This window comes from Streptomyces sp. NPDC002788 (assembly GCF_053592115.1).
The window spans coordinates 54487-109125 of sequence record NZ_JBSFVB010000020.1 but is presented as its reverse complement, the minus strand read 5'-3'; the positions used below and the strand labels follow the sequence as shown (position 1 = coordinate 109125).

Sequence of the window (54639 nt, the reverse complement as noted above, 5' to 3'; positions counted from 1 at the left end):
GGTGACGCCGTCTTCAGGTCTGATCACCCGTTCCCGCCAGGCGGCCGCCAGCTTTTCCGAGCAGTCCGCGAACAGCCCGTGGGGCAGCCCAGCTTGCGCACGCCGTTGAGCTTGGTGATCTCCATCAGCAGGGAGTCCAGGCCCACCGCGCCAGTGCCTTCTCGACCCGGGTCCGGCCCGGCGGCTCGATTTTCCGGGCCCGGCACTCCACCAGCAGAGCCTCGCGCTGCCGGTCCTCCATCAACTCGACCGGACAGATCTCCGCGGCCGTCCACGTGGCCAGTGCCTTCTCGTCTGCGACCGTCGACGGCCGGAACCCCAAGGCATGCGGATCTGCTTGCGGTGGTACTCAGCAGTCCGGCCGACCAGCGTGTACCTCGCAAAGCCGGTGGCCGGGACCTTCACCAAATCGGCGACGTACTCCACCGCGGCCGGCGGGACCTCTTCCAGCACATCGGGGAACCGGCCTTCCAGCTCGAAGAACTTCAGCAACAGGCCCAAGCCGAGCTTCGGTCGCCCCGCTCTTGTTCGCCACCAGGTTCCAGTCGCCGCCTACCAGCGACCAGTTCGCCAACAACTCCTCTGGCGACAAGGACCGCTCCTCCGCGCCGCGCAGGTAGCGCAGAAGGCCGGCCGCCGACGGGCGACGCCAAGGTTCCACCACTCAGGCGTTGGCGTGGCGACGCCAGGCCGTCCTCCGCGGAGCGGCATGGTGCACCGGCTCACCCGAACCGGCGGCCTGCTGACGCCGCAGCCACAGGGATGCCGTGGACAGCAGAGCGACGAAGACCACCAGGAACACCACCGACACCCACATCTGTCGGCCTCCAGGGTTGTCCCATGCCGTCGATGCGGCCGCAACAGCCCACAACACCGCACCCGTTGCGTAGAAGGTGCGGATCCTGCGCAGCTGGCGCAGGGCTCGTACGGATCCAGCGTGATCAGTTTCCGGTGCCATGCCGACGCAGGTACCCCGAATCCGGCTTCCGAGACTGCCCTCGTGTCAGGTGCAGTCGGTTTCCCGCACGGCGGATTCGCGGAGGCGGGTGTTGCCGGGGTGGTCCCGCAGGGTGGTTCGGCGTGGTACCGCCTGTGAAGCACCCGGCGGGACCATTCGCCGAGTCGGCCAGGGAGGTCGTGCCATGCTCATCGCACTCGGGCTCGGCTCGGGCTGGGCGGTGTCACCCAGGCCGCGGCGCTGCCGGAAGCCGGTCGCTCACGAGCCGCATCCGGTATCAGGCATGGGACAGTGCGAAGGAAACCAGGAAGCCGCTGACCGTGACCAGCCCGATCGCCAGGTGCGCTTCCTGGAACGCCTCGGGGATCATCGTGTCGGCGATCATGGCCAGGATCGCGCCGGCGGCCACGGCCGTGACCCCGGCGATCACGGTGGGCGAGAAGCCTCCGAGGACGGCGTATCCGAGGACCGCGGAGGCTGTGCTCGCGATCGCGATGGCGGCCCACACCCCGAAGACGTATCCCTTTCCGCGTCCGGACTTCTTCATCCCTGCCGAACTGGACAGGCCCTCCGGGATATTGCTGATGAACACCGCCGCGACCGTCACGAGGCTGACTGCCCCACCGTCGAGCAGGCCGACGCCGATCACCGCCGACTCGGGTACTCCGTCCAGCAGCGCGCCCAGCGCCAGAGCCAGGCCCGAGCCGCTCCGTTCCTCCTCAGACGGCTGCGTCTGCCCCGTGTGCCGGCCCGATCGCTTGCGGTGGCGGGCGCCGCGGCGGGCCAGCCACAGGTTGCCCGCCGTGTAGGCCACCGCCCCGGCCAGCGTTCCCACGGCTGCCGGGGCGAGCCCACCCTGCTCGTAGGCTTCGCCGACGAGCTCGAAGGACACGGCCGAGAGAAGCACGCCGGCGCCGAAGGCCATCACGAGCGCGATGACCTTTTGCGATACCCGCATCCCGTAGCCGAACACCGCTCCCAGCAGGAGAGCACTTCCTGCCAGCAACCCCCAACCACCTGCTTGAATCACCTCGGACATGCCGCGTCGTGTACCCGCGCGAGCTTGATCAGCACCTCGAGTCTGTCCCAGGGCACTCGCACGGCCGGTGAGCTCGTCCTGGCCCTGTACGGCCGTATTCCGGCGGGCTCCCTGAAACTCGACGGTGACCGCCGTCAGTTCGACCTGCTCATGGCCTGGGGCCCGGATCAGTAGGAGGTGAGAGGGGCAGCGCCGGGGAGGGCCAATGCATGGGCATCGATGCGTTCGTCCACGGCGGTGGGGTCAGCTCGTGCGCGGGCGGCCGGGACGGTTGAAAGGGACGGGCACGGTGGCGCGGCGGGAGCGAGCGGAAGGGGCAGATATGAACGACCAACCGTCGGCCTCCACCGTCCCCGCCGCGGGGAACAGTCCGCGGGCCAGGGCCTCGTCCAGCAACGCCCTTGCTCGGCCCGGTTCGTGCAGGTTCAGATACGTCCAATCAGGCAGGCGCATCACCGCACCCTCATCGAGGTATCCGTCGGCGATGACGCGGTCGGGCCCCGGCCGGAACACGATCCGCAGACGGGCTCCGACTCCCGGACGCCACAACGTCAACGTGCTGCTGCACCCGGGGTAGCCCCGCAGCTGATCGTGCCGGTGCCCGAAGCACCACCCGTACACCGTGCCGTCCACCACCATGCGGCGGCGCCTGCGTCTGCTCCCCACAGCGGCACTGTAGGCCCCCCGGGGACAGGACCGCCTCAGTCGGCATCGCCTGCAAGGAAGCCGAGCAGGGCGGTCGCGAGGACATCGGGGGCCTCTTCGGCCATGTGGTGCCCGGAGTCGATCGGGCCGCCGTCGAGCCGGTCGCCCGCCCAGTCGCGCCAGACTCCCAGTACGTCGCCGTAGAGGTCGGCCATGTCGTCGTGGGTGGCCCACAGCACCTGCAGCGGACAGTCGATGCGTCGGCCGACCTGCCGGTCGGCGTCGTCGTGCTCCCGGTCGATGCCGAGGCCGGCGCGGTAGTCCTCGCACATGGCGTGCACGGTGGCCGGGTCGTGGATCGCACGCCGATAGTCCTCGTAGGCTTCGGCGCCCATCGGCTCGGCGGTGGCCTTGTACCAGGCGTCGGGGTCGGCGTTGATGACGCGTTCGGCGGGCTTGTCGGTCTGCCCGAGGAAGAACCAGTGCCACCAGCTTGCGGCGAAGGTCGCGTCGCAGCGCCGCAGCGCCTCCCCGATGGGCACGGCGTCCAGCACGCTGACGGCGGACACGGCCTGCGGGTGGTCCAGGGCGAGACGAGTGGCCACGTACGCACCCCGGTCGTGCCCGACGACAGCGAACCGTTCATGCCCCAGGCCGCGCATGACCGCGAGGCAGTCGGCAGCCATGGCCCGCTTGGAGTACGGACGGTGCTCCGGGTCGGTGGCGGGCTTGTCGGACTCGCCGTAGCCGCGCAGGTCGGGGCAGACCACCGTGTGACCGGCCGCGACCAGCAGCGGGGCGACGCGGTGCCAGGTCGCGTGGGTGCGCGGATGGCCGTGCAGGAGCAGCACCGCAGGTCCGCTGCCGCCGTGACGTACCCGCAGTCGAGCCCCGTCCCCTTCGCACCGCGTCAGCTCGAAGTCGTCGAACACGTGGCCTCCCGGTCCCGGACGTCACAGTTCAGGTGCCCCAGAGCACTTTGTCCATGCGGAGGGTCGTCCCTGTCATCCGTGTGTGATCGTCGCTGTGTTCACGGGCGAGCCCCTGAAGCGGAGCGGGCAGTGCCGCGGTGATGACGAGCCGCTGCGCAACCTGCTGGGGTTGCCACTTGGTCGGCAGCCCCCGGCAGGTCGGGCTCCGGCACCTCGGCACGCGCCACCTGAGCCGGCCTCGAATGTCCCGTCCACCGGGGCGACTTCTCGGTTACGATCACGTCTCGGCCGTGGTCGTCTCGACCGGAGAGGGACCCCATGTGGCGCAGACTGGTCGGCACGGTGGCCGGTCTGCTGGTGCTGTTCGTCGGCAGTCTCGCCTTCAACGCCGCCTCCGGGCAGAGCCGCTGGCCCGGACCGCTCGACTTCGTGCGCGTCCACCCCTGGATCGTGCTTCTGATGCTGGTCCCGCTCGCGTGGGCCGGACTTCGCCCGCAGCCGCGCGATGACCGCGCACCCCGCCCGACCGCACCGGCGACGTACCGGCTGCCGCCACGCAACACCCATTTCACCGGCCGCGACGCCGCTCTGCGGCAGTTGCGGCAGCACCTCACCTCCGCGGGCGATGTCACGATGGAGGTCGTGCACGGCCTGGGCGGCGTGGGCAAGACGCAGCTGGCCGTCGAGTACGCGTACCGCCACCTGCACAAGTACCGGTTCGTCGCGTTCGTCGACGCGGAGGACCCCGACCTCATCGCATCTCACTTCGCCTCTCTGGCCCGCGAGCTGGGGCTCAGGGAGGTGGGCTCGGAGCAGGTCGTATCAGGTGTGTACACCACACTGCGGGATCGCAGGCCGTGGCTGATCATCTTCGACAACGCGGAGAAGCCCGGCACCCTCCTGCACGCGCTGCCGTCGGGAGACCTCGCGAGGAACGGCCACGTCATCGTCACGACCAGGGTGAGCGGATGGTCGGGCACGTCCGGTGTGCTGGATTTGCAGGTGTTCACCAGGCGGGAGTCGGTGGACCTGCTGGTTCACCGGGTGGCCCGTATGAGCGCTGGGACGGCGGACCGGATCGCGGAACAACTGGGGGACCTGCCACTCGGGTTGGAGCAGGCAGCGGGATACATGGGCTACAACCAGACAGCGCCCGACGAGTACCTCGCCCTGTTGACGTCGCGGTTGGAGGACATGATCGCGCGGGGTGAACCGGCCGACCGGCCGGCGGTGGTCGTCGCGACCCTGTGGCAGCTCAGCGTGCGCAGACTGCACCAGGAACACCCGCAGTCCGTAGAGCTGTTGGAGCTGTGCGCCCTGCTGGCCCCGGACCCCGTCCCGCTGGACCTGTTCACCGGCGACCCGGAGCCGTTGATCACGGCGGCGGGCGACCCGCTGGCCTGGGACACGACCGTCGGCGCCCTGGCCGGCCTGGGCCTCGCCCGGCGCGAAGACTCCGCCCTGGTACTGCACCGGCTGGTGCAGGCGGCCGTCCGGGCCTCGATGACCGACGACCTGCTGGCGACGAACCGGGCCCAGCTGTGCCGTGCCCTGCTGACGGCCGTGCCGCACGACATCCACGGCCATCCGGACGCTCGGCCGCGCTGGCACCGGCTGCTCCCGCACGTCCTGGCCGTGACCAAGGGTGACCCACCGGCCCCGTGCGCGGCGGACACGGCGCATCTGCTGCGGCTGGCCTCGGAGTTCCTCCTTGCGATCGGTGACCGCGCACTGGCGCTGCCCCTGTGCGAACGCGCCCTCGCGCTCGACGAAGCGCTCGAGGGCCGGGACGCAGAGGTCGGCTTCGATCTGATCACCCTGGCGCAGATCCACCGCGACCTCGGCGCACCGCAGACGGCACGCCCGCTGGCCGAGCGCGCGCTGCGCCTGCACGAAGCCTGCCTGCCGGCCGAGAGCCCGGCCGTCGCGACGGACCTGGCGACACTCGCACGGACGCTGTGCATGCTCGGCGAGCACCGGGCAGCCCTGCCCCTGGCCGAGCGGGCGCTGCGGATCGACGAGGCCGCGCACGGGCCGGACGACCCCTACGTGAGCTTCGACCTGATCGCACTGGCGACGGTCCACTTCGACCTCGGCGACCCCGCGACAGCCCTGCCGCAGATCTCACGGGCGCTGCGCATCCGCGAGGCCCACTACCCGCCGGACCACCTGTACATCGGCTATGCCCTGCTGTTCAAAGCCAAGGTGCTGCATGTGCTGAACGATCCGTCCGCAGCGGATTTCGCACGCCGGGGCGCGCAGATCCTGCGCGCCCAACTGGGCAGCAGCCATCCCAAGACCGAGGAGGCCGTCGCGTTGGCGGACCGCCTGAAACGGTGAGTCGTGGGGCCCGGCACGTTCCTTGCGGCCTTTGGTCCCCGACTGTGCGGGAGTCGCACGACGACGCGCCTCGATGCCGGCCGCATGGTCGTGCCGCGGGGACAGGGTCAGGCGGTCCGGGGCCAGGTGCGCAGGAGCGCGGCGATGCCGGCGGCCGTGCAGGCGGGGTCCCGCACGAGGTCGCGTAGGGCTACGGCGTCCTCGCGGGTCGGTTTGACGGGGACGCCGGACGCTTCGAGGTACATCACGCCTGTCGCGGCGGCGACGGCCGTGTGGGAGCGCTCCAGCCGGCGGCAGCGGCCCAGGACGTGCACCAGGGCGGCGGCCCGGGCGCAGGGGCCGTCGTGGTCGGGCCGCTCCAGCAGTTCGGCGCGGTGCGCGGCGACTGCGGCCACCGGTACGCCGTGGTCGTGGGGGGGGCGGGTCCTGCGCGCTGGCGATCTCGACGACCTGCTGTAGCCAGGGGACGTCGATGTGCTTCCCTCACGCTACGTGTGTGCCCGGGGTGTGCTACCAGGACGATCAGTGAAGGTGCTCGCCGGACCGTGACGGACTGCCGGGTGGGTGAGCGCCGGGGGCGGGTCCGTGGGTTGCGGGCGGCCGGGAGGTCGGGCAGGAAGGATGACGGGGCATTCGGCAGGGAGCAGCCGTGCGATGAAGGAGAGTCCGCGCCATGGGAACCGCCGTGCACGTCCCGCAGACCCGGGACATGATCGGGGAAGAACTCTCCGGAGACGAGGCGTTCACCGCCCTGCGCCACTACGGGGGGCTGAGGCTGCTGACCGACTCCTTCGCACGGTTCCGTTACGCGGACGGCTTCACCAACGCGCGGGCTCTCGCCTTCCAGGTGGTGGTCGGACTGGTTCCGTGCACGGTGGCGCTTGTCGGGCTGGCCACGTCGGTGCACACGGAAAGCGTGGGCCGGGTCATCGAGCTGACGCTGGGCCGGATCGTGCCGGGTGCCAGTGCCCAGGTCGTGGAGGAAGCCTTCGACGGGACGAGGCGCACGGCTGGCGGCAATGTCTGGAGCACGGTCGCCCTGTGGCTCGGCCTGGGTTTCGCGCTGCTGAATCTCGCCTCGGCCATGGGGCAGATCGAGCGCGGCGCCAACCGCATCTACGGTATCGAGCGTGACCGGCCCTTCCCGCACAAGTACGTACGGGCGGTGGTGCTCGCGCTCGCCGCCGGTCTGCCCCTGGGGCTGGGGTTCGTCGTGCTCGTCGCCGGCGAGGCCGTGGGCGAGGCGGTCGCGGACACCGCGGGCTGGCAGAGCGGCGGAGGGCAGTGGTGGGCTGTGCTCGACCTCCCCGTGGGGCTCGTGCTGGCCTGGGTGGCCTCCGCCGTGATCTTCCGCTGGTCCCCGCGCCGCGTCCAGCCCGGATACACCTGGCTGGCCTTCGGCTCGGCCGTGCACCTGCTGCTGTGGGTGGCGGCCACCTGGCTGCTCGCCCTGTACGTCGAGGAGAGCGGTGCCTTCGGCGCCGTGTACGGGCCGCTGACCGCCTTCATCGCGCTGCTGCTGTGGGCGAATCTGACCGCGGTCGCGCTCTTCCTCGGCATCGCGTTCGCCGCCCAGCTGGAAGCGGCCCGTGCCGGGATCACTTCAGCCGTCGAGCCGGATCCCGGACCGGGCGCGTGAGGCCCCGCGGCCTGCTGAGGGGCGGCGCCGCGTCCGGCAGCCGCCCGCCACGTCGTCAGCTGCTTGCCGCGGCGGTCACCGTGGCAGGGTCCACTCCTGTCAGTTCGACGATGCGGTGCGGTGCCACGCCGGCGGCCAAGGCGCGTGAGATCAGGCCGTCACGGCCGCCCGCGCAGTCGCGGTAGGCGAGCAGGTCTTCCTCGATGCGGGCCAGGGGCTGCGGTGTCATCCGGTGACGGAGACGACGAAGCTCCTCCTCGCTCAGGGGGACGGGCACGCTTTCGGTGTCCTCCGGAATGGCCGCAGTCTCCTCGGGCGGCAGCAGGCGCAGGTGCGGGGAGGCGGGTGTGCTGTTGTGAGCGTCCAGCCATGCGCGCACCGCGGGCGTTTCCATGCAGGCGAGATCACCGACCGCGGCCGGGGGCACGCCGAGCGGCGCTGACGCGTCGTCGAGCAGGAACAGGTAGGCGTCGTCGGTCAATCTCGGCTCCTTCTCGATGTGGGGGGCTGATGGACCTCCCTGTACCCCGCCGCGCCCGGATTACCTCCGCACACCCTGCGCGATGAGCCCGTTCGGCACAGCCCAGGTCGATGTTGCCGACTGCTGACCGAGCCGCTGGAGACGACCGCGCCATGCCCGGAGGCCGCCAGGTGCGGGAGGCGGCACGGCATCAGTGGTACGCGCCGGTCAGGGTGAGGTCTCCAGGCGGCCAGGTTGTGCCCGGACACCCGGGCGCCGTCCGGGAGTTCGGTGGCGACCCAGCCGGTGCGCAGCTTCTCCTCGAACTGGTCGAGGGTGACCAGGGCCCCAGCAGTCGATCAGCCCGTCAGCGTAGATGAAGAGGTCGGTGAGGAAGTAGTCCGTTGCGGATGAAGGCGTGTCGCCAGGTTCCGGGGACGCGTATGCCGTCCGCCGTGCGGTAGGTGATCCGGTTGCCGATCATTCGGGCCATTCTGTCGGAACCGCCGTCCGGCGCAACGGAAATTGCGCTCGTCACCACGTCCCGCCCGTGGCCGCGCGTACCGGCAGCCGGGTCCTCCGTCACGGCTCGGCGGAGGACCCGGCTCCCTCAGGGGCGATGGATCAGGAGGACTGGGCGCTCTGGTACAGGTTCTGGGCGTCCGCGCCGAAGTACGGGCCGTACATGGCGTTCGGCAGGAAGTTGTACTTGAAGCTGTTCACCGAGGACTGCAGTCCGGTCCCGGTGGCCTCGTCGAACTGGGTGAACCAGGGGCCGCCGCTGGACCCGCCGGTCATGTTGCAGGTCATACCGTGGTCACCGGAGAGCAGGAAGTCCCGGAACGTGGTGCCGCTGCAGTAGACGAACTTCTCACCGTCGTACGGTGCCGCGGCCGGGAAGCCGAAGGAGTACATGGCCTTGTTGTAACCGGTGTTGAACGCCAGGCCCTGGCCGCCCACGACATCGGTCAGCCTCTTGCCGTCCAGGGGGGCCACCACGGCCGCGCCGATGTCGTAGTTGATGTCCTCACTGGCCGTCCACTGCGGCGTGGACAGGATCTTGGACGCGGTCCAGGTGCCGTACGGGCGCTGCCCGTCGTGGTAGCCGGGTACGAACACCCAGTTGGTGTGCCAGGCGCCCTGCATCTTCACGCAGTGGCCCGCCGTCAGCACAGTGGACTTGTTGGCGCTGGTGACGGCGTTGCCGGAGCAGGAGGCGGTGCGTCCCTGGTAGGTGAAGAACACCCGCCCCGCGGTCTTGGTCACCGCTCCCCCGCCGGACCAGGGTCCGCCGCCGTGCGGGAATGCCAGGGGGCCGACGGCGGAGGCGGGCGCGCTGGGCGCCACGACCGTCGTCCTGCCCTTGCGCGGTGCCGTGGTTCGCGCGTCGGAGGGGTCGACGGTGAGGACGTCGAGCGGGGTGGCCTCGCGCATCCGCTGCGGGGTCCAGAAGGACAGGGCGCGTTCCCGCGCCGAGGGGGTCACCGCGCCGGGGTCCGGTGCGGCGCTCGCCGGTGCGGTGGTGATGCCGGTCGCCAGCAGTGCGGCGATCCCGGCGAGTGCGCCGAGAAGGGTGCGGCGGGCGGGGGTGCCGCCGGCGGCGGAGCGAAGGCTGCGGGAGCTGCCTATCACGCGGTCTCCTTCTGCTGTGGGGGCCGGGCGGCGGGAAGCCCGTTCGCCCGGTCAGGCAGGGGTGTCACTGCGGACAGTCAGAGGGCAGCGTGCCACCGGGAGACCGATATGGACAGGTGCATGTCATGACGTTGGCCGAAACTTCACGCACTCTGCGCGTGCCACCGGACAAAAGAGAACCCGGCCTCCACATGGAGGCCGGGTTCTCGTGGAGCCGACGGTGTCAGAGGGTGGGGCCGGCGTCGCCGCCCGGCCGGATGCGCCCGCGCCATGCGCCGGACTCGGCGCCGCGCTCCTCGACGTACTTCTTGAAGCGCTGCATGTCGCCCTTGACCCGGCGGTCGATCGTGCCCATCATGTCCGCGGCCTTGTCCACCGCTCCGCTGGGCTGGATCTCCATCACGAGTTCCACCCTGGTGTGGGTGTCGTCCACGCGCTCGAAGCGGACGGAGCCCTTCTGGTCGGTGTCCCCACTGGTCGTACGCCACGTGACACGCTCGTCGGGCAACTGGTCCACGATCTCGGTGTCGAATTCGCGGCGTACGCCACCGACCTTGGTGATCCAGTGGTTGTGGCGGTCGTCCAGCTGTTTGACCTCCTCGACGCCCTCCATGAAGTTCGGGAACTCCTCGAACTGCGTCCACTGGTTGTAGGCGGTGTGGACGGGGACGTCGACTTCCACGGTTTCCTTGACGGTGCTCATTTGCAATGCCTCCGTTTTCACTGATCGACTGCAGGAGGCCCTTCGGCCACACAGGTCCGAACCCGCAGCGACCGAGTACCCGTGATGTTTCGGATGCCACATCGAATTCGATCAGGGTGTCGCTGCACGGTCTTCGCCCCGGCCGTACTCACCGTGAGGGCACCCGGCGCCGGGGATGTGAAGGGCTGGGGGCGGCCGCGGCGCTGCGCTTTGGACGCCGGCGGGCCCGAGGGGCCGATGAAGGGACCGTCACCCCGGTGCGCGTCAGGCGGCGGGGGCGGCGGCCCCGGCCGTCTCGGAGCGGAAGCCGTGGCCCAGCTCGGGGGCCAGACCGTGGTAGTGGCGGAAGTCGTAGATCAGCGGGCTCCACACTGCGGGGTCGATGTGGCGGGTGCCGGGCACGACGACGCGTTCGGCGGCGTGGACCCGCAGAACCTCGCACTCGACGCTGAGGAAGAGACCGGCTCCGCCCGGTGTCGTGGCACGGACCCGGGCCTCCAACTGCAGGGCGCACCCGGCGACTCGCGGCGGCCGCACCAGGTCGGCGGGGACCGGGGTGAGCCCGGCCGGTCCGTTCGCTCACCGCGGCCCGCCGGCACCGGGCCGGGCCGTCGGATTCGCCCGCGTCTGCTACGACCATCTCGGCGGCTCCCTCTCCGTGTCGATGACTGACGCCATGACCGCTCGCGGACTGATGTGCTGGAAGTCCGGCCCGGCTCACCGCGTCCGGGTCGGCTTGGCTGACGAGCATCGGCGTCGGGGAGGCCACGGACCGTCGGCACGTGCGGACCTGCCTGGACTGGACGGAACGGCGCCCGCATGTGGCGGGCGCGGTGGCCGCCGCCCTGTTCCGCCATGCGCTGGAGGCGTCCTGGCTGGTGCTCGCGGACGGCTTGCGCGTGGTGCGGCTGACCGACCCGGGGCGGGACGCCTTCCGCAAGCACCCGGATCTGCCGGACGAGGTGCTCACGGCGTGAGCGTCCTCGCCCGGGAGGGTCCGAGTGGCGGGATCAGAACCGGTGTTGCTGCTGCGGCCGGCCTTGGGCCTGGCCGCCGGGGCCGCCCGCCTCCTGGGTCTGCAGCTGCTCGGCCTGCTCCTTGGTCACCTTCTGTTCCGCGCCGCAGAAAGTGCACTGCGTGAGGTACTTCGTCGAGATCGGGAACAGCGGTACGAAGAACAGCGTGAACTTCGTGACGCGCTTCCTCAGCGTGTGCGCTGCGGGGTTGCCGCACTGGCCGCACACCAGTGTCAGTATCGCCAGCTGGTACAGATAGCCCTTGGTGCCAAAGATGATCACGTGTCGGTCCTTCCCGGGTCGGATCTTCTTCCAGTGTCCTGTATCGGGCGTCCGGTGCGCGCCCCTCGTTCGGGGCCGGGTGGCGTCCGGCGCGCCGATGCGGTTCCGCGGCGACCTCGATCTCACCCGAAACGCAGCCGTGCCCCCAGACGACCTGGGTTCCCTCGTCGTCTGGTCCTGGCGGGGCACCACCCCCGCCGGGGACGTCACCTGCCTCCCGGCTTGCTCCCTCGGAGACGGCGCGAACCGTCCGGAGGCCATGTCGAAGGCCATCGGGCAGCCGCTGAGCGCGGGGCTCCCCCGGGCGAGGGACTCGCACACGCGACCCAGCGGCCCGGCCTGCCGGTGAGCCTGCTCGTGCCCGGGTCGGCCGTCCTCACCGTGCAGCACCTCAAGTCCCTGTTCGTCCGGCCACAGACCTGGCCGGAGGCGATGGGCGAACTCGGGTACGCCTGCCGCGTCTTCACCACGGCCCCTGGCCGGCCGACGCCGAGCCCGGTGACGCCGAGACGCTCGCCGTCTTCACCTCCGACGAGGACGCGGCGGCCTCGGCGGCCATGTCGTCCTGCCCGCGCGCAGCCCGCGCGGCTGAAGCCCGTACAGCCCGGGCCGCATGGCGGTGGCCCGCGCTGCGGTGTGCCGGTGGTCAGTTGGACAGGGCCGTCAGCACCACGGACTTGGCTTCCTCCTGGACCTGCTCGAGGTGGTCGGGGCCGAGGAACGACTCGGCGTAGACCTTGTAGACGTCCTCGGTGCCCGAGGGGCGGGCCGCGAACCAGGCGTTGGCCGTGGTCACCTTGATGCCGCCGATGGGCGCGCCGTTGCCGGGCGCCTCGGTGAGCACCGCCGTCACCGCGTCCCCGGCCAGGGTGTCCGCGGTGACCTGGGCCGGGGAGAGCTTGGCGAGCAGCGCCTTCTCCTCGCGGGACGCGGGGGCGTCGATCCGCGCGTACGCCGGCGCACCGAAGCGGGCGGTCAGCGCCGCGTAGTGCTCCGACGGGGTCTTCCCCGTGACCGCGGTGATCTCGGAGGCCAGCAGCGCCAGGAGGATGCCGTCCTTGTCGGTGGTCCACACGGAGCCGTCCCGGCGCAGGAAGGACGCCCCGGCCGACTCCTCGCCGCCGAAGCCGATGGTGCCGCCGGCCAGCCCGTCGACGAACCACTTGAAGCCGACGGGCACCTCCACCAGCTCGCGGCCCAGGTCGGCGGCGACCCGGTCGATCATGGCGGAGGACACCAGGGTCTTGCCGATGCCGGTGGGGGCCGGCCAGCGGTCGCGGTGGGCGTACAGGTAGGAGATGGCGACGGCCAGGTAGTGGTTGGGGTTCATCAGGCCCGCGTCCGGGGTGACGATGCCGTGCCGGTCGGCGTCGGCGTCGTTGCCGGTGGCGACCTGGAAGCGGTCCCGCTGCTCGATGAGCGAGGCCATCGCGTACGGCGACGAGCAGTCCATGCGGATCTTGCCGTCCCAGTCCAGCGTCATGAACCGCCAGGTGGGGTCGGTGTGCGGGTTGACCACGGTCAGATCGAGGCCGTGCTGTTCGGCGATGCGGCCCCAGTAGGCGACGGACGCCCCGCCCAGCGGGTCCGCGCCGATGCGCACCCCGGCCGAGCGGATCGCGTCCAGGTCGAGCACGCCGGGCAGATCGGCGACGTAGGTGCCGAGGAAGTCGTGGCGGCCGGTGGTGGGGGCGGCGAGGGCCCGGGCGTAGGCGATGCGCCGGACGTCCTTCAGGCCGCCCCGGATGATTTCGTTCGCCCGGTCCTGGATCCAGGACGTCGCGTCGGAGGCGGCGGGGCCGCCGCTGGGCGGGTTGTACTTGAAGCCCCCGTCGGCGGGCGGGTTGTGGGAAGGCGTGACGACGACGCCGTCCGCGAGGCCCTTGGTGCGGCCGCGGTTGTGGGTGAGGATGGCGTGCGAGACGGCCGGGGTGGGCGTGTACCCGTCCGCCTCGTCGATCAGCACCGTCACCTCGTTGGCGGCGAACACCTCCAGGGCGGTGGCCCGGGCCGGCTCCGACAGGGCGTGTGTGTCGGCGCCCAGGAACAGGGGGCCGTCGATGCCCTGGCCGGCGCGGTACTCGCAGATGGCCTGACTGGTGGCGGCGATGTGGTCGTCGTTGAACGCGCACGCCAGTGACGATCCGCGGTGCCCTGACGTTCCGAACGTGACGCGCTGCCCCGGGTCGTCCAGGTCGGGGCGGAGCGCGTAGTACGAGGTGACCAGCCTGGCGACGTCGACGAGGTCCTCGGGTCCGGCCGGACTGCCCGCTCGCTCGTGCTGCATGGGCCCGCTCCTCCGCATGAATGTGATCCTTCGCTTGCGGTCTCATCCTTCCCCGTCGCAGCGGCGACGCGCGAGGGGGCCCCTGTGACGGACGGGGTGTGCGTCGGGCCGTGCGGACGGAGGCCGCACGAATCACGAGAGGGCGGCGCTACGGATCCCCGGGTGACCCGGTGATGCGTCGCGCCGCCGGCTCTCCTCGTGGCCGGCACGCCGCACGTGCCGGCCGTGGTCAGATCCGCCCGCCGGTCAGCCGGGTGAGCGGGCCGTGGGCACCGCGTTCGGCGCGGCGCCCCACGGCGTACGAGGCGGCGCTCAGCGCGGTGAGGCCGGCTCCGACGCCCGCGGCGACGATCTTGCGGTGGGCGATGACCGTCCAGGCCGTCTTCGCCGTGGCGGCGACGTGACCCGAGGCCGTGACGACCGCCTGGCGGCCCGCCTCGACGCCCTTGGCCGCCGTCTGGGCGGCCGCCTTCGTCGTCTCGGCCGTGCGTTCGGCGCCCGCCTTGGCCGCTGACGTCACCTCACCGGCCTTGCCCGCCGCGCGCTTGGCGGCCTGGGACGTCGGCACGGTCGCCTTGTCCGCCGTGCGGCGCGCCCTGGACTCCGCCGTCCGGCTGGTGGTCGGCTTCTGATTCGTGCGCTTGTTCTCTTCAGTCATGTGACACCGACTTGCCTCTGACTCCGGCGGCAAACCCGTTCGGCCGCGCACCGACCGGGCGGGAGGGTGCCTGAGCACCACGAGGTGGGGGTAGGCGAACAACAGGCACACACGTCGGAACACGAAAGAAGGTGCGTCATGGCCGGAATGCTCAACCGCATCAAGGAATTCGCCCGGAGTCCGCAGGGACGGCGGGCCGCGGAGCAGGCCCGGCGGGCCGCCGCCGACCCCCGCAAGCGAGCCCAGGCGCAGCGCCTGCTCGGCAAGCTCCGCGGCCGTCGGCACTGACCCTGGCGCCGTTCTTCTCCCGGTTTCCAACTCCTTGGACACACAGGTGTGTTCATGCCCGACTTGGGCACTTGGGTCGCACCACACCTGAGAGGAGCTGGTTCGATGGGCAGGGCAGGCAACGGCAGGAAGCTGGGTGCTTTAGGCGTCGCCGGTGTCTTGGCGGGAACGGTGCTGGTCGGCTGCGGCGACGACGGCGACACGAAGGACGGGGCCGGGGCCTCCTCGGTCAAGGCGAGCGCCGGGGCCCAGGAGCAGGGCACACAGGCGGTGCGCTCGGCCTACGACCGGACGGCCGAGGAGGACACCGCCAAGGTGAAGCTGCGGGTGCAGACGTCCGCCGAGGGCCGCTCGCAGACCGCGAACGGGCAGGGCGCCGTGGACCTGGAGGACGGCGACAGCGTCATGACCCTCACGGTGCAGGGGCAGCGGATCGAGCAGCGTGTGATCGATCAGGTGCTGTACCAGAAGATGCCGAAGGGGCAGGCGCCTGGCGGGAAGCCCTGGATCAGGATCGACCTGGGGAAGGTCGCCGCGCAGCAGGGCGCGGGTGACCAGTCCATGAGTGATCCGGCGCAGTCCGCGGCGTACGCCAAGGCGATCACGGACAAGGACGTGACCGAGGAGGGCACGGAGACGATCGGCGGTGTGAAGACCACGCACTACCGCGTCTCCGTCGACGTCGCCGAGCTGCCCGACGGCGGCACCCTGCGCAAGCAGGTCGGTCCGACCCTGCCGATGGACGTGTGGCTCGACGACGAGGGCCGGATGCGCCGTCAGCAGATCGACATGACCGTCAGGGCCGCACCCGCGTCGGCCGAACGGTCGTCCACCGGCGCCTCGTCCTCGCCGCAGAAGGTCACGGTGCGCACCGTCATGGACTTCACCGAGTTCGGCACCGAGGTGGAGGCGGACGAGCCGCCGGCCGGGCAGGTCACCGACATGACCGGCAAGGCCCTGGAACAGGGCAAGCAGCAGAGCTGATCACAGCTCACCACGCGGCAGGGACGCGGAGCCGCCGCACGAGGTCGTCCGCGGCCACCGGCCACTGGGGGCGGTCGAAGGTGAAGCCCGCTTCGAGGAGGCGGCCGGGGACGACGCGACGGCTCTTGAGCAGCAGTCCGGTGTCCGAGCGCAGGGCGAAGGCCCCGATCTGGGCCATCCAGCGCGTCGCGGGCAGACCCACGGGAGCGCCCCACGCGGCACCCAGGGCGCGCACGAAGGCGCGCTGCGGCAGCGGCCCGGGGGCCGCGCGATCGACCGGGCCGGCGATGCCGTCCCGGTCGACGCGGAACTCGACCACCCGGAGGAAGTCCTCGTCGTAAATCCACATGTGGGACCGACCTCAGCCCACATTTGAACGTGTTCAAGACTTCTGGAGTGCGGCACTCGGCCTGCGCGGATGCGCCATCGGGCAAGATGGGGCCCATGAGCGTAGTCAAGATCAATGTGCTGACCGTGCCCGCCGAGCAGCGGGAGACTCTGGAGCAGCGGTTCGCCTCCCGCGCGCACGCCGTGGAGAGCTCCGACGGATTCGAGTGGTTCGAGCTCCTGCGCCCGGTGGAAGGCACCGACACCTACCTCGTCTACACGCGGTGGCGGGACGAGCAGTCGTTCCAGGCCTGGATGGAGGGGCCGATGAAGGCCGCGCACCAGGGCGGCGGCGAGGCCGGCGAGCGGCCCAGGCCCGCGGCGAGCGGCTCGACCCTCTGGTCCTTCGAGGTCGTGCAGCAGGCGGGCCCGAAGGACGCCTGAGCCGACGGCGATACACGTACGAGGTCCCCCGTGCGCGCTGCGGCACGGGGGACCTCGTACGGAGTGGCCGGCGGTGCTCAGGTGCGCCACGAGCGGGTGGGTGCGGCGGTACGACCGACCGCGGCGGCCAGTTTGCGCAGTTGGCGCCAGTCCAGGCGCGGGGGCACCTCGGGGACTCCGGGCCGGTCACGGGGCACCCGGACCCGCAGGGCGCGGCGGGCGATGCGGCAGTGGACGGGGGCGGGCAGGGTGAGCGCCTCGCCGTCGAGACCGACCTCCAGGTGCTGTTCGTCGGCCTCGACCACGACATGCTGGGCACTGAGCACCGTGAGCCCCTCCGGGCGCGGAGACAACAGGAGTTCGGCCGCCTCCACGGCACTGTCCACCCGGACGGCGACCACACCCAGCCGCCCGGAGTCGAGCCGCTCGCGCCGACCGAAGCCGAACGGGTCGTCCATGCGGTAGGCGTTGTTGCTCACCAGGACGGCCTGCGGATCGGCGATGGTGGTGCTGTCGGCTCTGGCCGTCAGACGCGGGCCGCTCTGCCGGGTGAGCAGTTCGGGCAGCCGCTCCAGCGCGGCGCCCACCTTGTCCTCGCGGTAACCGGGGCTCTGGACGACGGCCCCGTACACGCCGAACGAGGCGTTGTTGACGAACGGCCGGTCGTCGGCGAAGCCGAGGTCGACGCGGAGTTCGACGCCGTCGGTGAGGGCGTCGAGGCAGGTGGCGGGGTCGTCCCGGTCCAGGCCGAGGTCCATGGCGAAGTGGTTGCGGGTGCCGGCCGCGATGACGAGGAACGGCAGGCCGTGCTCGGCCGCGACGGCGGCGACCAGGGCCTGGGTCCCGTCGCCGCCCCCGACGCCCAGGAGGTCGGCTCCGTCGGCCACGGCGGCCCGGGCGAGGGCCGTGACGTCCTGGTGCCGGTCCGGGTCGAGCAGGACGACCCGGGCCCCCAGCGCCTCGGCCTTCTCCTTCAGTTGGAACTTTTCGACCTTGCCGCCGCCGGAACGCGGGTTGAGCAGCAGGAAGGGGCGCTGCGGCGGCGGAGTGCGGTACTCCTTGACCCGCACCGGCCGCAGGCCCGTGCTGCGCAGGGCATAGCGGCCGCTCCAGACCGCTGAGCACCACAGCAGCAGGGACAGGAAGACCACCCAGAGCAGGTTCGCCGCCGCGTACAGGGTGATGAGCCCTATGGGCGCGAGGACGGCGAGCGCGGCGGCCCCCATGCGGGCCGCTCCGCGCCGGGACAGGACCCACCAGAGCGCGGCCGCGGTCAGGGCGAGTCCCGCCAGTCCGGCCACGAGCAGCAGCAGCCCTCCCAGGCCGCCGGCGACGAGAGGCAGCAGCGCCGCCAGGACGGCCGCGGCCAGGGCTCCTCTGGCGGCCCATCTCTGCCGGCGGTGGTGCTGCTCGCTCAGCGCCGATCCCATCTCGTCCTCCGCTCGAAGGCCGGCACTGTCGGACCTCGAGTCCGCGCCCGGCCGTGAACATGGTGCCCGCCGACGTGTCGGCTCGGCCACTGCCATCCCTGATGGCTCCCCTGCCGGTGGGATCGTCAGACGTGCAGATCCCCCGGGGGGCGGAGCCACCGGTAGCGTACGCGGCCCCTCGGGCGCGGTTTCGCGCACCGGGCCACGCCGGCACCCACCCCGGCCCCCGACGACGCTCGCCTTTGATGTGGTGGGGGGACGGTGCGGCGCCGGCTGCTCGTCCGGGACGACGCCGGGTGGAGACACCGTCCGTCTCCACCCGGCCGGGCAGACACTCGACGACCGGCTCGACACCCTCGGCAGGGCGATCGAGCCGATCCGGGAGGTCGGCGGCGGTCGCCGGGGCCTCTCCGGTAGCGCTTTCCGTTGGCTTTCGGCGGCAATTGGCCGAGTGGGGCGAATCGACTCACCAGGGCTTGACGGGGCGGGGCGGGCTCGGCCTACTTGAAGGCGCAGCCGGCCGTGTCGGGGGTCTTGGCCGGTGCCGGCCCTGGGGGTCGAGTCCACTCCGCGCTCCCCCGCGATACGCAGGTCAGGGGGCCGATGGTGCGCCGACGTTGGGCAGCGGTGGTGGGTCTGCTGTCCTGCCTGTTGCTGCTGCATCTCGTCGTGCCGGGGCCGGCGGGCGACGGGCCCGTTACGGCCGTGGCGGTCACCGCGGCGGCGGACGCGGCGGGCGCGGCCTCGAGCGCCGAGGGCGAAGCGGCCGGGGAGCCGTGTCCGTGCGAGGAGGAGCCGTCGGTCCGGCAGTTCGTGGCGCGGACGCCGCGGGCCGCGGGCGCGGCCGGGGTGAGTGCCGTGGTGGCTGGGGCGCCCGGGGTGGGCCGGGGTGGTACGGACGTCCGCGCGTCGGGACCTGGGCGATGCCGGGGGACGTGCGCAGCGGCGCCCCGCGCCGTCGAGTTGCAGGCGTTCCGCTGCTGAGGACGGCAGTACCGACAAGGGCCTGCGCCGTGCGGCCCGGGTACCGCCCTGGTGCCGGATCGCGGTGACGCGCAGGCCTTCGTGTCCCCATGCCGATGACACAGGAGGCAGAGTTGCCCGGAAAGCGCGTTCTCGTTCTGAGGCCGGACGAACTGAGCCGGAACGACCGGAAGATGTGGCGGGAGATCCGGACGGAGTCCGGTGCCCCGGCGAATCCCTTTCTCGACCCTGCGTTCACCGTGGCGGTGGGACAGGTCAGGCCGGGAACCAGAGTGGCGGTGCTGCAGGACGACGGCTCCCCCGTCGGGTTCTTCCCGTACGAGAGAGGGCCCTTGGGGCGGGGCCGGGCCATCGGGCTCGGGGTGTCCGACAGTCAGGGGGCCGTGTTACGCCCCGGCATCCGGCTGGACGCTCGCCGGCTGTTGCGGGCGTGCGGGCTGTCGTCCTGGGAGTTCGACAACCTGGAAGCCGGTCAGAGCCTGTTCGAACCGTACGCCGTCGAGGAACTCCTCTCGCCCGTCGTCGACATCGCCGAGGGGTTCGAGCGGTACACCCGGCGGCTGCGGGCGAAGTCACCGAGTTTCCTCAGACAGACCCTGGCCAAGGAGCGCAAGCTGGTCCGGCGGGTCGGCGAGGTGCGGTTCGCGTACGACACCCGGGATCCGGGGGCGCTGCGGGCCCTCATGGGGTGGAAGTCGGCGCAGTACCGGCGGACGGGACGGCGGGACCGGTTCGCGCAGGAGTGGATCACCCGGCTGGTGGGTCTGCTCGGCGAGAGCGAGGAGCCGGAGTGCCGCGGGGTGCTGTCCGTGCTGTACGCCGCGGACCGGCCCGTGGCCGCGCACTTCGGGCTGCGCTCGCGCACGGTGCTGTCCTGGTGGTTCCCGGCGTACGACCGCGCCTATGCCACGTACTCCCCCGGCCTGGTGCTGCAGCTGAAGATGTTGGAGGCCGCGGCGGACGACGGCGTCGAGACGGTCGACCTGGGCAGCGGTCCGGCCCGCTACAAGGAGTCCCTCAAGACCCGCGACCTGCGGGTGTACGAAGGAGCGGTGGTACGGCCGGTGCCGGGCGGGGCCGCCCACTGGCTGGGCCGGGAACCCGCGCGGGCCGCCCGCCGCTTCGTCCGCAACCGGCCCCTCCTGGCCGGTGCGGCGGCCCGGACGCTTGAGGAACTGGGCCGGATGCGTGACCGGTGATGCCGGGGCGCCCGGGTGGAACCGGGCGCCCCCGCGGTCAGCTCGTGGCGGACCAGCTGTGGGCGACGTCCACGATGACGCGGTCGTCCGGCTGCAGCACCCGGAACGGCAGCCGGGCGCGGACGCCGAGGCCGATCTGGGTGACCCCCTCGAAGCTGCCGGCGAACCGGGTGTCCCGGAAGGTGCGGTAGTCCGTGAGGTCCACGCCCGGCAGCGGGTGCGCCACCCGGCCGGGGTACGTGGGCGCGCCGGTCTCCGGGTCGTAGGCGGGCGCGGCCACGCGCACCGCGAGGACGGCGCCGCCGGCCACGGGGATGTGGTGGCCCGAGCCGTCCTGGTAGAGCCGGTCGACGTACTGGACGGTGTAGCCGACGCCGCTGCCCGCGCCGGGCACGTCGACGACCATCCGGTCGAAGCAGGCGTGCCGGCCGGTCCTGACGTTCGTCATCGGTGCGACCGTGGCACTGGTGGCAATCTTGGCGAGGCTCCCCCAGCCGGTCGGACATGTGGTGGCCTGTGCGGTGGGCTGCGGGGCGGCGACCGGTGCGGCGCCTGCCGGAACCGCCGCCGCGCCCACCGTGGCGCCCACGAGCGCGAGAGTCGCGCATGCTTTTCTGATTCGTACCATTGCCGCCCCCGAGGCTTGCGTGGTTGTGGTACCGGGTGAGACGACCGACTCGGCCCAAAGGTTGCACTTGCCGCGCCGGAGCGCCGTCCATGGCACATCCTGGTGGGGAGCGATTGATGTCCGGTGCGTCCGTACCGGGAGGACGCGAGATGGATGAGGCAGCCGCCGTTCCGGACAGGCCGCGGTCACCCGGCGGCCGCAGCCGGGACGCGGCTGACGGCCGGGCCCGGACCGGAGGCACGGGCCCGATCGAGGATGCCCTGACCAGGCCGCTGATCGAGGCCGTACGGGACCTCGGGGGCTACGGCGGACTGGTCTACCTGCGCTCCCGTGACCGGCGCTCACTCGTGCTGGCGGTGGTCACCGGGGTGCCCCGGTCGCTGCTCAAGAGCTGGTGGCGGGTGCCGGTCGGCGGGGCCCTGCCCATGGCGGAGGCATACCGGCGCGGCGAGACCCTGTGGCTGCCCGACGAGCGGGCCACCATGGTGCGCTTCCCGCACTTCACCGCCGGGCTGCCCTACTCCTTCGGCTCCGCCTACCAGCCCGTCCGGGCCGGCGACGAGGCCGTGGGCGTCCTGGCCGTGCTGCGCTCGGCCGCCCGCCCGCCGATGGAGGCGGAGGCGGTGGGCACCGCGCTGCGGCCCGCCGGGCGGGCCATGGAGGAGCGCCTCGGCCGTCTCGTCGCCGCCCCGCCCGGCGCGGCCGCGTTCCCCGTCGAGTACGACGACGAGCCCGTCAGCGTGCGGCTGCCGACCTCCTCGGCCCACCCGGTCCGGGTGGGGCTGTTCGACTGGGACCTGGACAGCGACCGGTGCACGGCGGACGAAGAGGCGCTCGCCCTCCTCGGCATCGCGCGGGCTGATTTCCGTGAGACCATCTCGGACGTCGAGGCCCGCGTCAGCCCCGACGACCTGCACGAACTGCGGGCGAGTCGGCGGGACGCGCTCACGCACGGCCGGGTCAGATCCCGGCACTTCCGGGTGCGGGAGGAACCCTCCGGCCGGGGGGAGACCGGCTACCGGCCCGTCGAACTGTGGGGCCATCTCGTCCTCGGTGGCTCCGCCCCGGTCCTGGTGGGTGCCCTCGTCGACGCGGCCGGCGGGCTCACCGCCGCCGAGGCCGCCGAGCGGCTGCCCGACGGGCTGTTCTCCCTGGACCAGGACGGCCGGCTGACCTATCTCAACCGCCGCTGCGAGGAACTGCTGGGCTGCGGCCGGGAGGAACTCCTGGGCCGCCACCCGTGGGAGGTGATCACCTGGCTCCGGGATCCCGCCTACGAGGACCGCTACCGGGCGGCGATGCTGTCGCAGGAGCAGGTGTCCTTCCTGGTGCGGCACCCGGGCGGGAGCTGGCTGAGCTTCGTGCTGTACCCGGACGTGCGCGGGCTGACCGGCCGGGTCCATCCCACCGGCCCGCCCACGGGAGGCGAGTCGGCGGTCGAGGCCGGGTCCACCGCCGGCCTCATGGCGGGTTCGGGCGCGGCTCCACCTCCCGGACCGGTCGCCGCCCCACGGGCCGGCGCGCTCTACCACGTGGTGCAGATGGCGAGCGTGCTCACGGAGGCGGTCACCGTGCGGGACGTGTGCCGGGCCGTGTCCGAGCAGCTGCTGCCCGCCTTCGGCGCGCGGGAACTCGCCCTGTACACCATGCGCGAGGGCCGGATGTACCTGCTGTGGGAGTCGGGATACCCGGAGGGTTTCCTCACCCCGTTCGAAGGCGTCACTCTCGACACGCAGCTGCCCGGCGTCCACGCCCTGACCACCCGGCTCCCCCTCTTCTTCGAATCGCCCGAGGACCTGTCCCTCGCCTACCCGGGCATCGCCCTGGACCGGATGAACGCCTGGTCGTTCCTCCCCCTGGTCGCCTCCGGGCATCCCGTCGGCTCCTGCATCCTCGGCTGGGACACTCCGCACCGGTTCACCGCCGACGAGCGCTCCGCCCTCACCGCCCTCAGCGGACTCACCGCCCAGGCGTTGGAGCGGGCGCGGCTCTACGACGCCGAGTCCGCCGTCGCCCGCGGCCTGCAGGAGGGGCTCCTGCCGCACCGGCTGCCCGCCGTCGAGGGGCTGCGCACCACCGGCCGCTACCTGCCCGGGACGCGGGGCATGGCCATCGGCGGCGACTGGTACGACGTGATCACCACGGGACGCGGGGTGGCCCTGGTCATCGGGGACGTCGAGGGCCACAGTGTCGGCGCCGCCGCGGTGATGGGGCAGCTGCGCAGTGCCGTGCACGCCTTCGCCGCGAGCGGGCGCCCGCCGCAGGAGGTCATCACGCACACCAACCGGCTGCTGGCCGAGCTGGAGTCGGACGCCTTCGCCACCTGCTGCTACATCGAACTCGATCCCCGCACCGGGCGGGCCCTCGCGGTGCGGGCCGGCCATCCCCCGCCGCTGCTGCGCCATCCCGACGGGCGGGCCAGGACGCTGGACCTCGCGGGCGGCGTCATGCTGGGCGTGCAGCCCGACTCGGTCTACCCCGTCACCGAACTCACCCTGGCCCCCGGCAGTGTCCTCGCCCTCTACACCGACGGGCTCGTGGAGCAGCCGGGCAGCGACATCGAGACGGGCATCGAGGCGGTCCGCCACCGTCTGTCCGAGACCCCGGCGGACTCGGTGGAGAACCTCGCCGACCGGTTGATGCGGACGGCCCGGGGCGCGCGGGAGCGGCCGGACGACGTGGCGCTGCTGCTGACGGCGTACCGCTGAGCGGCCGGGCCGCCCGGGCGGAGGCCGAGCCCACGCAGGGCCGGTGGCGCCGTCGCGGCCGAAGGCCGGTGCCGCCGGCCCGCGGCGAACACCCCGAGGCCTCCGCTCCGTGCGGCCCGGCCGCCCACTGGTACCGCCCTCGCGAACGCTCCGGCCGGACACCGAGGCCCACGCCCGTCGTACGGTTGTACGAGGCCGTGCGGAGTACCGTGGGCGGGACCGACGAGCGAGGCGGTGGTGTCGGTGGAGTGGCAGCGGTACGCCGAGCAGATGGCGATGTTCGCCCGGGACCTGGTCGCCCAGGACTCGGTGCAGGCGACGCTGGACGAGATCGCGGCCTCGGCGGTGAAGCTGGTCGAGGGCTGTGACGCGGCGGGGATCCTCGCGGTGTCCAAGGGCCGGGCCGTGACGCTCGCCGTCTGCGGCGACATGGTCGAGGAGTCCGACCGGATGCAGGGCGAGCTGCGCGAAGGACCGTGCTTCGACGCCGCCCGGCGGGTGGACGGAGAACGGCTGTTCCGCATCGCGGACATGACCCGGCCGCAGCCGTCCTGGCCGCGGTACTGCCAGGTGGCCCGCGACCTCGGGATCGGCAGCATGACCGGTGTGCTGCTCTACACGCACCAGGAGGACTTCGGCGCGCTGAACCTCTACTCCCGTCGCCCGGGAGCGTTCGGCGAGGACATCGAGGCCGCGGGCTGGCTGCTCGCCTCCCATGCGGCCGTGGCGCTGGCCACCGCCCGCACCGTCGACCAGCTGGAGCACGCCCTGGAGACCCGGCACGCCGTCGGGGAGGCCATGGGGATCCTCATGGAACGCCACCGGCTGAGCGAGGACGAGGCCTTCGGCGTGCTGCGTCGCCTGTCCCAGCACCACAACATCAAGCTGCGCGACGTGGCCGGGCGTGTCCGGGCCGGCTCCGCGGGTCAGGACTGACCGTCGGGGTGCGTGCGCGGCACGCGTCGGGAGCATGCTCGCCGAACACCCGGGCCTGGCCGCCGCACGCGTCACCGATCACGGCCAGGACGGCAGGGGCACGCGCAGCCTGTCGCACATCGCGACCTACCGGCCCGGCCACTTCCCCAACGGTCCCGAGACGGGTGGCCGCCCCGGTCGCGGCCGGGGCCGATCCCGGCGCCCGCTTCGGCGGCGCGCACGGGGAGACGCCGCTGCACCGGGCCGCGAGCGACGACGACGTGCCCGTCCTGGACGCTCTCGTCGCCGCCGGGGCCGACATCGACGCGCCCGGGGCAGTGATCGGCGGCGGCTCCCCGCCTGCCGCGGTTTCGGCCAGTGGCGCAGCCGCCCACCGGCTCGTCGAACACGGCGCCCGGGTCACTTCCCAGGACGCCGCCGCGCTCGGCCTGCTCGACCGGGACCGGGCGTGTGTCGAGGCCGACGAGCCGCCGTCGTCCGACGAGATCTCCCGCGCCTTCCGGAGCGCCCGCCACGGCGGGCAGCCGCCCACCGCGCGGTACCTCCACGACCACGGCGCCGACATCCACCGGATCGGCCACGGCGGCATGACCCCGCCGGACATCGCCCGGCCCAGGAGGCCGACGACGTCGTGCGGTGGCCGCGAGGCCCGCGCGTGAAGAGCCGCTCGTAGCGTCACGGCCTGCCGGAGCGGCTCACAGGCAGTAGCGCACCAGCCATTCGTCCTGGTTGTACGCGGTGCGCGACGGGTCGGGGACGGTGGCCGCCCGTTCCTCGACCATGTCCTCCCCGCGCACCGGCTCCGGCAGGGCCCCGAAGCGCGCCCTGCGGGCCGCGGCCTCCGCCTCGCTCCCCTGCTGCGACGTCGTCTCGTCCACGGCGATTTCTCCTCTCCCGCGTTCGTCCCTTTCCGGGCACAGAGTTGACGTGCGAGAGGGACGCATGGTTCCCGTGGCGCCTGTCAGCCGTAGAAGTTCCGCGGCCGGCGGTGCTTCACACGGGCGGCCGGCCGTCGCTCGGGGCGGTGTTGCGCTCGACGTCGCGGACGCTGCGCATGCCGGGAGAGGACGTGTTCCTGCGCCGACGCAACCTCGACCTGAACCCCCCGCTGGACTGGAAGGTCTACGGCGACAGCCACCACATCGGCTGCCCCTCCCCCGCGGCCCGGGCGGGAATTGGTCCGCCAAGCGGGAACGGAAGTGGACTCCTTCCCGGGCCGCTCGGCTGCCTAGCGTCGCCCGTATGAACCAGACCACCACGCGCGGCGCCCTGCTCGCCGCGTTCGCCTGTGTCCTCGTCGGGGGGTCCTTCACCGCCAACAGCGTCCTGGGTGACTATCCGTACGCGGGCGGCCAGTTCCTGCGCTACGGGCTCGCCTGCCTGCTGCTGATCCCCCTGGCCCGGAAGTGCGCGGCCGCCAGGCTGCGGGCGCTGACCCGCCGGCAGTGGATGCGCCTCGCACTGCTCGCGGCGGTCGGCATGGTCGGCTTCAACCTGGCCGTCATCGCGGCGGAGCGCTCGGCGGAACCGGCCGTGCCCGGCGTGTTCGTGGGCTGTGCTCCGGTGGTCGTCGCCGTGCTCGTGCCGCTCCTGGACGGGCGCAGCCCCCAACGGGCGGTGCTGTACGGGGCGTTGCTCGTGGCCGTCGGCGCCTTCACCGTCCAGGGGTGGGGGCGTGCGGACGGCGTGGGCATCGCCTTCTCGGTGTGCGCACTGGTCGGGGAGGTCGGGTTCGCCGTGCTCGCCGTGCCCGTGCTGCGGCCGCTCGGGCCCCGGCTGCTGTCCGCCACCGTCTGCGCGCTCGCCGCGCTGGAGTCGGCGGCGATCGGGCTGCTGGTCGACGGGGGAGCGTGGCTGCGCCGTCCGGCCGGCGTCGAGACCGCCGCGCTGCTGTGGCAGGCCGTGGTGGTCACCGTGGTCGGCTTCGTGTGCTGGTACCTGGGCATGCAGCGGATCGGCGCGGAACGGGCCACCCTGTTCTCCGGCCTCATCCCGGTCGCCGCCGCCTGCACCGCACCGCTCGTCGGCACCGGCTCCTACGGTCTCGCGCAGGCGGCGGGCAGCGCGCTGGTCGGGCTCGGCGTGGCCCTGGGGTCGGGGGCGCTGAGGCAGGGCGGGGCGCGAGCAGCGCTCACGCGGTCGGGCCTTTCGGGGGAACGGTCGGCGGGAGTGGCGGGGAGACCGCGTGCCTGAAATGCCGGAGTGGACCCCTGCGCATCTAATGGTCGGCATCGAACGTCCCGGCCGACTCAGGAGACGACGTCCATGCCGCACATCCGCTCCGGCGCAGGGGACCAGAACGCGGCACGCGGGGGAGTGCTGCGGCGGCTGGGCGAGTGGTGTGCGCGCCACTTCGGGATCGTCATCGGGGCCTGGCTCGTGGCGCTGGTCGCCCTCCAGGTCGTCAACCACGTCTCCGGGGGCACGTACTCCGACAACTTCTCCCTGCCCCAGGCGCAGTCCCAGAAGGGCCTGGACGTGCTCAAGGAGCACGATCCGCAGGCCGGCGGCTACAGCAGCCAGATCGTGCTGCACGACGACCAGCAGGCCCTGACCGCGCTGAGCTCCCAGATGTCCACCACCATCGCCGACCTTCAGAAGCTCCCGCACGTGCTGTCCGCCCAGAACCCGCTGGCCTCGCAGGGATCGTCCTCGGGGCAGTCGCAGCGGAACGTCGGGCCGTTGTCGGACGACCGGAAGACGGCCTACATCACCGTCCGTTTCGACGTGCAGCCCTCCACGCTCGGCGGCGGCTACCTGGGCGGGATCGACGACGCCGTGCGGCCACTGCGGTCGGCCGGAGCGGAGGTCGAGTACGGTGGGCCGCTCGGCGAGCTCGCCCGGCCGGAGGCCGACGACCGGGTGAGCGAGCTCATCGGCTTCGGCGTGGCCATCGTGGTGCTGCTCGTCGGGTTCGGCAGCGTCATCGCCGCCGCTGTGCCGCTGCTCACCGCGCTGATCAGTGTCGTCGGCGGGCTGGCCGTTCTCGGGCTGCTGGCCGTCGCGTTCACCTTCGCGTCGGTCTCGCCGACCCTGGCGACGATGATCGGGCTCGGGGTCGGTATCGACTACGCCCTGTTCCTGATCACGCGTCACCGGCAGAACCTCGTCGACGGAATGGATCCGGTGCGGGCCGCCGGGCAGGCCGCGAGCACCAGCGGCCGTGCCGTGCTCGTCTCGGGCTGCACGGTGATCATCGCGCTGGCCGGTCTGTCCGCGTCCGGGGTCTCCTTCATCGCCCTGCTCGGGCTGGCCGCGGCGGTCACCGTCGTCTCGGCCGTGATCGGCGCCCTGACCCTGGTCCCGGCGCTGCTCGGCCTGCTCGGGCGGCGCATCGACCGCTACCGGGTGCGCCGTCCCGTCGCCGAGACGGACACCGGGGCGGGCGAGACCGCGCAGGGGACCTGGCACCGGTACGCGCAGCGGGTGGAGCGCAGGCCGCTGTGGTTCCTGACGGCCGGTGTCGCCGTGATCGTGGTGCTCGCGATCCCGGTGCTGTCGATCCAGCTCGGACACATCGGCGACGGCGCCGATCCGAAGTCCTTCACCGACCGGCGGGCCTACGATCTGATGACCGACGCCTTCGGGCCCGGGTCGAACGGTCCGCTCACCGTCGTCATCGATCAGGCGGACGTACCGGACTCGCAGCGATCCGGCCTCGCCTCGAAGGCCCAGCAGACGCTCGACTCGGTGCAGGGCGCCGCCGTCGTCACTTCCCTGACGCCCACGCAGGACGGAGACGTCCTGATCGGCACGGTCTACTCGGAGCGGTCCCCGCAGAGCGGCACGACCACGGACCTGACGAACCGTCTGGTCGCCGACACGCTGCCCGAGGCGGTCCGGGGCACGGACGCCAAGGGGTACGTCACCGGGACGACGGCGGCTCAGGTCGACTTCCGCGACATCGTCGCCTCCAGACTGCCCGTGATCATCGCCGTCGTGGTCGCCCTGGCGTTCCTGATCATCCTGGCCGTGTTCCGGGGGCTGCTCGTCGCCGTCAAGGCGGCCGTCCTGAACGTCCTGTCGATCACCGCCTCGTACGGGGTGGTCGTCGCCGTCTTCCAGTGGGGCTGGGGAGGTCCGGCACTCGGGGTCAACGGCACGGTGCCCATCGAGAGCTACGTGCCGATGATGATGTTCGCCATCATCTTCGGCCTCAGCATGGACTACGAGATCTTCCTGCTCTCCCGCGTGCACGAGGCGTGGCAGCGCACCGGTGACGCCAAGGCGTCGGTCGCGCACGCCCTGGAGATCACGGCCCGGGTCATCACCTGCGCCGCGTTGATCATGGTGAGCGTGTTCGCGGCGTTCATCGTCAGCGACAACATCGTGGTCAAGATGCTCGGTCTGGGGCTCGCCGTCAGCGTCCTCATCGACGCGACCGTCGTCCGGCTGCTGATGGTGCCTGCCGTGATGACCCTGCTGGGGCGGCACGCCTGGTGGACCCCGCGATGGCTGGACCGGGTGCTGCCGCACATCGACGCCGAGGGGGAACAGGCACGTACGACGCCTTGAGCCGCCGCCTCCCTGAAGGGGGGGCCGGTCGTCACGGCCCCACCGGAGCGCTGGTACGACTCCGTCGGGACTCGTCGGTTCGCGGCCCGTGCGGCCGGCGCCGACTTCGCGCGGTCCTGCCCCGGGTGCCGGCTTACGGGAGGCAGGACGCGCGTCCGGAGAACGCGTGGAGGTCCGAGCGGCCTGGGCCGGCTGCGAGTCACCGGTGGCGCTCCTCCCGGAAACGGTGTCTCAGTGGAGCACCAGGTGGGCGAGCGCTACCGTGCCGACCGTCACGATCAGGGTGCGCAGGACGGCGGGGCTGAAGTGGCGGCCGGTTCTGGCTCCGATCAGGCCGCCCAGGGCCGATCCGGCGGCGATGAGGAGGACGGCTGTCCAGTCGAAGTCGGCGAAGAAGAGGAAGAGCAGAGCGGCGACGGTGTTCACGACGGCCGCCAGCACGTTCTTGACGGCGTTGAGGCGCTGGAGCGTCTCGTCGAGCAGGATGCCCATCAGGGAGACGTAGATGATGCCCTGCGCCGCGGAGAAGTAGCCACCGTAGACGCTGGCGAGCGTCAGGCCGCTGAACAGGAGCGGGCCGCCGTCACGGCGGGTGGGGCCTCCCGCCTCGCGTCCGCGGCGGACCCTCCCGGCGATCCACGGCTGGCAGGCGACCAGGACCAGGGCGAGGCCCACGAGTACCGGCACGATCCGCTCGAACGCCGACGCGGGGAGGGTGAGCAGCAGTACGGCGCCCGCCAGGCCGCCCAGCACGGCCCCGATGCCGAGGAGGAGGACACGCCGGCCCTGGCCTCTGAGCTCCTCGCGGTAGCCGATCGCCGCGCTGATGGAACCGGGGACCAGGCCGAGCCCGTTCGACACCGTGGCGGTGACCGGGGGCAGTCCGGTTGCGAGCAGTACCGGAAAGGTGATCAGCGTTCCCGAGCCGACGACGGCGTTGACGGCACCGGCGCCCGTACCGGCGGCGAGTACGGCCGCCATCTCCCAGGGCGTCACGTCGCTGCTCCGCGGGGTGCGCCGTTCCAGGTGAAGTTCATGCGGTCACGCTAGAGGGCGCGCACTTCGGCGTGCGTCGAAGGGTGCCCCCGCGGCCCGCCGACGACGCGAGGAAGGGCGGAGGGATCCGCGAGGACCCCGCCGCCCGTTCACTGGTCACGGCCGAGCCTGGTTCCTAGCTGCGCCTCACTCGGCGCAGGACGACGAAGCCCGCGATGACGAGGACGGCGCCCGCCGCGGCCGGCCAGAGCTGGGCACCGGTGTCGGCCAGGCCGCCTCCGCCGACGGCCTGCGGCTCGGTCCGAGACGGTGCCGTCGGGGTCGCCGCGGCGCTGGTCGCCGTGCCGACGGCCTGGGACTGGCCGAGGCCGTCCGTGTCGTCGCCGATCTCGTCCTTCGTGCCGCCGCCCTGCCCGGCGGTGTCGTCACCACCGGCCGAGGGCGTCACGTACACCTCGGGCTCGGTGTTGCCGGGGACCGTGGACGCGTCGCCGGGCTCCGGCTCGGGGAGCGGCTTCTCCGACGCCGGGGGCCGCGAGGCCTCGCCCTTGCCGTCTCCCTTGTCGCCGGGCTTCGCGCCGGTGTCCCCGTCCTTCGGCGCGTCGGGCGTGGCGGTGAACTGCTCCTGCGGTGCTTGCGGGGTCTTCGTCGGCTCCTCCTTCGGCTCCTCCCCCGCTCCGGGGCCCTCCCCCGCGCCGGGCTCCTCGCCCTTTCCCGGGTCCTGCCCCTCGCCTGCTCCGGCGCCGCACTTGCGGCCGTCGTTGATGCACTCGACCATCTCCGCCATGAGTTTTTCGTCGAAGACGTTGATGAAGTCGCCGTGGTCGGTGACCGGCTTGTGCAGCTGCTCCGGGAAGGAGTCCACCGCGAACAGCGGTGTCGTACGGCCGCCGTCGTTCAGGCTGGGCGCGTCGATGTCGTAGACGATGCGCTGGACCAGTTGCGGGATGGGGCGGAAGCCGGACGGGCAGGTGCCGGCGGCGTCCGCGAACGCCACGTGGGTGCGGTGGTTGGCGCTGTCGATGTTGCGGCCGTCCCAGCAGCTCTGGAACTCGAAGGTGCGCACCACGTCGCTGCCCCGCGGGCACAGCGGGTACTTGTCCTTCAGCTGCCGGTCCTCGAAGCCCGTGCAGCTCCACGAGGCGTTGGCGTTCGCGGGACCGTTGACGAACGACTTGGCGTCGCCGGTGATGATGCGCAGCAGCCGCGGCATGGCCGTGACCTTCTCGCGCGGGTTGCCGACGAACGTCAGCGTGACCTGCTTCGGCGTCACGATCTCACCGGCGTTGCCCTCGATACCGCCGCCGGGCTTGTCGGCGTCCTGCTCCTGGGCGCCGTTCTGCAGGCGCAGCACGGGCCAGTAGTAGGAGGACTTGTCGCCCTGGTCGTCGCAGCTGGTCTCGGCGTTCGCGAGGTCCTGGTCGCCGGCGAAGGCGTTGTTGGCCTGGTTGCCGACGTAGTCGTGGAAGTGGTGGGCGCCGTTGGTGACACCCGGGGCGGCGATGATGTTGTCCGAGTTGAACAGGCCGTTCTCGTTCACGCCGCAGTCGGTGGCGAAGGAGCCGCGGGAGGCGTTCCCCTCCTGGCGGGGGTTGTTCACGTTGGGCTGGACGCTCTTGATGTCCGCGAAGTCGGCGGCGACGGGGCCGTTGCCCGCCTGCCCGCCATTGCCGCCCAAACCCTGATCCTGGCCGTTCCCCTGCTGCTGACCGCCCTGACCCGGTTCCTGACCGGCCTGCCCTTCGCCGCCGCCCTGGCCCTCGCCCTGGACGGGGGCCTGGTTGCCGGAGTCCCGCACGGCGCAGACGGCGAGGGCTTCGAGCCCTTCGGGGCGGTCCCCCACGCGGTCGATGGCGACGGCGATGCGCTCGAGGGTCGCGGCGCGCTTCTCCTTCAGCGGGTTCATGATCGCGTCGTCGGCGAAGCGGCCGTCCTGCTGCGCCTGCGGGGCCGATTCGCTCAGCCGCTGGTAGGCCTTGGCGATCTGCTCGTCCAGGAGGGCGAGTTCCTTGTCGACCTCCCCGCGCGCCTGCTCGGGCACCGAGGTCAGCTTGCTGCCGGCGTCCGGGCAGTCGATCGTGGCGCCCGCGGTCCGAACCCCCGTGCCGGACCGCGTCCGGGCGGAGTCACCGCCCGAACCGCCGCCGGTGGCGGAGGCGTAGACGTTCGCGGCCATCAGGCCGCCTCCGCCGAGGATCAGCGCGAATGCGGCGAAGGTCGCGCGTCGTGGGCCGGTAGGGCGTCTTCGCGTGTTGCGTCCCAAGGGTGCTCTCCTGCGCTTGTGGCGAACCGGGCATGAAAATCCCCTCGCCCCATACGCAGGGGCGCACCTGCGCGTTCACTCGTTTCGAAAGTTTTCGAGAATTCTCGGGAAGCACCAGCCGGCCGCCCGGCCGAAGTGCTCACGGGGATCGAGTGGTTCCGGCTGGGCGCGTACGTGCCCGTGCGGGCGACGAGCCGGAGGGCGTTCCCCGCCTCCCGGCGCGTTCGTTCCACGGAGGGTCCGTCAGGGTCGGTCGGGTTCCTTCGTGGTGCGGCCGAGATAGGTGGCCGCACCGGGCTCGGGGACGGCGAGCTCATGGAAGCCCATGCGGTCGTAGAAGGCCCTGGCCCGGGTGTTGGCCGTCGCCATGGCCAGGTGGACGGCCGGCACTCCCCTGTCCCGGAGGGTCGCCAGGAACGTCCGCATCAGGCGGCGGCCGTGGCCCCGCCCCTGCCACTCGGGCAGCAGGTCGATGTGCAGGTGCGCGGGGTAGGCGGCGAGTTCGGGCAGCACCATCCGCTCGGGGTCGTGCAGCAGTCCCGCGATCACCTCGTCCGGGGTGCGGGGCGGCGGTGGCGGCTTCGGGTAGCGGTCGGCGACCAGGGGCAGCCATGCGGTGCGGAAGGTCTCGGCGAAGCGCGCGGTGTCGGCGGTGCCGAGGATGTAGCCGACCGCCCGCCCCTGCCCGTCGTCCAGCACGAAGGCCAGTTCCGGCTCCAGACGCACGTAGGGAGCCGCGAAGGTCGCCGGGAAGATGCCCGGGTCCGCGTAGTGGGGGCGGCTGTCCTGGCCGTGATGGGCGGTGCGGACGCAGATGTCGTCGAGCGCCGGCCCGTCCTCGGGACGGTACGGGCGGATGGCGGGGGACTTGGTCATGGCTGCATCGTGCCCGCTGTGGGAGCGCTCCCTCAACCCATGGCGGGGGTGCGGCGGTCGTGCCGGACTCCGGTCATGACCACCGGGAACCACCCGCGCCAGGGCGGCGCTCGCCCTGCCGGAGACCGAGGAGGGGACGCAGTTCGGGGACGATCGTCCTTCTCCACGCGCGGCAAAGGCTTCGCCTCGGTGGCCGAGACGGGTTCGTGCAGCTCCACCTGTCGCAAGGGGGCCGAGGCGGCTCCGGCCGCGCATCCGGCCGGTGAGCGCCTGGTGCGCAGGGGGACACCGATCGGGTCTCCGGGTGCCGCTCACGGACGTCGGCGGCAAGGACCTCCGTGCCGTGTACGGGCGTCCTGGTTCAGCCGCGCCCCGAAGCGGCTCACCGCCTCGCTCGCCGCGGCCGGCCGGGGCGGTGGCCGGCGTCCCCGGCGGCGACGACCTTCCCGCCGGGTTAGACAGGCCCGCCACCCGGGCCCTCGTCGGCCCCGGCCTGACGATGCCGGAACAGGTGGCCGGGCACTCGCGGGCGGAGCTGCCGGCGCCGCACGGCGTGGGGCCGAAGGCCGTGCGGGTCCTGCCGGAGGCGCGGAGCAGCGGGGGCCTGCACCTGCGGGAGTGACCGTTCCCGGGACTCGCACGGTCGAGCACGGCTTAAGGGCACGACCAGGGGTTACCCGGATCGCATGGTGAAGCTGCATATACCGGGACGAAAAGAACACAAGGCGAGCGAGGCTCCGCCTCCGGAGGGCTCACGCCCGGGGTCGGAGGCGGCACGCCGCGAGACCACTGCGCCCGCTCGGGAGGACCCGCGGCCAGGGCCCGAAGCGGTACACCGGGAACCCAGTGCTCCCACTCGGGAGGACCCGCGTCCGGGGCCCGAGGCGGAACGCCGGGAGGCTCCTGCCGCCGCTTCGGCGGAGCCCGGGCCCAGTCCCGAGGTGGAGCGCGCGGCTCCGGACACGCCGACCGACCTGCCCCGCAAGTCGTGGGGCGCGGTGCTGAAGGGAAGCCTGAGGGAGTTCAAGGACGACGAGCTGACCGACCGCGCGGCGGCGCTGACGTACTACGGCGTACTGGCGCTGTTCCCCGCGTTGCTCGTGCTGGTGTCGCTGCTGGCACTCACCGGCAGGTCGACCACGGACAAGGTGCTCGAGAACGTCCAGCAGCTGGCCCCCGGCGCGGCCCGCGACATCATCACCCGGGCCGTCGAGCAGCTGCAGGGCAACGCCGGCATCGGCTCGCTGATGGCAATCGTCGGTCTCGTGCTGGCCGTGTGGTCGGCGTCCGGCTACGTGGCCGCGTTCATCCGCTCGGCCAACGCCGTATACGACATGCCCGAGGGCCGGCCGGTGTGGAAGCTGCTGCCGGTGCGGGTGGCTGTGACGGTCGTGCTGATGGTGATGGCCGTCTTCAGTGCGCTGATCGTGGTCTTCACGGGTGGGCTGGCCCGGCAGGCCGGGACGGCGCTGGGGATCGGTGACACCGCGCTGACGGTGTGGTCGATCGCGAAGTGGCCCGTTCTGGTGCTGCTGGTGACGACCATGATCGCGATCCTGTACTGGGCGACCCCGAACGCCAAGGTGAAGGGGTTCCGCTGGATCACTCCGGGCAGTGTGATCGCCCTGCTGATCTGGATGGTCGCTTCCGCCGGTTTCGCGATCTACGTGGCCAACTTCGCCTCGTACAACAAAACCTACGGCACGATGGCCGGTGTCATCGTCTTCCTGGTGTGGCTGTGGATCACCAACCTGGCGATCCTTCTCGGGCTGGAGTTCGACGCGGAGACGGTGCGGCAGCGGGCCATCGCCGGTGGGCATCCGCCGGAGGCCGAGCCGTACACGCAGCCGCGTGACACCCGGACGTGGGACGAGCAGGACCGGCGACGGCTGGAAGAGACCTGACCGGGCCCGTTCCGTAGCGGCCCCGGTCAGTCCATGAGCCCCGAGGCGACGGTGGCGCCCAGTTCCCAGCACCTCTCGATGCCGGCCTTGTCCGGCTCGCCGGTCACGGTCACGGCCTCGGCGGCGCGGCGCCAGCCGAGGCCGGTCGTGATCGACTCGATTCCGCGGACCGCTCCGGTGACGTCGTTGCCGCCGTGCACCCAGTAGCCGAAGGGGCGGCCACGGGTCGCGTCGAGGCACGGGTAGTAGACCTGGTCGAAGAAGTGCTTGAGGGCGCCGGACATGTAGCCGAGGTTCGCGGGGGTGCCCAGGAGGTAGCCGTCGGCGGCGAGGACGTCGGAGGCGGTGGCGGACAGCGCGGGCACGCGGACGACCCGGACGTTCTCGATCTCGGGGTCCGTCGCCCCGGAGACGACGGCTTCGAACATCGCCTGGCAGTTGGGGGAAGGCGTGTGATGGACGATCAGCAAGGTGGCCACGGCACCCGACCTTGCCGTCCCGGCCCCCGTCACCGCAAGCGGTGACGGGGGCCGGCGTCGTTCAGCCGGGCGGCCGCGGGTCGTTCAGCCGTGGCTGCGGCGGCGGATCAGCAGGCAGGCGACGAGCACGGCACCGGCGCCCGCCAGCAGGGCGGCCCGGTGGTCACGCACCCGTCGCGGGGCCTTGTCCTGCCAGACCTGCTCGGCCTGTGCGGCCTTCTCCTTCGCGCCCTGAGCGGCGGCGGCACCCTTCTGCTTCACCGGCTCCGGGAGCTTCTCCTCCACGGTGTGGGCGACGTGCGCGGCCTTGGCCCTGGCCTGCCCGCGCCATTCCTGGGCCTTGGTCTCGGCCTGCTCCCTGACCGCCACGGCCTTCTCGCGGGCGCGGGTCTTCACATCGGTCCGCTCCGCCAGCGCCTGGACGGTGTCGCCGAGTTCGTGGCGGGTGCGCGCGACCTGCTCGCGCAGTTCTTCCTGGCTGGTGGCGGTGGGCTCGTCGTGCGGGGGCTGGGTCATCGCTGAGCACTCTCCTTGATCTCGGCCACGTCGGCCTTGACGCTGTCGATGGTCTGCTGCGGGGCGGGCGGGGTGGCCTGACGCACCTGCTTGCGGCCGGCCAGTGCCGTCAGGCCCGTGGCGACGGCGAGGACGGCCGTGACGATGAGCGCCGCCGCCCACACCGGCAGCGGTACCGCCAGGGCGGCGATCACCGTGACGACCAGGGCCTGCAGGGTGACGAAACCCAGCACGCCGGCCCCGCCGAACAGGCCTCCGCCCTTGCCGAAGCGCTTGCCCTTCTCGGTCATCTCCGCCTGGGCGAGGCGCATCTCGCCGCGCACCAGGTCCGACAGCTGTTCCGTGGCGCGCTGCACCAGCTCGCTCACGGGCTCGTTCCCGGCCTCCGGCGCGCTCCCCGCGTGAGGGGTGGCACCGGCCGCGCGGTCCGTGTCCGTCATGGCGATCACCTCCCGGTCTGTGGTTCCCGCCGGGTACCCCAACCGGGGCGGGAAGGACACCTGGTCGGACAAGTCCTGTCGACCATGAGTGGCCGGCGCGGAATCCGGTACTCGGCGGTTGCTCCGAACGAGAAAGGGAGGTAATCGCCTTGTCGCAGGTAGAGGAATCCATCGAGGTCCGCGTGCCGGTGCACACCGCGTACAACCAGTGGACTCAGTTCGAGTCGTTCCCCGAGTTCATGGACGGTGTCGAGCGCATCGAGCAGCGCACCGAGACGCTGACCCACTGGGTGACGAAGGTCGGCGGCCGGAAGCGGGAGTTCGACGCGGAGATCACGGAGCAGATCCCCGACGAGCGGGTCGCCTGGACCACCGTGAACGGCGAGGCCAAGCAGGCCGGTGTGGTCACCTTCCACCGGATCCAGGACGACACCACCAAGGTCATGCTGCAGATGGACTTCGACCCCAGTGGCGTGGCCGAGACCGTGGGCGACAAGCTCGGGTTCGTGAAGCGGCAGGTCTCCGGTGATCTGCACCGGTTCAAGGAGTTCATGGAGGCCCGCGGGGCGGAGACGGGCGCCTGGCGCGGCCAGGTCTGAGCCGGCGGCAGAGGGCGGCCGCCACCACTGCACGTGGTGGCGGCCGCCCCTGTGTGTGCCGGGCCGTCATGCCACCGGACTGGCGATCCCGCTCTGCAGCAGGTGCCGGGCCTGCCGGGCGAGGTCGTTGAGGCGCAGGGCGAACTGCGCCGCACCGTCGTAGAGGCTGTGGACGGCCTGGAGGCGTTCCAGGCGCGGGGCCAGGGCCGACAGGGCGATGGCCAGGGCGACGCCGGCCCAGGCGACGGGGCCGAGCGGAGTGCAGCCGAAGAAGTGGCTGACGCCGGGGGTCTGGACGAGCGCGGCGAGTACCGCGGCCGAGCCGAGGGCCGTGACCCACACCAGAGTGCTGTGACGCCGGCCGGAGAGGGTCTGCACCAACTGGGCGCCGACCACGCCGCACAGGGCCATGGTGGTGGATCGGCGTTCCGTGCCCGGGGTGAGGCGGCCGATGAGGTAGGCCGTGACCGCGCCGAGGCAGGTGGTGATGCCGCGGCGGCGGATGGAGCGCAGCAGGGGCGCGCCGAGGACGTCGAGACCCATGGGCCCGGTCGCCGCGTGCTCCGCGGTCGAGGGATCGTCGCTCGGTGTGACCGCGACCGCCATCGCCGGGAACATGTCGGTGAGCAGGTTGACCAGCAGCAGTTGACGGGTCGACAGGGGTGAGGCGCCGGCCAGCAGGGTGCCGAGGACGCTGAAGCCGACCTCGCCGGCGTTGCCGCCGATCAGGATGCTCACCGCGTCGGCGACGCTGCGCCACAGCGCCCGGCCCTCGACGACAGCGTCGACCAGGACGGACAGGTCACCGGTGGTGAGCACGAGGTCGGCGGCGTTGCGGGCGGCCGCGGAGCCGCGGGCCTCGACGCCGACCCCGACGTCGGCGGCGCGGATGGCGGCGGCGTCGTTGGCACCGTCGCCGGCCATCGCCACGACCCGGCCGGCCTGTTGCAGGGCCTCGACGACGTGCAGCTTCTGCTCGGGTGCGACCCGGGCGATGACGCCCGCGCCGCGCAGGACCCGGACGCGTTCGCGGCGTTCCATGGCGACCAGTTCGTCGCCCGTGACGGCCTCGGTCTCCTCCGGCCAGCCCAGTTGCAGCGCGATGGCCCGGGCGGTCTCCGGGTGGTCGCCGGTGAGCATGACGGGCAGGATGCCGGAGCGGCGCAGCTCAGCGAGCAGGGCGTGCGAGGTGTCGCGGGGGACGTCGGCGAGGGCGACGAAACCGCTGAACTCCAGGTCGGCGAGCGCGGCGTCGAGTTCGGCGTCGGCGTCGTCGGCCCTGCAGGGGCGGCAGGCCACGGCGAGCACGCGCAGGCCCTTTCCCGCCAGTTCGTGTGCGGTGTCGGTGGCGTGGGCGGGCAGGTCCCTGCAGGCGGGCAGGATCGTCTCGGGGGCGCCCTTGACGACGAGGAGCTCACCGAAGTCGGGGTCGCCGTCGCGGCCGACCGCCGCCGCGTAGCCCCGCCGGGTCTCGAAGGGCAGCTCGCCGGTCGGGGTCCATCCCTGATCGGGCGGGGCGACGTCGAGGACGGCCTCGTCGGTGGCGTGCGCGACGCGGCGGCCCTGGCCGGTCTCCTCCTGGGGGCAAGCGCGGGCGGCCAGGCGCACGACCGGTGCGGCCTGTTCGGTGTCCGTGGCGAGGACGGTGCCGTCGGCGGTGGCGACGCGGACCAGGCGCAGTGTGTTCTCGGTGAGGGTGCCGGTCTTGTCGAAGCAGACGGTGTCGACGCGCCCGAGGGCCTCAAGGGTGCGTGGGGTGCGGACCAGGACGCCGCGCCGGGACAGCCGGCGGGCGGCGGCCATCTGCGCGACCGTCGCGACCAGCGGGAGCCCTTCCGGTACGGCGGCGACGGCCACGGCGACACCGCCGCTGACGGCGCGCCGTACGGGGCTGCCTCGCAGCAGGGACAGCCCCGTCACGGCCGCGCCACCGGTGAAGGTCACCGGCAGGGCCTTGCGGGTCAGTTCCTGCAGCCGGGCCTGGACGCCGGCGGGCGGCGGCGTGCGGGCGGCGAGCGTGACGGCCCGGCCGGCCTCGGTCCGGTCACCGGTGTCGACGACGAGAGCGGTGGCGCTTCCGGCCACGACGGTGGTGCCTTCGAAGACCATGCAGGTGCGCTGGGCCACCGGCAGGCCGGGGGTGGCCTCGACGGCCTTGGTCACCGGCAGGGACTCGCCGGTGAGCGCGGATTCGTCGACCTCGAGACCGTCGACGTCCAGCAGCCGCGCGTCGGCCGGGACGACATCGCCGGCGCCGAGACTGATCTCGTCCCCGGGCCGCAGCCGTGCGGCGTCGACGGTGATCGTGCGTGTGCGGCCCGCCTGCCTGCGGGCCTTCGGCTGCTGCCGGGCGGCGAGCCGGGCCAGTGCCTGTTCGGCGCGCAGCCGCTGGAGCCCGCCGGTCACCGCGTTGAGATCCATGGCGCCGACGACGAGCAGCGCGTCCACGACGGAGCCGAGCAGCGCCGAGGCGACGGCGCCGGTCGCGAGAACGGGGGTGAGCGGGTCGTCGAGCTCGCGGCGGACGGCGCCGGCGGCCTGCCATGTCCAGCGGGCGGGGGTCATGGCGGGGTGGCGGCCCACGCGAGCTGCCCGCTGCCGCGAGCGGTCGGCGAGCAGGGCGAGTCCGCGCGGTTCGTCGTCCCGGTGGGTGCGGCTCAGCCGATCGCGCGCCTCGTGGGGTTCCAGGGCGTGCCAGGGGATGTGCAGCCGGGGCGGGGGCGGGGTGGCCCGGGCGACCCGGGTGGCTTCGAGCCAGCCGGTGAGCAGGGCGTTGGCGGCGGCGATGTTCACGGGCGCGTGCCGGGTGAGCGGCCACAGCAGGCGGCGGCCCGGGGGCTGCCCGCCGCGGGCGACCAGCAGCCCCGAGAGGGCCGCGCCCGCGCGGGCCATTGTCTGCGACCGGCGTCCGACGCGCCGGGCCGCCGGGATGGCGGTCAGCAGCCGCCAGACGTCGGCGAGGCCGCCAGGGGCGAGCGCGTCGGCCCCCCAGGGGACGGCGGCCCGGCCGTCGGTGAGGGCGACGGCCACATCACCGGCGGGCAGCCCGGCCGCGACGTCCCCGTCGCCGGCCCCGCCGAGACGAGCGACGGCGACGACCACATGCCCGTCGTCCTGCAGGGCCCGCACGACGTCTCCGAACGGCTTGGCACTCGGAGCGACCTCGTCGGCGAGCCGGGTGACGTCCTTCAGGTCGGAGCCGCCCGCGATGACGACGTGCAGTCCCGCGCGGCGGGCGGCGTCGAGGACGGCCTCGGCGAAGGGGTGCACCGGGTCGTCGGGCAGGCCGTCGGCGTCGTCGCCGGTGTCCTGCCACCGGCTGCGAAGGGCGTCGGCGTGCAGGACGAGGGCGTCGGCGATCTCCAGTTGCCGCAGCCGCTCCCCGCTGCGGACAAGGATGCCGGCCCGGGCGAGGAAGGTGCCGAGGGTGGCGCTGAAGGCGGCCGGTCCGTAGCGGGCCGCCTTGGGGGATCCGGCGAGGACCGCCTCGGCGGCGTCCCGCGCGTCGTGTGTGACGAGGAGGGTGGCCGCGGCGCCGGCGAGACTGCCGGTGCTGGCGTGCGAGGCGTACTCCTGGGCCGGTGTGACCTTGAGCGGAGGCCGGGTGTCCGGTGGGCAGGGCAGGCTGATGCGCCGGTCGTGGCAGATGTCGTCGTGCAGCGCCTCGAAGGCGGCGGCCCGGGCCACCGCTTCGGTCAGCTGGTTGCCGCGCAGGATGCCGTCGAGCACGAGCGCGAGCGGGGTCTGGCCGACGCCGTGCGCGGCGGCGTTGGCGGCGGCGAGGACGAGTTCCATGCCGGACGGGCCGAACCGCTGCCGGAGCAGGGCCCGGAAGCGGGGGTTCTCGCGCAGCAGCGTGACGGTGGCGGTGACGATGCGGGAGGTGGGGGGCAGCCGCAGGGAGCGGCCGGCCAGGGCTCCGGCGGCTCCGGCGGCGTCCATCAGGATCGCGGCCGCGGTGACGCGCACCTCGCCGGGGTCGCCGGGGTGGGTGTCCTCCTGCGCGACCGGGTCGGCGCCCTCGGTGAGGCCGAGGCGGGCGGCGAGCTCGGTGGCCCGCTCGGTGACGCGGTCGGTGGCGGCGTCCTCGGCCACGGTGATCACCAGACGGGCCAGGCCCTCGTCCCAGTAGGCCGTGAGCACGTCCGGGTGGTCGAGCAGTTCCCGGGCCACCTTGCGGGCGAGGAGGGCGGCATCGCCGCCGGAGTGCCGCAGGGCGAGGTGGACGTACTGCCCGGCCTTCCAGTGCTGTCCCCCGGCCAGGGCGTTGCGCGCGACGTTGCGGACGCGGCGCGTGGTGTCGTAGGCGGACGTCATTCCCTGGGCGGTGCTGCGGGCGGCGCCTGCGGCTGCGCCGGCCACGGCCCCGACGAGCGGGGCGACGTCGAAGCGTGTGAGCATCTGCTGGTGTCCCTCGAATCAGCCGGCGGGGCTGTCGTGTCCGTGCTTCTGGGCCTGCTCCTCGCCGTGGAGTGCGGCGGCTTCGTGCACCTGCTTCAGGGCGGAGGCGGTGGCGGTGTCGCCGACCTTGGCGGGCTGTTCGTGGATCTGCTGTTCCGGCCGGTCCTGCCGGTAGTGGGAGGCGGCGAGCCTGTCGCCCGGGCCGTACGAGGCGATGTCGGACTCGTCCTGGGCGGAACGGCGTTCGCCGGTCGTGCCGGTCGGGGTTCCGCCCTCGGGTGACACGCCGTCGGGCCGTTGTCCGGGCCGCGGCTGGGTCAGCCAGGCGACGGCCGCGCCGGTCAGCGCCACCGGCCACTCGACCACTCCGGCCACGCCGAGCACACCGGCCCCGGCGTATACGGCCATCCGGCGGCCACGGGGCGACACCGCGCCGATCCTGTCCAGGGCGCCCGTGGCCACCTTGCCGACCTGCCCCGCGCCCGGCATGTGCCTGAGGCCCGAGGCGACGGCCCGCAACGGCTGCGGAAGATCAGACGAACGTGGTGCTTCCTGGTTCATGTCGACCTCCACAAGCGCGTCACCTGGCGACAATGTCCGGTTTCCCACCTCTTTGACTCATATTCCGTCCTGAGGAGGGCGCGCGCTTGTCTTGTTCGGCCGAGGCGGCCCGGCCGGGTGTCAGAGGATGGTCTCTCCGTCTTGGAGTCCGCCCGTGCGAGGGGCGGCAGATGCTCTTCGGAAGCCTTCCGTGTCGGCGTGGGTGCGCCGGGTACTCAGTGCTGGCACGCAGGCCGTCTCGGGTCCGGACACCGCACGGGAGCGGAGTGTCCGGTCCGGCGCGAAGGAGTGGTCATGACGCAGAACGGTGATGACGCGACGCTCGTCCGGCGACCGGGGAGCCCCGACCTCCGGATGACACCGGAAGGGCCGGAGCCCGCGCCACCACAGGACCCACAGGCGGACGAACCGCCGCAGGAGCTGCCCTTGGACCGCAACCAGGCGATCCTGGAGGCGGCCAAGCAGGTCGGTGCCCTGCTGAAGCGGAAGGGGCACCTGTTCGCCCTGGCCGGCAGCGTGGCCGCGTACGCCCACGGGGGCGAGAAGAACATGCAGCACGACGTCGACTTCGCGATCCGCCCCGATGACGCGGAGGCGGTGGCGGCCACCCTCCGCGAAGCGGGGCTGACGGTCTACACCCCGCCGGAGGACTGGCTGATCAAGGCCACGTGCTTCGGCCAGCCGGTCGACATCATCTTCGAGCTGGCGCACCGGCCGGTCGGCGGGGACATGCTGGAGCGGGCCGAGGAGCTCTCGGTCGACTCCGTGCGCATGCCCGTGCTGGCCCCGACCGACCTGCTGTGGAGCCTGATCGCCGCGTTCTCCGAGCACCACTGCGACTTCGGCGCGGCCCTGCCCATCGCGCGGGCCCTTCGGGAGAAGGTCGACTGGGAACTGGTGCGGCGCGAGTGCGGCGACGAACCCATGCCCGCGGCCTTCTTCTTCCTCCTGGAGCGGCTGAACGTCATCTGAAGGAGCATCCATGAGCACCCACGGTTCCCAGGACACGGGCGGCGGGCAGCCACCCGAGAACCTGGACTACCGCATCGCCCACCTCCAGGACCACCTCGCCTCGGGCGAGCTCGGTGAACTGGGCGTGCGGGTCGAGGCCCGCGGCCATACGGTGCTGCTCACCGGCACCGTGCCCTCGGCGCCCTGCCGCGACGAGATCCTGCGCACCGTCCACGAGGAGCTCGCCGGGTTCCCGGTGCACAGCGACCTCGTGGTCACCGAGGCGTCCTCCCCCGACCACGCGGAGGAGCTCTCATGATCCGTATCGCTGCCGTCGGGGACATCCACCTGGGCCCCGACAGCCGGGGTGTGCTGCGCCCCGCCTTCGAGACCCTGCCCGAGTGCGCCGACCTCCTGCTGCTGGCCGGGGACCTCACGCGGCACGGCACCCCCGAGGAGATGCGGGTGGTGGCCGGGGAAGTCCGGGATCTCGGCGTTCCGGTGGTCGCCGTCCTGGGCAACCACGACCATCACGACGACCGGCCGGACGCGGTCACGGCCATCCTCCGTGACGCCGGCGCACATGTCCTGGAAGGGCAGGGGACGGTCGTCGAGAGCGGCGGTGCGCGGATCGGTGTCGCCGGCACCAAGGGGTTCGGCGGCGGCTTCGTCGGCCGCTGCGCCGGGGAGTTCGGCGAGCCGGTGATGAAGGAGTTCGTGCGGTACTCACGCCGGAGCGCCGACGGCCTGCGGACCGCGCTGGAGCGACTGGGCGAGGAGGGCTGCGACGCGCGGATCGCCCTGACCCACTACTCCCCCGTCGCGGACACGCTGGCGGGCGAGCCGCTGGAGATCTACCCGTTCCTGGGCAGCTACCTGCTGGCCGAGGCGATCGACACGGCCGGTGCCGACCTCGCCGTGCACGGGCACGCGCACGCCGGCACCGAGCACGGCATGACGAGCGGCGGCGTCCGGGTGCGCAACGTCGCCCAGCCGGTCATCGGACGGGCCTTCCACGTCTACCACCTGCCGGTGCGGGAGCCCGCCGCGAGCGGCGCCGCCGCCCGACAGGCCCACTGAGCAAACCCCTTCCCGTTCCGCCGCCGGCGCTCGCCGGCGGCGGTTTCTGTCGTGCGCTGCCACCTGGCGCCGCTCGCGTACCCCCGCTGGTGTGAACGCCCCGCACGTCGTCCCTGTTTCAGGCATTTTGTCTGCTTAGCATGCAGGCTCCGCGCTCCGCACGTCGGCGATGTCCCCACGCGTCCGCCCGGGGCGCCCTGCCCCGTACGAGAGGACACCAGGATGGCGCTGGCGGGCCGTCATGAACCACCGTGCGAGCATGTCTTCTCCCCGCACGACGCCGTACCGCGCACGGCGGCGCCGCACGTCGCCCGCCGCCGCCCGCTGACCGTCACCGCGGCGGCCCCGATGCTCGCCTTCTCCACCCACCGGCCCTCCTGCGGCGGCACCACCGCTGCGGAACTCGAAGCGGCCCGCATCACCGACGACCCGTTCGGCGGGGCCTCCGGGGACCCGTTGCCCGGCTCGGTGCTGATCTGGACCCGGCTCGCCCCCGAGCCGTTCGCTGACGACGGGGGCCTCGGCCGGCAGCGGGTCGTCGCCCACCGGGAAGTGGCGCTGGGCGAGTGGTTCGCCGTCGTCGAGCAGCAGGGCGCCGCCACGGCCCGCCCCAGTACGCCCACGTTCGACGGCCGGCGCGGCTGGGGCCGGATGGACCTCGGCCACGAGAACGCGCAGGTCGGCTTCCGGACCGTCTCGGCCATCACGACACCCGAGGGCTCCCTCGCGACGACCGCGCCCTTCGTCACGGAGGTGGGCTCGCCCGGTCCGACGCCCGCCCGAGGCGCCCGCCCGTATCGCACATGGCGCCCTTCCCAGCGCCGAAGCGCGAAAGGGGACGGCCCGGGACACCGGGCCGGGCCGTTCCGGCAAGGCCTCTGCGGGGCTTCGCCGTGATCGACATCCGCAGCGAACACCCTGACCGAAGGAGACACACCCAATGGTCCACAGACATGCCGTGACCGGTCGCCGGGCGGCCCTGGCCGCGCTCGGGGCGCTCGTCGCCACCGGGATCCCCTCCGCCGCGGCGGCCGAGCCGACGCCGGTGGCGGGCCCCCCGCCCTCGGCGGCCCAGACCCTCGGCGCCGACCGCGCGTCGGCCGGGCTGCTGCGTGCCCTGGAGCGCGATCTGAGGCTGACCCCGGCCCAGGCCTCGCGGCGGCTGGTCAACGAGGCGGAGGCGGGCACCCGGGCGGGGCTGCTGCGCAACGCCCTGGGCGACCGTTTCGCCGGGGCCTGGCTGCGGGGCACCACGTCGCAGGAACTCGTGGTGGCCACCACGGACGCCGCGGACGTGCCCGCCATCAAGGCGCAGGGCGCCAAGGCGGCCGTCGTGAGGAAGACCCTGCGCGACCTGCGGGCCGTGAAGGAGAAGCTGGACGCGGCGGCGGCCCGGGTCAGCACCCGGGACACGCCCCTGTGGTACGTCGACGTCCCGGCCAACCGGGTCGTGGTGCAGGCCGGGGACAAGACCGCGGCTGCGGCGTTCGTCAAGGCCGCGGGTCTCGACGCCGAGAGCGTGGGCGTGAAGGTGACGGCGAACCGTCCGCGGCTCATGGAGGACGTCACCGGCGGCGACGCCTACTACAGCAACGGCCTGGCCCGCTGCTCCGTCGGTTTCTCGGTCACCAAGGGCGAGCAGGAGGGCTTCGCCTCGGCGGGCCACTGCGGCAAGCCGGGTGGCGGGACGACCGGGCACAACATGGCGGAGCAGGGCACGTTCCAGGCCTCCACGTTCCCCGGCAAGGACATGTCGTGGGTGGCCGTCAACGACCAGTGGACGGCCACGCCCGACGTCAAGGGCAAGGGCGGACAGAAGGTTCAGGTCACCGGCTCGGTCCAGGCGCTGGTCGGGGCGGCGGTCTGCCGCTCGGGCTCCACCACCGGCTGGCACTGCGGCAGGGTCGAGCAGCACGACACGAGTGTCAGCTACGCCGAGGGCAGGGTCGACGGGCTGACCCAGACGACGGTGTGCGCCGAGCCGGGCGACTCCGGCGGTCCGTACGTCTCGGGCGTCCAGGCGCAGGGGGTGACGTCCGGCGGCTCGGGCGACTGCAAGACCGGCGGCACCACCTTCTACCAGCCCATCAACCCGCTGCTCGGCGACTTCGGCCTCACCCTCAAGACGGCCCAGGCCGAACCCCCGGCGCCGCAGGGCAACGTCGCGCAGACGTGGACCGCGGGGCGGGTCTACGAGGCCGGCACGACGGTGACCCACGCGGGGGTGCGCTACCAGTGCCTGCAGACCCATCAGGCGCAGGGGCCCTGGGCACCCGAGCACACCCCGGCCCTGTGGCAGCGGGTGTGACGAAGGTCAGGGCTGTCCGGCGCCGGTGCGGCACGTGCCACCGGCGCCGGGCGGGCCCGGCTCGCGTCCGCGAGCAGCGCGTACGGGGTGGCCGACGAACGGGTCGTGGGCGCGGAAACGCAGGGTCCGGACCGGGGCCGGGCCGTGCCGGTGTCGGGCCGACCGGTGTCGGGGCCGGCCGGTGTCGGGGGCGGCCGGTGTCGGGGGCGGCCGGTGTCGGGGGCGGAAGCCCAGGAACGCCTGCCGGCCGAAGGTCGCGCGCCGCTGTGGAAGAACATCGGCCCGAACGCCGGCACACGGGTGCCCGCCGTCCACCCGCTCGTCAGCGCTCATGGGCTGGGACGGCTCCGGCCACACTCCGGAGTTCGCCGGGGCGGGCGCCTCTCCCCGGGCCCGCGAGGTGCTGCTCGCCTTGACGCAGGCCCTCACGCCTGCACCGCCGCCGACGTGCTGCTGTCCGGGAAGCCGCGCGAGGAGTGGGCGCGGCACCGGGTGGGGTGAGTGGTTCGGCCCCGGCCGGGGAACCCGGCGAGCGCTGGACCCACCGACACCCTGGAGAGGGCCATGAGTCTGTTGCGCGTGCTCGGCCGCCCCATGCTGGCCTCGATGTTCCTGGCGGGCGGTGTGAACTCCGTCCGCGACCCGAAGCAGGTCGCCGATGCCGCCGAGCCTGTCGTCCAACCCGTCACCGAACGTGTCTCGGCGCTGCCGGACCGCGCCGAGCAGGTCGTACGGCTGAACGGGGCCGTGCAGGTCGTGGCCGGGCTGATGCTGGCCACGGGACGCATGCCGCGTCCGGCCGCCCTGGCCATCGCGGCCACGCTCATCCCCACCACGCTGGCCGAGCACCGCTTCTGGGAGGCGGAGGACCCCTCTGAGCGGGCCCAGCAGCGCATCCACTTCTTCAAGAACATGTCCATGCTCGGCGGGCTGCTGATCGCCGCCGACGACACCGGCGCCCGCCCCTCGGTGCTGTGGCGCGGCACCCACGCCGCCCGCGGGGCGCGACGCGACGCGAACCTGGTGCGGCGCTCCGTCCGCGCCACCGCCCGCCCGGCCGTCACGGCCGGCCGGGTGCGCGCCAAGCTCTCCGCCTGAGCCGCTCGGGGGGCCGTGCGTTAGCCCCTGAGGGCCGGGGGGGACCCGGGGGCTGGAGGTGAAGGACATGGGACACGGAGGAAACATCATCGACGAGTTGGTGACCGATCACCGCGAGGTCGAGGAGATGTTCGGCAGGATCGAGGCACTGCCGTCCGGCCACCAGGACCGAAAGATGTACGCGGACCAGGCCACGATCGAACTCGTCCGGCACTCGGTGGCCGAGGAGGCCTACCTCTACCCGGCCGTACGTGAGTACGTCGCCAACGGGGACGCCCTCGCCGACCAGGAACTGCAGGACCACGCCGCGGCCGAGCAGATCATGAAGGACCTGGAGGGCTGCGACGCGGGCGACGCCGACTTCGACCGGCTGATGGGCATGCTGATGAGCGAGATCCGCTCCCACATCGCCGACGAAGAGGGGAACCTTTTCCCGGCGCTGCGGCAGGCCTGCCCGGCGGACGCGCTGAACGAGCTGGGCGAGAAGGTGCGGAAGGCGAAGAAGACCGCCCCGACCCGGCCCCATCCGGCCGCCCCTGACAAACCTCCGGCGAACAAGCTGCTGGCTCCTGGTACCGGGATGATCGACCGGCTGCGTGACGCGCTGTCCGGTCGGGGGAAGTCCGAGTAGCGCGACCGCCGCGCACCGGAGAAGGGCCCGTCGCCCCGGCGACGGGCCCTTCTCCGTTCCTGTGGTCGTCGTCACGTGGTGTGACCCGGGCGGTCTTCATGATCATCAACTGTGATCAACCACACTCACGGCCGCAAATCCCCGGCGTCTGACGCCGCTTGGGAGGCACGGGGACGGCGGACTAGGTGCGGAGGAAGCCGACCGGGGGTTGCCCTCTGTCACGATGGTCGGCGCCGTACCCGGCGAGGGGAGCCACCGCGCAGCGCGGCCGGTGCTCTCGTTCTCCTCGCCCCCCTCCTGCTGAGTCCTCGGACTCGTCTTGCGAGTACCGCACTGTGTCTTCACCGCCCTCCCCCGCCCAGCCCGCCTCGCACTCGCCCTGGCGATCGCTGAGGTACCGCAGCATGCGCTGGTGGTCCGTCGCGAACTTCGTGTCGAACGCCGGAACCTGGATGCAGCTCACCGTGCAGAACCTGCTGGTCCTCCAGATCACCGGGTCCGCCGCCGCGACCGGGCTGTCCATGTCCGTGCAGGCCGCCCCCGCCCTGCTGATCAGCGTCCTGGGCGGGGCCGCCGTCGACCGGTGGCCCCGCAAGCTGACCGCCGCCGTGAGCCAGGCGCTGCTCGGGGCGATCGCGTTCACCACGGCCGTTCTCGTGGCGCTGAACCGGATCGACATGACCTCACTGATGGTGCTGGCCGCCGTCACGGGTGTCGTCGCGACCGTCGACAACCCCGCGTGTGCGCTGCTCGGCAACGAGCTCGTCCCGCCGGAGGACGTGCCCTCGGCCATCGGGGTCGGGGCACTGGTGCACCAGGCGGGCCGTCTCGTGGGCGCGGCCCTCGCCGGTGTGGCGGTCGGGTTCCTCGGCACCTCCGCCGCGTACTTCGCGAACGGCCTGTCGTTCCTGTTCGTGGCCTCGGTCATCCCGTTCCTGCGCCCGGCGGCGGGAGCGGTGGGGCAGGTCTCGGCGTGCCCGCAGCCCAAGGGCTCCTCCGACATGACCGTGCGGGAGGGACTGGCCTTCTTCGCGCGGCGGCCGAGACTGGTCGCGCTCGCCGGGGTGACCGGGATCAGCTCGGTGTTCGGCCGTAACTACGGGCTCACCCTGGCCGTGCTCGTGACCGGGCCGCTCGCGGGAGGTCCCGGTTCGTTCGGCGCGGTGTCGACCGTGCTCGCCATCGGCGGCATCCTCGGCGCGGTCCTCGGTGCCCGGCTGCGGCGGCCGTCGGTGCGGCTCGTGGGGGCACTGGCGGCCGCCGGGGCGCTGCTTCAGGTGGTGGCGGGGCTGTCGCCGTCACTGGCGGTGCTGATCGTGCTGGTACTGCCGATGGCCGTGGTGGAGTCCGTCTCCGACACCGCCGGTACGGCCGTCCTGCAGACCGACCCGCCCGCCCGTCTGCGGGGACGTGTACTCGGCGTGTGGGGCAGCATCGGCACGGTGTGGGGCCTGGGCGGCCCGCCCGCGCTGGGGCTCCTGATGGAGCTGGCCGGAGCGCGCGGCGCCCTCGTCACCGGCGGGCTGCTCATCGCCGGCTCGATCGGAGCAGGCCACCTGCTGCGGCAGCGCCGGGCTCCGGTGGTGCTCCACCCGGAGGACGGCGAGGTTCCGGGCCGGCCGGCGCTGAGCACGGCGGCCTGAGCGGGCGACCGGGCCGTTCGGCCGCGGCTGGGGGAGCTTGCCCAACCGACCGCGGCTTGCCGGCACGGCCGGGGCTGCGCGAAGGGCTCCTCGGGTCGCCTCCGCCGCCGGCGGCGCAGGGGACGTGCGGCGGTGCGGGCTCGGCACGCTCCTCCCCATCGCCGACGGCGGCCGCCTCGGCACGGCCCGGTCGCCGCGAGGGCGCCTGCGCCTGGCCCCGGACGCCTCCGGCCGGCCTCGGACGCCGGAACGGCACACCTCGCGCGGGACCCCGTTCGTGCTGCACGCCGGCATCCGGTGGGACGGGCGGAACCGGCCGGCAGCCCGCGCCCCGAGTCGGAAACCGGCAGCCGGAAGCGCGGGCGGCCCGAGCACTCCGACCGGTCAGGACCCCGACCGCCGCAGTGCCGCCCCCGAGGCCGCCTTGGCCGCCCGGCGTGTCAGCAGGGTCGTGGAGCGGCCGTCGAGGTACGGCAGAACCACCGCCTGGCCGCCCCAGGTGCGCAGAGCCTTTGCCTCGGGCAGGTCTTGGACGGAGTAGTCGCCGCCCTTGACCCAGACGTCCGGGCGCAGCCGGGCCAGGACCGCCTCGGGGGTGTCCTCCTCGAACACCACGACGGCGTCGACGCTGCCGAGCGCGGCGAGGACCCGGGCGCGGTCCGCCGCCGGGTTGAGCGGGCGGCCCGGGCCCTTGCGGCGGGTGACGGACGCGTCGGAGTTCAGGCACACGATGAGGCAGTCGCCGACGCGCCGGGCGCTCTCCAGCAGACCGACGTGACCGGCGTGCACCAGGTCGAAGCAGCCTCCGGTGGCCACGACGGTGCCGCCGCGGGCCCGGACGCTCTCCGCGAGGGCGAACGCGTCGGTCGCGGGGTCGTCGGCGGGCCCGGGCGCCGGCTCGGTCCACCACAGCTCGGGGTTCCCCGCGCCGCCCGCCGCGACGAACGCGGCCGCCTCGGCGACAGCTCGCTGCAGGGCCTCCTCGGGGAGCAGGCCGTCGGCGAGGGCCGCCGCGGTCGTGGCGGCGAAGCAGTCGCCCGCGCCGCACGGGTCCCCGGCGGCCCGGTAGGGCACGGGGACGAGCATCGGGGTGCCGGAGCCGGGCCGGGCGAGCAGGACCCCGCGTTCGCCGAGGGTGACGGCGACTCCGGCGGCGCGCCAGCGTTCCGCGAGACGCGCCCCGCGTTCGGCGTAGGCGCCCAGTGAGGTCTCTCCGGAGCCGGGGTACAGGGCGCGGGCCTCCGCCGCGTTGGGGGTGACCAGCCGCGCCCCGGGCACGGGCGGGTCGCCCTCGGGGTGCGGATCCCACACCAGAGGGGTGTGGCGGGCGGCGTTCTCCAGGAGTGGCCGCAGGGCGCCCGCGGTGTGGCGGCCGTAGTCGGCGACCAGGACGGCACGGGCACCCGCCAGCGCTTCGCGGACCGCGTCGCCGGGTTCGCCGGGTGTGCCACCGCCCCGGTCGATGCGGACGACGGGCCTGCCGCCCGCGAGGACGCGGGTCTTCACCGGCAGGGTGCCGTTCAGCGGGATCTCCAGCAGCCGGACCCGGTCGCGCAGGTCGCCGCGTACGGCCTCGCTGGCTTCGTCGTCGCCGAGCGCCGTCACCAGGACCACGTCCCGGCCGCCCCGGGCGGCGAGGGCGGCGGCCAGTCCGGCTCCACCGGGGTGGCGGCGGTCGCCGGTGACGTCGACGACGGGGGCGGGGGCGTCCGGGGCGAGCCGGGTGGCGACGCCTTCGATGTCCTCGTCGAGGAGGACGTCACCGACGACGGCGAGGGGTTTCGGGCCGGTCATGGCGTGCTCCCGCGGGTGAGGACGGCGCGCCGAGCGAGGGGCGTGGACACGGCCGTGTCGAAGCACTCGCACAGCAGGTGGACGGCGACGAGGTGGGTCTCCTGGACGTTCGCGGCGCTGGCGGCGTCGATGCACAGGGCCTCGTGGGCGGCCTCCGCGAGCGGGTTGGGGCCGCGGCCGGTGAGGGTCCAGACGCGCAGTCCGGCCTGCCGGGCGGTCACGGCGGCGGCGATGAGGTTGGCGCTGCGGCCGGAGGTGGAGAGCAGCAGCAGGATGTCGCCGGGGCGGCCATGGGCGGTGACCTGGCGGGCGTAGACGTGGTCGAAGCCGTAGTCGTTGCCGATGGCGGTCATGCTGGAGGTCTCGGCGTGCAGGGCGAGCGCGGAGTAGGCGCGGCGTTCCTGACGGTAGCGGCCGACCAGTTCCGCGGTGAGGTGCTGGGCCTGGGCGGCGCTGCCGCCGTTGCCCGCGGCGAGCAGCCGGCCGCCACCCGTGAGGACGTCGGCGAGCCGGCCGCCCCAGTCCGCGATCCGGTCCAGGCCGTGCCGACGGAACCGCCCGAGGGCTTCCTCCAGCGACCGGCAGTGCAGACGGGCGGCGTCGAGGGCGGGCTGTGCGGGTGTTTCGCTCATGCGGATCGGGCGTACCGCCGTGGGTGACGGCGGGGACCCACACCTCCTTCGGGCTGTAGGCGGGGCCGGCTCGGTCAGCCGGCGCCGGTCGCGGCGGTCTCGGTGTCGAGGACCTCGCAGTAGGCGGCCTCGGTGGCCGCTGCGACCTGGCCCCAGCCGTACCGGCTCAGGACCCGGCGGCGGCCGGCCGCCCCGCAGGCGGCGCGGGCGTCCGGGTCGGCGAGCAGCCCGGCGACGGCGCGGGCGAGGGCCTGCGGGTCGCGGGCCGGCACCAGCCGTCCGGTGCCCGGGTCGGCGACGGTGTCGAGCTGCCCGCCGACCGCGCTGGCCACGACGGGCACACCGCAGGCCATGGCCTCCAGCGGGACGATGCCGAACGGCTCGTAGTCGGCGGGGCACACCACCACGTCGGCGGAGCGCAGCAGTGCCGGCACCTCCTCGCTGGGTACGGCGCCCGCGAAGCGGACCCGGTCGGCGACGCCGGCGTCGCGGGCGATGCCGCGCAGCCGCCTCACCTCCTGGTCGGCGTCGAGCCGGTCCGCAGGGGGCCCGCCCACCACGACGAGCTCGGTCTCGGGCAGCCGGGCCAGGGCGGCGATGGTCACCGCGGCACCCTTGCGCGGTACGAGCCGGCCCAGCTGGAGCAACCGGTGCGGGTACGGTCCGCGCGGCGCGGCCGGGCCCTTCGGGGTGAACCGGTCGGTGTCGACGCCGCACGGCACGACGACGACCTTGTGCGGGGGTACGCCCATGCGGGCCAGTTCGTGCGCCTCGTCCCGGCAGGTGGCGACGACGCGGTCGCAGCCCAGCCCGATCTCGATCTCACCGGGGACGCGCTCGGGCGGGCTGGTGTCGGCCAGCCGCTGGTGGCGCCGCTTCACGGTGCCGAGGGCGTGATACGTGTGCAGCAGCGGCAGGCCGTGCTCGCGGGTCGCGCGCATCGCGGCCAGGCCCGACATCCAGTAGTGCGAGTGCACGAGGTCGGGGGCGCGGGTGCGCCAGTTGCGGGCGAGGTAGCGGCCGAAGTCGCCCATGTGCGGCAGCAGCGCGTCCTTGGGGAGCGGCTCGGCCGGTCCGGCGGGCACGTGGTGCACCTCGACGCCGTCGCGCAACGGCACCCGGCAGGGCGGGTCGGGCGAGTCGCGGCGGGTGTAGACGGTGACGCGGTGGCCCCGGTCGGCGAGTGCGGCCGCGAGGCTGGCCACGTGGACGTTCTGGCCGCCGGCGTCGACCCCGCCGAGTGCGGCGAGGGGGCTCGCGTGCTCGGAGACGAGCGCGATCGCCAGGACGCCCGGGTCGAGGGGGCCGCCACCGAGCGGTCCGGTGGGGAAGGGGCTGAGGGACGGGGTCATGAGCACACCTCCGTGATCAGGCGCTCCCAGTCGGCCAGGAAGCGCTTGAGCCCGTAACGTTCGAGGGCCGCCTGCCGGGCGCGGGCTCCGGCCTCCACCGCGGCCTCGGGTTCGTGGAGGTAGCGGCGGGCGGCGCGGGCCAGGACGTCGGGGCGGGTGGAGAGGATGCCCGCTCCGGGCGGGACGGCCTCGACCGCCTCGGTGGTGGCGAGCGCCAGGACCGGCATGCCGAGGTGCATGGCCTCCAGCAGGGACAGGCCGAGGGAGGTCCAGCGCACCGGGTGCAGGTACATGCGGCGTTCGGCCATGGCCTGGTGCAGCTCGCGCTGGGGCAGGTCGGCGGTGCGGCACCGGTCGGTGGGCAGGCCGAGGTGTCCGGCCAGGCCCTCGGTGCCCATCCCGAACACGTCGATCGGCACCGCTTCGGCCAGGGCGGGCAGCAGGTCGGTGCCGGTGTACCGGGCGCGCCGCACGGGTTCGTTGACGACGACGGCCGCGCGGGCGAGCCGGCCGGTGTAACGGTGGCCGGGGTCGACGATGCCGTGCTCGACGACCTCGGTGCGGGTGGTTCCGCAGTCCCAGAAGAGCCGGTTGAAGTGCGTGACGTGCACGAGCGTCAGGTCGTCGCGGTCGGCGCACGGGTGCCGGGTGTCGGGTACGTCGCCGTCGGGCGCGTTGTGCTCCAGGTACAGGGCGGGCACGTCGCGGCCGGGGCGCCGCCCGCCGAGCCACCGCTCGGCCAGCTCGAACTCTTGCGGGCGTTGCAGGAGGACCAGGTCGACGGGCGTGTCGCGGAGCTCCTCGGGGGTGACCTCGCGGGCCGAGGCGGGCCACGAGAAGGTACGGGCTCGTCCGAGGCCGTCCGGATCGCGGGCCGGGGTGACGGGGACGAGGTAGGTGTGCGGGCCCTGGACGAACGCGGTCGTCCAGGAACCGTGCACGTGCCACAGCAGGATGTTCATACGGTCGCTCCTCGCTCCGTCTGTTCTCCCTGGTCGGCCGGGTGGTTCGTGAGGGCTGCCACGGCCGCGAGCACCTCGGCGTCGCCGATCGCGTCGAGGCAGGGGTGTCCGGGCACGGG

At 73.1% G+C, this 54639-nt stretch carries 52 protein-coding genes and 5 pseudogenes (1 of these 57 only partly in view); 25 read left to right on the top strand and 32 right to left on the bottom strand.

The annotated features are described in order from the left end of the window. Nucleotides 1-124: 124 nt before the first annotated feature. The 4 genes from ACWD1U_RS31145 to ACWD1U_RS31130 all read right to left on the bottom strand — a co-directional run bounded on the left by ACWD1U_RS31145 (nucleotide 125) and on the right by ACWD1U_RS31130 (nucleotide 1997). Entirely contained in the window at nucleotides 125-322 is a 198-nt protein-coding gene (locus ACWD1U_RS31145; protein WP_451112644.1) for a hypothetical protein, read from the bottom strand. Beyond that, on the bottom strand, nucleotides 241-492 hold the full coding sequence (locus tag ACWD1U_RS31140) for a DUF4158 domain-containing protein (RefSeq protein ID WP_451112636.1): 252 nt from the start codon (nucleotides 490-492) through the stop codon (nucleotides 241-243). The genes ACWD1U_RS31145 and ACWD1U_RS31140 overlap by 82 nt, the downstream gene beginning before the upstream one ends. 172 nt (nucleotides 493-664) lie before the next feature. Beyond that, the gene (locus ACWD1U_RS31135; protein ID WP_451112563.1) at nucleotides 665-958 is read right to left on the bottom strand and encodes a hypothetical protein; all 294 of its coding nucleotides are present in this window, start codon (nucleotides 956-958) and stop codon (nucleotides 665-667) included. Between the two features lie 277 nt (nucleotides 959-1235). Next, entirely contained in the window at nucleotides 1236-1997 is a 762-nt protein-coding gene (locus ACWD1U_RS31130; RefSeq protein ID WP_451112561.1) for a ZIP family metal transporter, read from the bottom strand. A gap of 24 nt (nucleotides 1998-2021) precedes the next feature. Between ACWD1U_RS31130 and ACWD1U_RS31125 the strand changes: the two genes are divergently transcribed. Next, nucleotides 2022-2171 carry a hypothetical protein gene (locus ACWD1U_RS31125; protein WP_451112559.1) on the top strand — a complete coding sequence of 50 codons (150 nt, stop codon included), beginning with the start codon at nucleotides 2022-2024 and terminating at the stop codon, nucleotides 2169-2171. A gap of 69 nt (nucleotides 2172-2240) precedes the next feature. Here ACWD1U_RS31125 and ACWD1U_RS31120 read toward each other — a convergent pair whose 3' ends face one another. Both ACWD1U_RS31120 and ACWD1U_RS31115 read right to left on the bottom strand, forming a co-directional pair. Then, nucleotides 2241-2663: a hypothetical protein gene (locus tag ACWD1U_RS31120; RefSeq protein ID WP_451112557.1), complete on the bottom strand. Its 423-nt coding sequence runs from the start codon at nucleotides 2661-2663 to the stop codon at nucleotides 2241-2243. Between the two features lie 35 nt (nucleotides 2664-2698). Continuing rightward, nucleotides 2699-3574, bottom strand: coding sequence for an alpha/beta fold hydrolase (locus ACWD1U_RS31115; RefSeq protein ID WP_451112555.1), 876 nt, complete (start codon nucleotides 3572-3574; stop codon nucleotides 2699-2701). Nucleotides 3575-3892: 318 nt separating this feature from the next. Between ACWD1U_RS31115 and fxsT the strand changes: the two genes are divergently transcribed. Continuing rightward, nucleotides 3893-5914: an FxSxx-COOH system tetratricopeptide repeat protein gene (gene fxsT / locus ACWD1U_RS31110; RefSeq protein ID WP_451112553.1), complete on the top strand. Its 2022-nt coding sequence runs from the start codon at nucleotides 3893-3895 to the stop codon at nucleotides 5912-5914. Between the two features lie 107 nt (nucleotides 5915-6021). Here fxsT and ACWD1U_RS31105 read toward each other — a convergent pair. Then, nucleotides 6022-6388: pseudogene (locus ACWD1U_RS31105) on the bottom strand (fic family toxin-antitoxin system, toxin component). A 199-nt stretch (nucleotides 6389-6587) separates the two neighbouring features. Between ACWD1U_RS31105 and ACWD1U_RS31100 the strand changes: the two are divergent. Beyond that, a complete protein-coding gene (locus ACWD1U_RS31100) occupies nucleotides 6588-7553 on the top strand; it encodes a YihY/virulence factor BrkB family protein (RefSeq protein WP_451112551.1) in 966 nt (321 codons plus the stop codon). A gap of 55 nt (nucleotides 7554-7608) precedes the next feature. Here ACWD1U_RS31100 and ACWD1U_RS31095 read toward each other — a convergent pair whose 3' ends face one another. The 5 genes and pseudogenes from ACWD1U_RS31095 to ACWD1U_RS31075 form a co-directional block, all read right to left on the bottom strand. After that, on the bottom strand, nucleotides 7609-8034 hold the full coding sequence (locus ACWD1U_RS31095; RefSeq protein WP_451112549.1) for a DUF6003 family protein: 426 nt from the start codon (nucleotides 8032-8034) through the stop codon (nucleotides 7609-7611). A 218-nt stretch (nucleotides 8035-8252) separates the two neighbouring features. Beyond that, nucleotides 8253-8497, bottom strand: a pseudogene (locus ACWD1U_RS31090) (DUF7638 domain-containing protein); the annotation flags it as partial. 140 nt (nucleotides 8498-8637) lie between these two features. Next, entirely contained in the window at nucleotides 8638-9645 is a 1008-nt protein-coding gene (locus tag ACWD1U_RS31085) for a trypsin-like serine peptidase (protein WP_451112547.1), read from the bottom strand. A 223-nt stretch (nucleotides 9646-9868) separates the two neighbouring features. Beyond that, nucleotides 9869-10348 (bottom strand): SRPBCC family protein, encoded by a 480-nt coding sequence (locus ACWD1U_RS31080; RefSeq protein WP_451112545.1) that lies wholly within the window; start codon nucleotides 10346-10348, stop codon nucleotides 9869-9871. Nucleotides 10349-10612: 264 nt separating this feature from the next. Next, a pseudogene (locus ACWD1U_RS31075) lies at nucleotides 10613-10915 on the bottom strand (flavin reductase family protein); the annotation flags it as partial. Between the two features lie 215 nt (nucleotides 10916-11130). Here ACWD1U_RS31075 and ACWD1U_RS31070 point away from each other — a divergent pair. Beyond that, entirely contained in the window at nucleotides 11131-11325 is a 195-nt protein-coding gene (locus ACWD1U_RS31070) for a hypothetical protein (protein WP_451112543.1), read from the top strand. Between the two features lie 33 nt (nucleotides 11326-11358). On the opposite strand, the gene ACWD1U_RS31065 is transcribed toward ACWD1U_RS31070, so the two are convergent. Next, on the bottom strand, nucleotides 11359-11646 hold the full coding sequence (locus ACWD1U_RS31065) for a zinc-ribbon domain-containing protein (protein WP_451112541.1): 288 nt from the start codon (nucleotides 11644-11646) through the stop codon (nucleotides 11359-11361). On the opposite strand from ACWD1U_RS31065, the pseudogene ACWD1U_RS31060 reads away from it, so the two are divergent. Beyond that, nucleotides 11639-12063: pseudogene (locus ACWD1U_RS31060) on the top strand (DUF5949 family protein); the annotation flags it as partial. The gene ACWD1U_RS31065 and the pseudogene ACWD1U_RS31060 overlap by 8 nt on opposite strands. A 229-nt stretch (nucleotides 12064-12292) precedes the next feature. Here ACWD1U_RS31060 and pgm read toward each other — a convergent pair. Next, nucleotides 12293-13933 (bottom strand): phosphoglucomutase (alpha-D-glucose-1,6-bisphosphate-dependent), encoded by a 1641-nt coding sequence (gene pgm, locus ACWD1U_RS31055; protein WP_451112539.1) that lies wholly within the window; start codon nucleotides 13931-13933, stop codon nucleotides 12293-12295. Between the two features lie 229 nt (nucleotides 13934-14162). After that, on the bottom strand, nucleotides 14163-14591 hold the full coding sequence (locus ACWD1U_RS31050) for a hypothetical protein (protein ID WP_451112537.1): 429 nt from the start codon (nucleotides 14589-14591) through the stop codon (nucleotides 14163-14165). A gap of 138 nt (nucleotides 14592-14729) precedes the next feature. Here ACWD1U_RS31050 and ACWD1U_RS31045 point away from each other — a divergent pair, with 138 nt between their 5' ends. Together ACWD1U_RS31045 and ACWD1U_RS31040 are read left to right on the top strand one after the other, a co-directional pair. Next, nucleotides 14730-14879, top strand: a complete 150-nt coding sequence (locus ACWD1U_RS31045) for a hypothetical protein (protein WP_451112535.1) — start codon at nucleotides 14730-14732, stop codon at nucleotides 14877-14879. Nucleotides 14880-14984: 105 nt separating this feature from the next. Beyond that, entirely contained in the window at nucleotides 14985-15863 is an 879-nt protein-coding gene (locus ACWD1U_RS31040; protein ID WP_451112534.1) for a hypothetical protein, read from the top strand. Between the two features lie 7 nt (nucleotides 15864-15870). Here ACWD1U_RS31040 and ACWD1U_RS31035 read toward each other — a convergent pair. Beyond that, a pseudogene (locus ACWD1U_RS31035) lies at nucleotides 15871-16209 on the bottom strand (DUF1731 domain-containing protein); the annotation flags it as partial. A 98-nt stretch (nucleotides 16210-16307) separates the two neighbouring features. On the opposite strand from ACWD1U_RS31035, the gene ACWD1U_RS31030 reads away from it, so the two are divergent. Next, on the top strand, nucleotides 16308-16634 hold the full coding sequence (locus tag ACWD1U_RS31030) for an antibiotic biosynthesis monooxygenase family protein (RefSeq protein WP_451112532.1): 327 nt from the start codon (nucleotides 16308-16310) through the stop codon (nucleotides 16632-16634). A gap of 77 nt (nucleotides 16635-16711) precedes the next feature. On the opposite strand, the gene ACWD1U_RS31025 is transcribed toward ACWD1U_RS31030, so the two are convergent. Further along, the gene (locus ACWD1U_RS31025; protein WP_451112530.1) at nucleotides 16712-18064 is read right to left on the bottom strand and encodes a diacylglycerol/lipid kinase family protein; all 1353 of its coding nucleotides are present in this window, start codon (nucleotides 18062-18064) and stop codon (nucleotides 16712-16714) included. A gap of 603 nt (nucleotides 18065-18667) precedes the next feature. Here ACWD1U_RS31025 and ACWD1U_RS31020 point away from each other — a divergent pair. Next, nucleotides 18668-19048, top strand: coding sequence for a hypothetical protein (locus ACWD1U_RS31020; protein WP_451112528.1), 381 nt, complete (start codon nucleotides 18668-18670; stop codon nucleotides 19046-19048). A gap of 95 nt (nucleotides 19049-19143) precedes the next feature. Continuing rightward, entirely contained in the window at nucleotides 19144-20247 is a 1104-nt protein-coding gene (locus tag ACWD1U_RS31015) for a GNAT family N-acetyltransferase (protein WP_451112635.1), read from the top strand. 37 nt (nucleotides 20248-20284) lie between these two features. Here ACWD1U_RS31015 and ACWD1U_RS31010 read toward each other — a convergent pair whose 3' ends face one another. Further along, nucleotides 20285-20875, bottom strand: a complete 591-nt coding sequence (locus tag ACWD1U_RS31010) for an AMIN-like domain-containing (lipo)protein (protein ID WP_451112526.1) — start codon at nucleotides 20873-20875, stop codon at nucleotides 20285-20287. A 149-nt stretch (nucleotides 20876-21024) separates the two neighbouring features. Between ACWD1U_RS31010 and ACWD1U_RS31005 the strand changes: the two genes are divergently transcribed. From ACWD1U_RS31005 to ACWD1U_RS30995, 3 genes are all read left to right on the top strand, one after another. Beyond that, on the top strand, nucleotides 21025-23583 hold the full coding sequence (locus ACWD1U_RS31005; protein WP_451112524.1) for a SpoIIE family protein phosphatase: 2559 nt from the start codon (nucleotides 21025-21027) through the stop codon (nucleotides 23581-23583). A 270-nt stretch (nucleotides 23584-23853) separates the two neighbouring features. After that, nucleotides 23854-24519 (top strand): GAF and ANTAR domain-containing protein, encoded by a 666-nt coding sequence (locus tag ACWD1U_RS31000; RefSeq protein WP_451112634.1) that lies wholly within the window; start codon nucleotides 23854-23856, stop codon nucleotides 24517-24519. Between the two features lie 164 nt (nucleotides 24520-24683). Next, nucleotides 24684-25178 (top strand): hypothetical protein, encoded by a 495-nt coding sequence (locus ACWD1U_RS30995; protein WP_451112522.1) that lies wholly within the window; start codon nucleotides 24684-24686, stop codon nucleotides 25176-25178. Nucleotides 25179-25214: 36 nt separating this feature from the next. Here ACWD1U_RS30995 and ACWD1U_RS30990 read toward each other — a convergent pair whose 3' ends face one another. Continuing rightward, the gene (locus ACWD1U_RS30990) at nucleotides 25215-25397 is read right to left on the bottom strand and encodes a hypothetical protein (RefSeq protein ID WP_451112521.1); all 183 of its coding nucleotides are present in this window, start codon (nucleotides 25395-25397) and stop codon (nucleotides 25215-25217) included. A gap of 364 nt (nucleotides 25398-25761) precedes the next feature. Here ACWD1U_RS30990 and ACWD1U_RS30985 point away from each other — a divergent pair, with 364 nt between their 5' ends. Continuing rightward, nucleotides 25762-26712, top strand: a complete 951-nt coding sequence (locus tag ACWD1U_RS30985; RefSeq protein WP_451112519.1) for a DMT family transporter — start codon at nucleotides 25762-25764, stop codon at nucleotides 26710-26712. A gap of 72 nt (nucleotides 26713-26784) precedes the next feature. Beyond that, complete coding sequence (locus tag ACWD1U_RS30980) at nucleotides 26785-29034, top strand: MMPL family transporter (RefSeq protein WP_451112517.1); 2250 nt, start codon at nucleotides 26785-26787, stop codon at nucleotides 29032-29034. 231 nt (nucleotides 29035-29265) lie between these two features. Here the strand turns inward: ACWD1U_RS30980 and ACWD1U_RS30975 are convergent, their stop codons facing one another. The 3 genes from ACWD1U_RS30975 to ACWD1U_RS30965 form a co-directional block, all read right to left on the bottom strand. Continuing rightward, nucleotides 29266-30030, bottom strand: a complete 765-nt coding sequence (locus ACWD1U_RS30975) for a sulfite exporter TauE/SafE family protein (protein WP_451112516.1) — start codon at nucleotides 30028-30030, stop codon at nucleotides 29266-29268. 175 nt (nucleotides 30031-30205) lie between these two features. Next, complete coding sequence (locus ACWD1U_RS30970) at nucleotides 30206-32206, bottom strand: DUF1996 domain-containing protein (RefSeq protein ID WP_451112633.1); 2001 nt, start codon at nucleotides 32204-32206, stop codon at nucleotides 30206-30208. Between the two features lie 330 nt (nucleotides 32207-32536). Continuing rightward, on the bottom strand, nucleotides 32537-33169 hold the full coding sequence (locus ACWD1U_RS30965) for a GNAT family N-acetyltransferase (RefSeq protein WP_451112514.1): 633 nt from the start codon (nucleotides 33167-33169) through the stop codon (nucleotides 32537-32539). A 686-nt stretch (nucleotides 33170-33855) separates the two neighbouring features. Between ACWD1U_RS30965 and ACWD1U_RS30960 the strand changes: the two genes are divergently transcribed. Further along, entirely contained in the window at nucleotides 33856-35073 is a 1218-nt protein-coding gene (locus ACWD1U_RS30960; protein ID WP_451112513.1) for a YihY/virulence factor BrkB family protein, read from the top strand. Nucleotides 35074-35099: 26 nt separating this feature from the next. Here the strand turns inward: ACWD1U_RS30960 and ACWD1U_RS30955 are convergent, their stop codons facing one another. The 3 genes from ACWD1U_RS30955 to ACWD1U_RS30945 form a co-directional block, all read right to left on the bottom strand. Continuing rightward, entirely contained in the window at nucleotides 35100-35552 is a 453-nt protein-coding gene (locus ACWD1U_RS30955; RefSeq protein ID WP_451112511.1) for a flavodoxin family protein, read from the bottom strand. Nucleotides 35553-35636: 84 nt separating this feature from the next. Continuing rightward, entirely contained in the window at nucleotides 35637-36068 is a 432-nt protein-coding gene (locus tag ACWD1U_RS30950; RefSeq protein WP_451112509.1) for a DUF3618 domain-containing protein, read from the bottom strand. Next, nucleotides 36065-36508 (bottom strand): phage holin family protein, encoded by a 444-nt coding sequence (locus ACWD1U_RS30945; protein WP_451112507.1) that lies wholly within the window; start codon nucleotides 36506-36508, stop codon nucleotides 36065-36067. The genes ACWD1U_RS30950 and ACWD1U_RS30945 overlap by 4 nt, the downstream gene beginning before the upstream one ends. Nucleotides 36509-36657: 149 nt before the next feature. Here ACWD1U_RS30945 and ACWD1U_RS30940 point away from each other — a divergent pair, with 149 nt between their 5' ends. After that, nucleotides 36658-37107 carry an SRPBCC family protein gene (locus ACWD1U_RS30940; protein WP_451112506.1) on the top strand — a complete coding sequence of 150 codons (450 nt, stop codon included), beginning with the start codon at nucleotides 36658-36660 and terminating at the stop codon, nucleotides 37105-37107. Nucleotides 37108-37173: 66 nt separating this feature from the next. Here the strand turns inward: ACWD1U_RS30940 and ACWD1U_RS30935 are convergent, their stop codons facing one another. Together ACWD1U_RS30935 and ACWD1U_RS30930 are read right to left on the bottom strand one after the other, a co-directional pair. Beyond that, the gene (locus tag ACWD1U_RS30935) at nucleotides 37174-41508 is read right to left on the bottom strand and encodes an HAD-IC family P-type ATPase (protein WP_451112504.1); all 4335 of its coding nucleotides are present in this window, start codon (nucleotides 41506-41508) and stop codon (nucleotides 37174-37176) included. Nucleotides 41509-41526: 18 nt separating this feature from the next. Continuing rightward, nucleotides 41527-42069 (bottom strand): hypothetical protein, encoded by a 543-nt coding sequence (locus tag ACWD1U_RS30930; RefSeq protein WP_451112502.1) that lies wholly within the window; start codon nucleotides 42067-42069, stop codon nucleotides 41527-41529. A gap of 294 nt (nucleotides 42070-42363) precedes the next feature. Between ACWD1U_RS30930 and ACWD1U_RS30925 the strand changes: the two genes are divergently transcribed. The 8 genes from ACWD1U_RS30925 (at nucleotide 42364) to ACWD1U_RS30890 (ending at nucleotide 49780) form a co-directional block, all read left to right on the top strand. Beyond that, the gene (locus tag ACWD1U_RS30925; RefSeq protein WP_451112501.1) at nucleotides 42364-43041 is read left to right on the top strand and encodes a nucleotidyltransferase family protein; all 678 of its coding nucleotides are present in this window, start codon (nucleotides 42364-42366) and stop codon (nucleotides 43039-43041) included. A gap of 10 nt (nucleotides 43042-43051) precedes the next feature. Then, nucleotides 43052-43339 (top strand): BON domain-containing protein, encoded by a 288-nt coding sequence (locus tag ACWD1U_RS30920; protein WP_451112499.1) that lies wholly within the window; start codon nucleotides 43052-43054, stop codon nucleotides 43337-43339. Next, complete coding sequence (locus ACWD1U_RS30915; protein WP_451112497.1) at nucleotides 43336-44100, top strand: metallophosphoesterase family protein; 765 nt, start codon at nucleotides 43336-43338, stop codon at nucleotides 44098-44100. The genes ACWD1U_RS30920 and ACWD1U_RS30915 overlap by 4 nt, the downstream gene beginning before the upstream one ends. Nucleotides 44101-44322: 222 nt before the next feature. Next, complete coding sequence (locus tag ACWD1U_RS30910) at nucleotides 44323-44997, top strand: PhoD-like phosphatase N-terminal domain-containing protein (protein WP_451112495.1); 675 nt, start codon at nucleotides 44323-44325, stop codon at nucleotides 44995-44997. A 43-nt stretch (nucleotides 44998-45040) separates the two neighbouring features. Beyond that, nucleotides 45041-46408, top strand: coding sequence for an alpha-lytic protease prodomain-containing protein (locus tag ACWD1U_RS30905; RefSeq protein ID WP_451112493.1), 1368 nt, complete (start codon nucleotides 45041-45043; stop codon nucleotides 46406-46408). A 564-nt stretch (nucleotides 46409-46972) separates the two neighbouring features. Then, nucleotides 46973-47506 carry a DoxX family protein gene (locus ACWD1U_RS30900; protein ID WP_451112491.1) on the top strand — a complete coding sequence of 178 codons (534 nt, stop codon included), beginning with the start codon at nucleotides 46973-46975 and terminating at the stop codon, nucleotides 47504-47506. A gap of 67 nt (nucleotides 47507-47573) precedes the next feature. Next, nucleotides 47574-48137, top strand: a complete 564-nt coding sequence (locus tag ACWD1U_RS30895; protein ID WP_451112489.1) for a hemerythrin domain-containing protein — start codon at nucleotides 47574-47576, stop codon at nucleotides 48135-48137. A 335-nt stretch (nucleotides 48138-48472) separates the two neighbouring features. After that, nucleotides 48473-49780 carry an MFS transporter gene (locus ACWD1U_RS30890; RefSeq protein ID WP_451112488.1) on the top strand — a complete coding sequence of 436 codons (1308 nt, stop codon included), beginning with the start codon at nucleotides 48473-48475 and terminating at the stop codon, nucleotides 49778-49780. Between the two features lie 384 nt (nucleotides 49781-50164). Here ACWD1U_RS30890 and rfaE2 read toward each other — a convergent pair whose 3' ends face one another. The 5 genes from rfaE2 to ACWD1U_RS30865 form a co-directional block, all read right to left on the bottom strand. Continuing rightward, nucleotides 50165-51574: a D-glycero-beta-D-manno-heptose 1-phosphate adenylyltransferase gene (rfaE2, locus tag ACWD1U_RS30885; RefSeq protein ID WP_451112486.1), complete on the bottom strand. Its 1410-nt coding sequence runs from the start codon at nucleotides 51572-51574 to the stop codon at nucleotides 50165-50167. Beyond that, nucleotides 51571-52206 carry a D-sedoheptulose-7-phosphate isomerase gene (locus ACWD1U_RS30880; RefSeq protein WP_451112484.1) on the bottom strand — a complete coding sequence of 212 codons (636 nt, stop codon included), beginning with the start codon at nucleotides 52204-52206 and terminating at the stop codon, nucleotides 51571-51573. Before ACWD1U_RS30880 ends, rfaE2 begins: the two co-directional genes overlap by 4 nt. A 74-nt stretch (nucleotides 52207-52280) precedes the next feature. Beyond that, a complete protein-coding gene (locus tag ACWD1U_RS30875) occupies nucleotides 52281-53558 on the bottom strand; it encodes a glycosyltransferase (RefSeq protein WP_451112483.1) in 1278 nt (425 codons plus the stop codon). Further along, entirely contained in the window at nucleotides 53555-54520 is a 966-nt protein-coding gene (locus tag ACWD1U_RS30870) for a glycosyltransferase (RefSeq protein WP_451112481.1), read from the bottom strand. The genes ACWD1U_RS30875 and ACWD1U_RS30870 overlap by 4 nt, the downstream gene beginning before the upstream one ends. Further along, nucleotides 54517-54639: the final stretch of a glycosyltransferase family 9 protein gene (locus tag ACWD1U_RS30865; protein ID WP_451112480.1), read on the bottom strand. The gene runs 951 nt beyond the window's last position; 123 of the gene's 1074 nt are visible here — the last part of the coding sequence; its start codon lies beyond the right edge, outside the window; it ends in the stop codon at nucleotides 54517-54519. Before ACWD1U_RS30865 ends, ACWD1U_RS30870 begins: the two co-directional genes overlap by 4 nt.

Coding starts and splice junctions, on each gene's coding strand:
- ACWD1U_RS31135 (WP_451112563.1), bottom strand. CDS start 958: ATGGCACCGGAAACTGATCACGCTGGATCCGTACGAGCCCTGCGCCAG.
- ACWD1U_RS31130 (WP_451112561.1), bottom strand. CDS start 1,997: ATGTCCGAGGTGATTCAAGCAGGTGGTTGGGGGTTGCTGGCAGGAAGT.
- fxsT (WP_451112553.1), top strand. CDS start 3,893: ATGTGGCGCAGACTGGTCGGCACGGTGGCCGGTCTGCTGGTGCTGTTC.
- ACWD1U_RS31100 (WP_451112551.1), top strand. CDS start 6,588: ATGGGAACCGCCGTGCACGTCCCGCAGACCCGGGACATGATCGGGGAA.
- ACWD1U_RS31080 (WP_451112545.1), bottom strand. CDS start 10,348: ATGAGCACCGTCAAGGAAACCGTGGAAGTCGACGTCCCCGTCCACACC.
- pgm (WP_451112539.1), bottom strand. CDS start 13,933: ATGCAGCACGAGCGAGCGGGCAGTCCGGCCGGACCCGAGGACCTCGTC.
- ACWD1U_RS31050 (WP_451112537.1), bottom strand. CDS start 14,591: ATGACTGAAGAGAACAAGCGCACGAATCAGAAGCCGACCACCAGCCGG.
- ACWD1U_RS31045 (WP_451112535.1), top strand. CDS start 14,730: ATGGCCGGAATGCTCAACCGCATCAAGGAATTCGCCCGGAGTCCGCAG.
- ACWD1U_RS31040 (WP_451112534.1), top strand. CDS start 14,985: ATGGGCAGGGCAGGCAACGGCAGGAAGCTGGGTGCTTTAGGCGTCGCC.
- ACWD1U_RS31030 (WP_451112532.1), top strand. CDS start 16,308: ATGAGCGTAGTCAAGATCAATGTGCTGACCGTGCCCGCCGAGCAGCGG.
- ACWD1U_RS31025 (WP_451112530.1), bottom strand. CDS start 18,064: ATGGGATCGGCGCTGAGCGAGCAGCACCACCGCCGGCAGAGATGGGCC.
- ACWD1U_RS31020 (WP_451112528.1), top strand. CDS start 18,668: ATGGTGCGCCGACGTTGGGCAGCGGTGGTGGGTCTGCTGTCCTGCCTG.
- ACWD1U_RS31015 (WP_451112635.1), top strand. CDS start 19,144: ATGACACAGGAGGCAGAGTTGCCCGGAAAGCGCGTTCTCGTTCTGAGG.
- ACWD1U_RS31010 (WP_451112526.1), bottom strand. CDS start 20,875: ATGGTACGAATCAGAAAAGCATGCGCGACTCTCGCGCTCGTGGGCGCC.
- ACWD1U_RS31005 (WP_451112524.1), top strand. CDS start 21,025: ATGGATGAGGCAGCCGCCGTTCCGGACAGGCCGCGGTCACCCGGCGGC.
- ACWD1U_RS31000 (WP_451112634.1), top strand. CDS start 23,854: ATGGCGATGTTCGCCCGGGACCTGGTCGCCCAGGACTCGGTGCAGGCG.
- ACWD1U_RS30985 (WP_451112519.1), top strand. CDS start 25,762: ATGAACCAGACCACCACGCGCGGCGCCCTGCTCGCCGCGTTCGCCTGT.
- ACWD1U_RS30980 (WP_451112517.1), top strand. CDS start 26,785: ATGCCGCACATCCGCTCCGGCGCAGGGGACCAGAACGCGGCACGCGGG.
- ACWD1U_RS30970 (WP_451112633.1), bottom strand. CDS start 32,206: ATGGCCGCGAACGTCTACGCCTCCGCCACCGGCGGCGGTTCGGGCGGT.
- ACWD1U_RS30965 (WP_451112514.1), bottom strand. CDS start 33,169: ATGACCAAGTCCCCCGCCATCCGCCCGTACCGTCCCGAGGACGGGCCG.
- ACWD1U_RS30960 (WP_451112513.1), top strand. CDS start 33,856: ATGGTGAAGCTGCATATACCGGGACGAAAAGAACACAAGGCGAGCGAG.
- ACWD1U_RS30950 (WP_451112509.1), bottom strand. CDS start 36,068: ATGACCCAGCCCCCGCACGACGAGCCCACCGCCACCAGCCAGGAAGAA.
- ACWD1U_RS30945 (WP_451112507.1), bottom strand. CDS start 36,508: ATGACGGACACGGACCGCGCGGCCGGTGCCACCCCTCACGCGGGGAGC.
- ACWD1U_RS30935 (WP_451112504.1), bottom strand. CDS start 41,508: ATGCTCACACGCTTCGACGTCGCCCCGCTCGTCGGGGCCGTGGCCGGC.
- ACWD1U_RS30930 (WP_451112502.1), bottom strand. CDS start 42,069: ATGAACCAGGAAGCACCACGTTCGTCTGATCTTCCGCAGCCGTTGCGG.
- ACWD1U_RS30925 (WP_451112501.1), top strand. CDS start 42,364: ATGACGCAGAACGGTGATGACGCGACGCTCGTCCGGCGACCGGGGAGC.
- ACWD1U_RS30920 (WP_451112499.1), top strand. CDS start 43,052: ATGAGCACCCACGGTTCCCAGGACACGGGCGGCGGGCAGCCACCCGAG.
- ACWD1U_RS30915 (WP_451112497.1), top strand. CDS start 43,336: ATGATCCGTATCGCTGCCGTCGGGGACATCCACCTGGGCCCCGACAGC.
- ACWD1U_RS30910 (WP_451112495.1), top strand. CDS start 44,323: ATGGCGCTGGCGGGCCGTCATGAACCACCGTGCGAGCATGTCTTCTCC.
- ACWD1U_RS30905 (WP_451112493.1), top strand. CDS start 45,041: ATGGTCCACAGACATGCCGTGACCGGTCGCCGGGCGGCCCTGGCCGCG.
- ACWD1U_RS30900 (WP_451112491.1), top strand. CDS start 46,973: ATGAGTCTGTTGCGCGTGCTCGGCCGCCCCATGCTGGCCTCGATGTTC.
- ACWD1U_RS30895 (WP_451112489.1), top strand. CDS start 47,574: ATGGGACACGGAGGAAACATCATCGACGAGTTGGTGACCGATCACCGC.
- rfaE2 (WP_451112486.1), bottom strand. CDS start 51,574: ATGACCGGCCCGAAACCCCTCGCCGTCGTCGGTGACGTCCTCCTCGAC.
- ACWD1U_RS30880 (WP_451112484.1), bottom strand. CDS start 52,206: ATGAGCGAAACACCCGCACAGCCCGCCCTCGACGCCGCCCGTCTGCAC.
- ACWD1U_RS30875 (WP_451112483.1), bottom strand. CDS start 53,558: ATGACCCCGTCCCTCAGCCCCTTCCCCACCGGACCGCTCGGTGGCGGC.
- ACWD1U_RS30870 (WP_451112481.1), bottom strand. CDS start 54,520: ATGAACATCCTGCTGTGGCACGTGCACGGTTCCTGGACGACCGCGTTC.